This window comes from Pantoea sp. FN0307, from assembly GCF_050113815.1.
Lineage (GTDB): Bacteria > Pseudomonadota > Gammaproteobacteria > Enterobacterales > Enterobacteriaceae > Mixta > Mixta alhagi.
Window position 1 is genome coordinate 396,067 of sequence record NZ_JBNJSO010000002.1, and the last position, 55,978, is coordinate 452,044.

Below are 55,978 nucleotides of genomic sequence, written 5' to 3' on the forward strand. Positions count from 1 at the left end.
TCGATAAAATCAAAATCGACCGTTCGTTTATCAATGATATGAGCGACAGCCGTGAAGCGTTGGCGATTATCCGTGCGATTACCGGCATGAGCCGCAGCCTGGATATTCAGATCACCGCTGAAGGTGTGGAGAGTCGTGAGCAGTTCGATAAGCTGAAGGAGGAGGGATGCACGCTGTTTCAGGGCTACTTCTTTGGCCGACCGCAGCCGTCTGAACTGCGGTTAACGGTGCTGTAATCGCCGCCCCGACGCGGCGATTCGCGTCGGGGCAGTCATACATCAAGCGGTTGGACCGTGGCTTTCACCATCCATTTTCGCCAGATCTTTATCCACAAAGAACAGGCCTTTACCGCTGTTGCCCACCAGCGCCAGCTTATCCAGCACCGATTTAAACAGTTTCTCTTCTTCATGCTGTTCCGCAACATACCACTGCAGGAAATGGAAAGTTGAGTAATCCTGAGTAGTCATCGCCGCATGCGCCAGTTCATTGATTTTACGGGTAATCAGCTGTTCATGCTCATAAGTTTGCTCAAACACGTCTGCTAAAGAGTTAAAAGCCACCGGCGGTGCAGCAATGCTGCCTAACACCGGCATCGCGCCGGTATCGCTGAGGTAATCAAACAGGCGCTGCATATGCTCCATCTCTTCACGCGAATGAGATTTCAGAAAGGCCGCCGCGCCTTCAAAACCTTTGTCGCTGCACCAGGCGCTCATTTGCAGATACAGGTTTGCGGAATAGAACTCCAGGTTGAGCTGCTCGTTTAAACGCGCGGTCATGTCATTGGTCAGCATAGTGATTCCTCAGAATAGGGGGCAGATGAAAAGTGTTGTGCTGAATTATGCAGCAAAGCTGCTGAAAGGAGTATGCTTTTTTGTTTTTAATTTACTGATTTTAAAGATAATTAATTCACTATCTGAATGCGGCTTATTCGCATTTTCAGCCGCATTTGCCATGCCTGCCGTTGCGCTGATGCTGCTTTCACGCCGTATAACGATGCTGTAGTGGTAAGGACGCGGATGCTGGAAAACGGCGGCGGGCACCTGTCCCGCCGCCTGAATCAGATCAACGGCAGTTCGGGTAATTAGGCTTCTTTTAGCGCCTCGGCGACATGGCTGATGGCACTGACGACTTCGGCTGCGCTGTGACGGATTTCAGCAATCACCTCTCCCGCTTCCTGCGCCAGCTCCACGCCGCGATCGGCGCGCTGAAGATTGGCTTCGATGCCGGTTAGCGCTTTATTCGCCAGCTGATTATTATCCCGTACCATTGTTTCAATCTCGTTGGTGGCCTGGTTAATATTTGCCGCCAGCGCGCGCACTTCATTGGCTACCACGGCGAAGCTGCGTCCGTGCGCACCGGCGCGGGCGGCTTCAATCGCGGCATTCAGTGCCAGAAGGTTGGTTTGGCTGGCAATATTGCGGATGGTTTCCACAATCAGGCCGATACGATCTGACTGGGCGCTCAGGCTGGAAATATCGCCGGAAATGCCGTGAAGCTCGCTCGCCAGCCCGTTGATATTCTGCACGCTGCTTTCCACCACGGTTGCGCCGAGGCGCGTGCTTTCATCAGTACGTCGCGCGGTTTCATAGGCTTGATGCGCCGCGTCGCGCTCCAGCTGACTTTTTTCCACCTGCGCGGTGACGTTAGAAGCGAACTTAACGATCTTATACAGCCGGCCCTCTTCATCAAAAACCGGGTTATAGGTGGCGCGCAGCCACAGCGGACGGCCCTGTTTATCAATACGATGAAACAGGCCGGAAATAAAATCGCCCTGGTTGAGCTTCTGCCAGAATTTTTTGTATTCCGCGCTGTTACGTAGCTCAGAGGTACAGAACATTCGGTGGTGTTGCCCAACCACCTCCTGTTCACGGTAACCGGTTGTTTGCAGGAAGTTTGCGTTAACCTTCAGCACTTCTCCTTCAAGGTTAAACGTAATCACCGCCATTGAACGATCGATGGCTGCGGTCATTGCACGTTGCTCCTGGGCCTCCAGAACATCAGCGGTGATATCTGAAGCCAGCTTGATAATTTTCACTACTTTGCCGCGACGATCGCGCACCGGGACATAGTTAGCCTCCAGCCAGACCGGATGCCCCTGTTTGTCCAGGCGCAAAAATTTATTGCTGAAACTCTCACCGCGCTGTAATCGCTGCCAGAAAGAGAGATATTGCGGCGAGTTAATCAGATCTTCCGGGCAAAATATCCGGTGATGTTTTCCAGCGATCTCATTGAGACGATAGCCCATCCGCTGCAGAAAAAGATCGTTGGCGGAGAGAATGGTGCCGTCGGGCTTGAACTCAATGATCGCGATTGCCTGATTTAATGAGGCAAGCGTGGCCGCTCCTCGCGGCTGTAAGGCAAAACGAGAAGCAATTCCTGATGCAATAGTACTGAACATGGTGAACCTTTATTGTGTTATGGGGTTTCACCGCGGATTATCGGCCTGCAAGGGTAAAGGTTAAGCAAAGGGAGGCGGGCCAGAGGCCTTTTTATGCCTGTTATTATCTATTGCTGCAAAAGAGCGCAATCAGTCAAAATTTAGTGAAAAGCATTTGACGACTTCGAGGCTTTACGGTTTAATGCGCCCCGTTGCCCGGATAGCTCAGTCGGTAGAGCAGGGGATTGAAAATCCCCGTGTCCTTGGTTCGATTCCGAGTCCGGGCACCACTTCTTCCAAACCCTCGCTGAAAAGCGGGGGTTTTTGCTTTTCAGGACGCGAAACCATCGTGAAACGCTGTTTAAGGGCCGCCAGCCGCCAGATAGTCACGCTTTCCGAGTCCATCCACCAAAGCTTAAACCCCATCCGCAGACAACATTTTTGCGCCAGCCTGATATAACAGTGATGAGATAATCATCTATCGGCTTAGCTGTTTCTGTTGATCGCGCTTAATACCCGTAAAAGGAATTCAGGGTAAAAAGTCACTGTTTGTAACCCACCGTGGCCGTTTACCCCTTACCGATATCATTGGTTATTCGTTATGTCAGGAAAACGCATCCAGCGAGAAAAGCGCACCATTGAGAAAATGATCGCCCTGTATCAGGCTGATTGTCCGCAGGCCGATAACGATGCTGAACGTTACCGGTCGCTGTATCACTATGCGGTGAAACGCCTGGACCGCTGCGCTTTTGGCGAAGAGAAGCCCGCCTGTAAACAGTGTCCGATTCACTGCTATCAGCCCGCAAAGCGCGCAGAGATGAAGCAAATCATGCGCTGGGCGGGGCCGCGTATGCTGTGGCATCACCCCATTCTTGCCATTCGTCACCTGATTGACGACAGGCGCCCCGTGCCGCCGATCCCGGAAAAATATCAGCCCAGGAAAAAAGGGTAGCCTTTTTAGCGCGCAGGCCTGTTACCGGTTGCCCTGCGGAACGCCCGACCGGTTTTACAAAGGCCTGTCCATATACAGGTCTTCCGTTACCTCTTTCAGTGGGTTTGTTGCACCAGCAGCGCGGCCAGCGCATCGACGTCAGCGAAGCCGCTTCCCACCGGGCAGGTGATCAGCCGGGCTGGATAAGCTCGCACCAGCTGCGGCAGGCAGGCGTCGTGAAAACGCTTTAGATCGAGAAAATAGTCCAGCGTATAGGCGGCCTCGCCTGGCCGACCACGCGCCATACAGCTTTCAAAACAGGCCTGCGGACAACGATCGATATAGAGCACTACATCGATCGGCGGATAGTCGCTCAGGCAGGTTTTGATCTGATAGTAATAATCCATATAGGCGGCGTCGGGGCGTTCGGTATGCAGGAAATTGGCGTGACAAAAAACCACGTCGCTGTAAAGCGAACGCTCGATCAAATAGTTGCCGTCGGGCAGATCCTTCAATAGCTGCTGGCGCATCCGGGTGATATAGAGCTGAAAGCGTATTCGGGCATCGGCGTCGCCGGGGCTGCTGGTAAAGGCCTGCAGCAGCGCCAAAAACTGCGGATCGCCATCTACCGGCTCTACCATGACCTGCCAGCTTTCGCCACTCAACGCGGTAAGGCGTTCAGCCAGCGGCCCGATAAGCGAGCTTTTACCGGCGGCAATATTGGCCTCAATCGTCATTATCTTCATTCACTTAACCTGCCATACAGAAAATCGTTGCCGCTACCGTGCGGCATCAATGCCAAATAAGCGGCGCAGCACGTTAAAAATTTGCCTGCGACGCGGTAAAGCATAGCTTTCATTATGCGCGATCATCTCTTCTACGCTGATTTCGCCCAGCAGCTCGCGCATCATATTCTCGCTGCTGACGCATTTTTCTACCTGACGCTGTAAATCATCATACCAGGGCATGGTTAGCTCCTTTAGTGGTTAACGCAGCAGCCGTGGCGCTGCTGTTATCTCCCTTATTGCAAGCCGTATGCCATAGTTAAGTGGATGAATTTAAATGGGTAATATAAAGTGCGCTGTCATTTTGATGCCGCCGAAACCTGTCAAAATGACGCAGGCCTGTCATTTTGACGCGCTGCCGGATGATGAAAGCCAGCACGGTTAAGTTTGTTTAATACCGCCTGCTACACTCGGTGCAGCGTAGCACGTCACTTAATCACTACTATCAAGGACACCACATCATGTCAGAGAACAATTATCAGCCGCCGAAGGTCTGGCAATGGGATCAGCAGGGTGCAGGGAGCTGGTCGAAAATAAACCGTCCGATTTCTGGCGCCACGCATGAGGCGGCTCTGCCAGTGGGTAAACATCCGTTGCAGCTTTACTCGATGGGAACGCCGAACGGGCAGAAAGTAACGATTCTGCTGGAGGAGCTGCTGGCATTAGGTGAAAGCGGCGCGGAGTATGACGCGCATCTGATTCGTATCAGTGAAGGCGATCAGTTCTCCAGCGGCTTTGTTGCGGTTAATCCCAATTCCAAAATTCCGGCGCTGCTTGATCGCTCAGAAACGCCTGCGGTGCGCGTGTTTGAATCAGGCAATATTCTGGTTTATCTGGCGGAAAAATTTGGCCATTTCCTGCCGCAGGCGCGCGGCGCGCGCGCTGAAACCCTGAACTGGCTGTTCTGGCTGCAGGGCTCTGCGCCCTATATCGGCGGCGGTTTCGGTCATTTCTATCACTACGCGCCAGAAAAAATCGAGTACGCCATCAACCGTTTTGCGATGGAGGCCAAGCGTCAGCTGGATGTGCTGGATCGTCAGCTGGCTCAGCATCGCTATATTGCCGGGGAAGAGTACAGCATTGCCGATATGGCGATTTGGCCCTGGTATGGCGTGCTGGTTCAGGGTGGTCTGTACGAGGCGGCAGAATTCCTTGATGCTGCTTCCTATAAAAATCTTCAGCGTTGGGCGCAGGAGATTGGTGAGCGGCCAGCCGTACAGCGCGGACGCATCGTTAACCGTACCTGGGGCGAGCAGTCGCTGCCAGAGCGCCACGATGCCACTGATTTCGACCCCTTTGGGCTGAATCAGGTACGCTAATCTGCAGCCACGGCGGAAAGCCGCCGTGGTTTTGCAGTGAATAAAATACCGCTATTAATTAATAACACGCATTATCAACAGCGTGTTACTTATTTCCCGCGTACGAATTAGCTGATTAAATAATTAGAACGCATTAGCATTAATTCTAATTAACCGGCTGACTTTAAAATTACTTGTGATTCATGACATAACATTTTAGCCAATGGTTAACTGCTTTTTGGTTTGAAGCCGCTGTTATTATTAACGGTTTAAATAAAAGTAGTAATTAAAATAACATCCGGTAAAGCAGGTCGTGACAGAGATATTATCGTTTTCTTTTTGTAGTGGATAATCGGTAACCGGAGGCTGTCGGGAGGAGAATAATCCAGTCTGGCTGGTTATATAATCATTGCAACTATCCATAATATTAGCCATTTCCATTTTTAGTTTATGTGAAAATGCGCCCGTTTTAATCTGGCATGAGGGGTGAAAATAATCACCGTAATGAATCCGTCATTGTTTTTTCTTTTCATGCTATTAAATGAGGTGGGCTATGAGTGGAAAGTTTCAGCATATTATAAACAGTCAGGCGTTATTTACCGCGTTGCGTCGCGATCTGCATCAGCATCCTGAAATTGGGCTGGAAGAGTTGCGCACCAGCAGTATTGTTGCTGATAAATTACGCTCCTGGGGTTATCAGGTGCATCGAGGCATGGCGAAAACCGGCGTGGTGGGCACGCTGAAAGTGGGCCACGGCGGTAAAACGCTGGGCCTGCGGGCGGATATGGATGCGTTGCCAATGCAGGAGCAGACCGGCAAGTCCTGGAGCAGCCGGACAGAAGGGAAATTCCACGGCTGCGGTCATGACGGCCATACGGCAACGCTGCTGTGCGCGGCGGAGTATCTGGCGAAAACACAGAACTTTTGCGGCACGCTGCATCTGATATTTCAGCCGGGCGAAGAGCTGCTCTATGGCGGCAAACTGATGCTGGAAGATGGGCTGTTTCAGCAGTTTCCCTGCGATGCGATCTATGCGCTGCACAATATGCCGGGCTTAAAAAAGGGGCATTTTTACTTTAAAACCGGTGCCATGATGGCTTCGTCAGATACGTTGCATATTGAGGTAAGCGGTAAGGGGGGCCACGGCGCTTTCCCGGAAAAAAGCGTCGATGCCACGCTGGTGGCCTGCCAGATTGTGCTGGCGCTGCAAACGGTGGTTTCGCGCAACGTCTCGCCATTTTCTCCCGCCGTGGTTACCGTTGGCAGCCTCTGCTCAGGCGAAGCGCCTAATATTATCAACGCCAGCGCCATGCTGAAGCTGAGCGTACGCGCACTGGATAATAAGGTGCGGCAGCAGTTGCTTAAACGCATCGGCGATATCGCTCACGGACAGGCGCAAAGCTTTGGCGCGAAGGTAAATATCGATCATATTAACGGCAGCCCGGTGCTGATTAATGACCCTGCGGCAACAGAGTTTGCCATCAACGTGGCGCGCGAGCTGGTCGGCGAAAGCCGGGTCTGCACCAATACCGCGCCGGTCATGGGCAGCGAAGATTTCGCCTTTATGCTGACGGAAAATCCACACGGCAGCTATCTGTTCCTGGGCGCAGGCGACGAGCCGGAAAGATGTATGGTGCATCATCCAGGCTACGACTTTAACGATGAGCTGATTGTTCCGGGCGCGATGTTTTTTAGCCATCTTGCAGAACAATTTTTAAATTAAATATTGGCTGAGCATTATTATTTTTGCATTGGGCGTCGCGTAAACGCTCACAGGGAAATATAAAACAGAGGGACTCCGAATGTCTGCAACAGAAATAAAACAGATTAAATCCGTAGCGTATCAGGGAAGCGGTCGGTTAATTGTCGGAATTATGGCTGGGGTACTGACGTTTTGGCTGTTTGCCCAGTCGGTGGTGAATATCGTTCCGGCGATTCAGCAGGATGTCGCCATTCCTCTGGGAACGTTAAATTTAGCCATTAGCCTGACGGGACTTTTTTCCGGCTGTTTTATTGTGGTGGCGGGCGGCTTTGCCGATCGTTTTGGACGGGTTAAAATGACCCAGCTGGGTTTTATATTAAGTATTGTTGGCTGCCTGTGTCTGATTATGGCGCAAAATAGCCTGCTGTTTGCCATAGGGCGAATTATTCAGGGGCTGTCCGCCGCCTGTATTATGCCCGCCACGCTGGCATTAATAAAAACCTGCTATCAGGATGCGGCGCGGCAACGGGCGCTGAGCTACTGGTCGATCGGCTCCTGGGGCGGTTCCGGTCTTTGCTCGCTGGCAGGCGGCGCGATAGCCACCTACTGGGGCTGGAAATGGGTGTTTATTCTGTCGATCCTCTTTGCGCTGGCGGGCATGCTGCTGATCCGCGGCACGCCGGAAAGCAAGGTGAATACCACCGTTTCCCATCGCTTTGACTATTTTGGCCTGTCTACCTTTGTGGTAATGCTTGTTTGCCTGAACTGGGCGATTACCAAAGGCAACGCCTTTGGCTGGACCAGCAGCCTGATCCTGATCCCTGCCATCATATTTTTGCTGGCGGCGGCGCTGTTTTTTACCGGCGCACGGCGTAAAAAAAGCGCCAGCTTTATCGATTTCGCCCTGTTCAGGCAACGAGCCTGGAGCGGGGCGACGCTCTCTAACTTTTTACTTAACGCGGTGGCCGGTACGCTGATTGTCGCCAGCATCTATGTGCAGCAGGGGCGAGGATTCAGCGCCTTTCAGTCCGGTATGTTAACCCTGGGCTATCTGGTTGCGGTACTGGCAATGATCCGTGTCGGTGAAAAGCTGCTGCAAAAGGTGGGGGCGCGTAAGCCGATGCTGTGGGGCACCGCGATGACCGGCATCGGCGTGGCCTTGATGGCGCTAACGCAGCTTCCTGACAGCACCTACGCGGCGGCGGTATTTACAGGTTATGTGCTGTTTGGTCTTGGGTTAGGTTTTTATGCCACTCCCTCCACCGATACCGCTATTTCCAGCGCGCCGGAGGATAAAATCGGCGTGGCGTCCGGTATCTATAAAATGGCCAGTTCGCTGGGCGGCGCCTTCGGCATTGCCATCTCCGCCTCGGTCTATGCCGCAGTGTTGCCGCTGGGCGCAGCAACCGCCGCGACCGCCGGGCTGCTGGTTAACGTCGGGTTTTGCGTAGTTTCATTTATTACCATTGCGCTGATGGTGCCGCGCCAGGCAGGCAGCGCTTAGCCATCAGGGCGTTTTTTTCTCGCCGCCCGGCTGCGGTGGCGGATAGTCATAATCAATACGTAATGCCGCCGCGTAAGGGCTATGCCACAGCTGTTGATAAAGCTGGTTTAACCGCTGCGCCATGCTCTCATTATTTAAAACCAGCTCCAGGTTGCGCGAGTTATCCAGATAGCCGCCGCGCCAGTTGCTGGTGCCTATCCAGGCAAGCCGATCGTCAAGGATCATTATTTTACTGTGGATCACCCGGGCATAAGGAATAAAGCCGCTGCGCGCAGGGGGAATGGTGACCACTTTAATCTCTACGTTGGGTACCAGCGCCAGGCTTTTCAGCCAGTGAATATCGGGGCGGTCGGTATTCCAGTCGGCAACCATCAGTTCAATATGCACGCCGCGTGCTGCCGCGCTGCGTAAGGCGTTATCGATAACCGGATAAAAAGGGCGGCTGTGCTGCGAACCATAAGAGAGCGGCGCATAGTCCATTACCTGAACGCGCACCGAGTGTGTGGCCGACGCCAGCAGCTGCGGTAACGCCGCCTGCGAATCAATGACCCCTGGCGGATTCCAGCTATGCGGGCTGGCGACCAGATAGTTGCCGGCAGGCAGATCCGTGCGCCTCTCCTGACTGGCAACAGGGGGCACCGGCTGATCGGCTGCCAGCAGCGCCTGGGCCTGCCAGTCCTGATTAAATATCGCGGCGATTTGCGCCACCACCGGCGCATCGCTGATGCGTAGGCCAGTCTCCTGAATATGTTCCAGCGCCCGCCAGTCGAAGTTCTGACTGCCGACAAACGCCTGACGAGCGTCTACGACAAAATATTTGGCGTGAATAATGCCGCCGCTGAGTTTGCCAAACGACATCAGACGTAGCTCAAGATTGGGAATGCTTTTCAGCTGTTCCAGCGTCTCCGGTGTGCTGTTACGCAAACCTTTCTCTTCCATAAGAAAGCGGATTTTTACGCCACGCTCGCCTGCAGCGCGCAGCGTCTGTAGCACTTCATCCAGCTTTGAGCCGGGCTGGTTGGCAACGTAAAACTGGGCGATATCGATCTGCCGTTGCGCACTCGCAAACATCTCGCGCCAGACATCGTCGCTGCGGCGCAGATCTTCCGCCTGTAATTGGGTCTCTACCGGCGCGGTGTAGACCAGCTCATAACCTTCGGTTTCAAAACGCGCGCTGGCGCCGGGACTTAATATCAACAGGCTACTGCTCCAGATGAAAAATTGCAGGCGGCAGCGCCACCTGCACGAAAAAATGTCAGGCATAACGCTGCGCTCCGTTTTTTACCCAGTTATCGGCAGCGTCGGGCAGCGGCAGTGCCGATCCGGCCGCGCGGATAAGCAGCACTTTTAACAGTTCGCCAATGCGATCCATACGGCTTTGCAGATAATTATTGCCTACCAGCGCAATCAGCGCGATGGCAATGCCCAGGCCGGTGGCATACAGCGCAGTGCCCATTCCTGCCGATACCAGGCTCGGCTCAGAAACGCCGGAAGCGGAGAGCGCTTTAAAGGTATCGATAATCCCCATTACCGTTCCCAGCAGGCCAAGCAGCGGTGCGGCGGTAACGATGGTTTCCAGCAGCCACAGTCCACGGTTCAGCTGTGGCTTACTCAGCAGATATTGCGTTTCCACCATATCATTCAGCGACTGCGCGTTATGCTGATTTTTATGCAGCATAATTGGCTGAATCATTGAGAGCGGCAGGCTGTTACGGCGCAGCAGTTCGGCGGGCAGGGCAGTAATCTGCCCTACCTGCGGCGTCAGCGCCTGCTCCAGCTGCCGCGCCTGGCGCCATGTCCAGGCGAAGCTAATCGCCCGCTCAATAATGATCACCAGCGCAATAGCCAGTGAAAAGTACATGATATAAAAGATAATGTCGTGCAGTAAGGTCGCGTTCATTGTGTTGGTTCCTGATTCATCAGAAGGTGGCTTCCAGCGAGACGCTGAAGGTACGCTCCTCGCCAACGTTGTAATAAGGCGTGTTAGCATCCAGTCCGTTACGCGCGCTGGCGTTAAACACGGTGGTGCGTGCCGAGGTGAGATACTCTTTATCAAACAGGTTATCGACGCCGAAACGCAGCGCGGCGCTTTTCACAATTTTTTTATCGACCGGCAGATGAACGCCCGCTGCCAGATCAAATACCGTGCGGCCGCCCACTTTTTCATCATTGGTGAGATCGCCGTAAAACGCGCCAACATATTTAGCGGTTACGCCGCTATACCAGAGGCCATCGTCGTAGCCCAGCGTCAGGTTAAGCAGGTTTTTCGGCACGTTAGGCAGTGTCTTGCCGGAGGTCGGCAGGGTCACGCCCTCGGTAGTGAGATCCTCTTTCTGTTCTGAATCGGTGAAGGTATAAGAGGCGTAATAGTTGAAGTTATGCGGCAGCTTTCCGCTCCACTCCAGCTCTATCCCCCGGTTCTCTACCTTGCCGACGTTCATTATTTCATAGTCGCCGCTGCTGTTGGTGGTGGAAACCTGACGATCGCTATAGCGCAGCCAGAACAGCGTGGCGCTCAACAGCATATCTTCCTGCTGGAAACGCCATCCCAGTTCGTGGTTCCAGCTCAGCTCTGGTTTGGTGCTGATCGAGTCGCCGACGTTGTACAGCACATAGTTAGGTGGCGTACGCATATTGCGTGACAGGCTGTAGAACAGCTGGTTCTCCGGGTTCAGGCGATAGCTGGCGCTGAAGTTGGGCAGAAGCTTATGGTAGCTGGCGCGGCGATCTTCCGGGCTGCTATACAGGCTGCCATTATTCTCGCCGCGTCGCTCAACGTGCTGCCAGGCCAGGCCGCCTACCAGCGTCCAGTCGGGCGAAAGATACCAGCTATCCTGTACCCAGATCTTTTGCGCTGGCGTAACGGTGTACTGATCGCGGCCCTGTACTGTCTTGCCATTGGCATCGGTTACCTGATTTGAGCCGCCTGGCTCGCCCCACAGATCCGCCGGGTTGCCGTCTGAGTTGATGCTGATAAACGGCTGGGTCTGGCGCTGACGCGCGCGCTCGTACCAGTAGCCGAGGTCGAGGCTGTGCTGTTCGTTAATGTCCCACTTGAGTTTAGTGGTAATGCCGGGGCGCCAGGTCTGTGTCCAGGAAGGGCGATAGTAAGTATTGCTGCTGAGATTGCTTAAATCATACTGTCCGGCCCGGTCCGAGGTGGGAGAGAGCGTTGACGCGTTCTGACCGCTGAAGCTGCCGCCGTTACCCCAGTAATAATAGGGTTGAATGGTCCAGCTCAGATTATCGCGTAGCTGGAGTTTCTGGCTAAAGCTGACGGTCAGGTTTTCAAACGGGTTACGGTTCAGCTTGTAATAGCGGCTTATTTGACCGCGGCTGTTGTATTGCGGCGAGGAGGGAAAATCGCCGGAGCTGCGCCCCTCACTTTCAAATTGCGCCTTGCTGATGGAGTTATAGTTGCTGTTTTCCTGACGGTTATATTTCACAATCAGATTGCTGGTGTTGCCGTTTTCCGCCTCAAACAGTGAGTTCATCTCAAACTTATCAGAGTAGAGACGACCTTCGCCGCGCCATTTTTTCGCTTCGGTATGGGAATAAGAGAGCCAGTTGCTGAAGCCGCTATATTCACCGGTCTCCAGGCGGGCAAAGGTTTTACTGAGATTATTGCTGCCGAGCGTCTGTTTCACGAAGCCGCCGAACACTTTCGCCGGACGACGGGTCACCAGCCCGATATTGCCGCCGCTGGAGCCGATATGTGGACCATCAGCCTCAGACGCGCCCTGCGTTACAAAGATCTCCTGCAGGTTTTCCGCATCGCCCAACAGGCTAGGGTAGGCCGCATAGTTGCCGGAATCGTTAATGGGAATGCCGTCCATCGACAGGCCAATCTGATCGGAATTCATCCCGCGCATGGTGTAGTCAACGCCGCTCAGGCCGCTGGCATCGGTACTGTTAACATTCAGCCCTGGCGTATATTTCAGCTTATCGATGGCATTGGCGGCGGAAGGCATTTTATCCATCGCCTCTTTTGTCACGGTGGAACGCGCTTTAGGCGTCTCCTCCTGAACCATCATGCCGCCGCCGAGAGAAACGCCCTGCACATCAATGGTGCCGACATCGCTATTCTCTTCCGCCTGCGTCAGGCCGGGCAACAGCGCAGCCATAATCGCAAGAGATATCCCAGAACGTTTAAATGCTGTCATTTTCTTTTCCTGTCGTACGATGAGAGGTTCCGGCATCAGGGGGCCCGGTAGTTGAAAGTGGCGGTAAAACGTTTACGGCTTTGTCCGGCGAAAGCGCCTTCAGGGAAAGGCTTAAGCTGGCTGATACTTTGCAGGCTGCTGCTGGCGGCGCGGTTAAGTAGCATGCTGCGCGCTTTGCCGGCGATGCCGGAAGCGAGCACGCGACCGCTGCGATCCACCTCCAGCCAGACTTCAACGCTGCCTTCCGGACGTTCAAGCGAAGCCTGACGACCGGTGGGATAACGCTTACGCTGTTCCAGATCGCGGCGCAGCGCCTGTAAATAGCCACTCTCCAGCGCGCCCGCACTGGCGACGTTGTTGCTGGCCGCAGGGGCGCGCGACGCGGCGGAGGTCCGGAGCGGCGCGGTCGCCGCCGCCGTCGGCTGTGAGCGGGGCGGGGCTTTAGGTTTATGAGCAGGCTTTGGCTGCGTGGTCGGTTTGGGTTTCGGCTTAGGCTGCGGCGGCGCGACCGGCGGTGTTGGCTGCGGTTCAGCAACCGGCTGGGGTTCGGGATCCGGCAGCGGTTGTGGCGGCGGCGCAGGGTCAGGCTGCGGCGCGGGACCCGGTTCCGGCTCGGCAGGCGTCACCGGCGCAGGCGGCTCTGCCAGTACCAGTTCCATGGTGGATTCATCATAACGAGGCTGTACTTTCAGCGTGACCTGCTGGTTCATCCACAGCATCCAGCCTGCCGCCGCAAGGGCAGGGAACCAGCTCAGCAGATGGCGAGAGCGATAGAGCGAGTACATATCACAGTTTCCGTGTGGCGATAGAAACGGAGGTAAAGCCGCCCTGGCGCAGGTTATCCATCACTGTGACCAACCGTTCTACGGCGACGCCCTTATCGCTGTTGAGGATGATGGTCAGCGGTTCGCTCTGCTGCTGCTGTTTTAGCTTACCTACCAGTTCCTGCAAGGCGATCGGTTGCCCATCCAGCTGCAAACGATCGTTATCGCCTAGCGTCACAATCGCTTTTTTCTGCGGCTTCAGCTGTTGCGCGCTTGCCGCACCGGGCAACTGGGTTTTCAGTCCCTGGGCCGGTATCACATTCAGGCTAATCAGCACAAAGAACACCAGCAGAAACATCATCACGTCGATCATCGGGATCAGTTCTATATGCGCTTTGTTTTTCCTGGCTTCATTCCAGCTTCGCATGGCACCTCCTGGGTGAAAGAGCAGCCACTATAGGGGAGCTTTGTTTATTTTTTGTTACGTTTGAAAGACAAAATTTTCACAATATCCCCAGAGAACGGGCATACAGAACGGGTGAACAATAACCCTGGCTTAAGCATGCGCGGAAGGGGGCAAATCAAGAGCGGCGCTGGTCAGCCCAGCAGGCCGGATCGGTGTGTGAAACGTTGATGCGCAATCAGAAGGTAAACGCAACGAAGTACGCCCAGTAAGCAGGTCGCTTTGGATTTCGCTGCCTTGATGTTGCCGCCAACGGTTATTTATTCCTCTGCTGTAACGCTTTTTGTTGTGATCTTTATCACATAAACAGGCGATCTCAGCGAAGCGGGTCTAGACTTATCTTTACCTTTCCCTCTTTTTCTGGAGCAAAACCCTTTAATTTCAATCAATAACATCTGCACAGAACATTACAAAATCAATAACAGGGAGCACTATGACCGACTATTCATCTCAGCCCTCATCCATAGAGGTGACGGAAACCAAAGACACTATCAGGCAACGCATATTTACCGTGGTGCTGGTAGCAACGATGGGGGCGCTCGCCTTTGGTTACGATACCGGCATTATTTCCGGTTCTTTACCTTTTATGTCAGCCGCACCGTCAGAAGGCGGGCTGGGGTTAAACTCCTTTACCGAGGGACTGGTAGCGTCATCACTGATTTTCGGCGCGGCGCTGGGATCGTTTCTTAGCGGCTTTATGTCTGACCGTTTCGGGCGACGCATGACGCTGCGCAGCCTGGCGCTGCTGTTTATTGCCGGCGCGCTGGGTACTGCCGTTGCGCCATCGGTGCCGACCATGGTGGCGATGCGTTTTGTGCTGGGGATTGCTGTGGGCGGCGGCTCTGCCACCGTGCCGGTGTTTATCGCTGAAATCGCCGGGCCTAAGCGACGCGCGCCGCTGGTGAGCCGCAACGAGTTAATGATCGTCAGTGGTCAGCTGCTCGCTTATATCGTCAGCACCGTGATGAGCTATACATTGCACGATCCGCATATCTGGCGCTATATGCTGGCGCTGGCGATGGTGCCGGGCATTCTGTTGTTCATAGGCACCTTCTTTGTGCCCGCCTCACCGCACTGGCTGGTAGCGGAAGGCCGTTTCACCGAAGCGTTAAAAGTGCTGAAAAAGCTTCGTGAAACGCCGCGCGAAGTGCGCAAAGAGATGGCGGAGATGCGCAAGCAAGAGAAGCTGGCACGTAAAGGACCCTCGATAAAAGAGCTGCTTCGGGAGCGCTGGGTGATTCGTCTGCTGCTGACCGGTTGCGGTCTGGGCTTTGTAGCGCAGTTTACCGGCGTAAACGCCTTTATGTATTACACGCCGATTATCCTGAAGACCACCGGCATGGGCACCAACGCTTCCATCGCCGCCACCATCGGTAATGGCGTTGTATCGGTACTGGCGACGCTGGTGGGTATCTGGGCGGTAAGCCGCTTTAGTCGCCGCCGCATGCTGATGGCTGGACTGAGCATCGTGATTCTGGCGCAGGTGGCGCTGGGCATGACGCTGACTTTCCTGCCGCAAAACCTGATGCAAAGTTATCTGGCGCTGGGCTGTATTCTGGTATTCCTGTTTTTTATGCAGATGTGTATCTCACCGGTTTACTGGCTGCTGATGTCAGAGCTGTTCCCGATGAAAATTCGTGGCGCGCTGGCTGGCACCGCCGTCTCGTTTCAGTGGATCTGTAATGCCACCGTCGCTTTCGCTTTCCCGCTGATGTTGAATCTGATCGGCAACCAGACCTTCTTCCTGTTTGTACTGCTGAATATCGGTTCCTTTATTTTCGTTTACTTCCTGCTGCCGGAGACGCGCGGCAAGAGTCTGGAGGAGATCGAGAATATGATGCGTAGCAAATACGGTGAAGTTTAAAAAACCTGGACGGGCTATGATCGGCTCTCTTTTCGGGCTGACCGGCTCGTCCGGATTTACTTTTCCTGAACGCAAGAGGTTTAAATGTCAGGTTTATTTTCACCGTTTTCTTTGAAAGACGTGACGCTGCGTAACCGCATTGCGGTACCGCCCATGTGTCAGTACACCGCCACCGACGGCCTGAGCAACGACTGGCATCGCGTTCACTACAGCGGGCTGGCGCGCGGCGGCGCGGGACTGGTGATCGTTGAGGCAACGGCGGTAGCGCCGGAAGGCCGTATCACCCCCGGCTGTCTGGGCATCTGGAACGACGAGCAGGCAGAGAAACTGGCGCAGATCGCCCGTGATATTAAAGCGGCAGGCGCCGTACCAGGCATTCAGATCGCACACGCCGGACGTAAGGCAAGCGCTAACCGTCCGTGGGAAGGCGATGACCATATTGCCGCCGATGATGGTCGCGGCTGGGAAACCATCGCGCCTTCCGCTGTTGCCTTTGGCGCTAACCTGCCGCAGGTGCCAAAAGCGATGACGCTGGAGGATATTGCCCGCGTACGTGAAGATTTCGCCACGGCCGCCCGTCGCGCTCGCGATGCTGGTTTTGAATGGCTGGAGCTGCACTTTGCGCACGGCTATCTGGCGCAGAGCTTCTTTTCAGTACAGGCTAACCAGCGTCAGGATCAGTATGGCGGCGACCTTGCTGGCCGCAGCCGCTTTATGCTGGAAACCCTGGAAGCAGTGCGTCACGTGTGGCCGGAGAACCTGCCGCTGACCGCGCGTTTCGGCGTGATTGAGTATGACGGTCGCGATGAAGAGACGTTAGCGGAGTCGATCGAGGTAACGCGTCAGATGCGTGCCAACGGTCTGGATCTGCTGAGCGTCAGCATCGGCTTCTCTACGCCGGATGGCAATATCCCGTGGGGCCCGGCTTTCCTGGCACCGATCGCTGAACGCGTACGTCGTGAAGCGCAGATCCCGGTCGCTTCCGCCTGGGGCATCGATGCACCGGCGATTGCCAACCGTACCGTTGAAGAGCAGCAGCTGGATCTGGTTATGGTGGGCCGCGCTCATCTGGCAGATCCGCACTGGCCTTACAAAGCGGCGCTGGCGCTGAAGCAGGATAAAGCAGCCTGGGTGCTGCCTGCGCCATACGCTCACTGGCTGGAACGCTATCGCACCAGCGAGTAACGCAAATCACTCACTTCCGGCCTCGCCGGAGGTGAGTTTCCCTCCTGCTAACTGCGTTCGATCTTTTTTGCGGCCTCATCCAGCACATCAATAATGGCATACAGCGACTGCTGCGAAATAGTCTCCTCGGACAGACGCGTGTTTAAGGCGGTGCGCATATTATGAATGGCACGCTGTACTTCCGGCAGGCTGCGGTTATTGGCCAGTACCGCCAGCGACTGCATGCGGTCAATCACGCTCTCCAGCTGGGCCTGGTGCTGCTCCAGAAAATCTTTGCCTTCAGCAGTAATCCAGTGGTTTTTCTTGTTGTTATCTTCCATCTTCGCGGTAACGTAGCCCATCTCTTCCAGCAGCGTCAGATTGGGATAAACCAGGCTGGGACTGGGCGCATACTCGCCGCGTGACAGCTCTTCTATCGCCTTAATAATCTCATAGCCGTGCGCCGGCCGCGTCTCCAGAATACGCAGAATAAGCAGGCGTACTTCCGTTGCGTCCAGCAGCCGCTCTTTACGTTTTTTATGGGCAAAAAAAGCAGAACCGTTTTTATCTTTCATCCGTTTTTTCCTTTAACCTGGGGTTAAACAGGTAGCAATCCCGGCCTTCCCAGCCGGGAAAAGATCACTTCTGATGCCAGTAAGCCACGCCGCGCAGATAGTTTTCATTTATCTGACGTTCCCCGATCAGATCATCAAGCAGCGCTTTTACCCGGGCGCCTTCGCCGGTGAGCCAGAGGAAATATCCCTGCTGCGGGATCGTCAACTGCCGTAGCGCATGCCGTGCGGCATCAACATCGCCTGCGGGCAGAAAGTGACAGGTCACGCCCGCCAGCGAGGGCAGGTAAGCTCTGCTCTGCGTTTCATCCGCCATAATCATGACGTGGATCTCTGCATCTGGCTGTGCTGCCTGAATTTCAGTCAGGCGACGGTTTAATGCGGGCAGGCTGGATTCATCACACAGGTAGAGCTGAAACGCATAGTCCAGCGGCATACAGAAAGAGCCACGCGGGCCGCCAATCACCAGCGGATCGCCGGGCTGCGCTTTTTCTGCCCAGCCGCTGGCGAGACCGCCTGGATGGATAAAGAAATCGATGGTCAGCGTATTGGCTGCTGCATCCCAGGTCAGCGGCGTATAGTCGCGCGACTGCGGACGCTTGCCTTCCGGCCATACCACGCCCTGATCGCTGATTTCCGGCAGCAGCAGCTCGCCGTTTTCTGCATCAGGGAAAAAGAGTTTGATGTGGTCATCGAAGCTGTGGGAATTAAAGCCCTGCAGGTCGTCGCCGGTGAAGCAAATACGGTAGAAACTGCCCATCTGCGTCTTGTGCAGTACACGCAGCTGCCGCAGTTTTAGCTGATTTTTTCTGCGTGTGGGAAGGGGCCATTCCTGGGTAAAGATCTCTGCGCTCATCGCCGTCGCCTTATAGTGAAGTAAGAGCAGAAACATATCTAAGATATATCTTTATCACAAGCGCCTTTTGTGCGCCTTTTGGTAAAGATTGACTATTTTTTTGCCTGTTTGTTAACCGAAACGGGTTATTTTTACTACGCTTTTGCAGTACTGCGTTACGGCTGTAAATGTTTTGCTGCCGTTTTTTCTTGTTACTTCAGGAGCCTGCCAATGAACCCCTATGCGACCAGACGTCACTCTGCGTTTGCAGTGGCGCTGTATGAATTTCTTAATCCTGTTCCGCTGGGCTTTTTCGTCGCTGCCTGGATTTTCGACATTATTTACTTCAATAGTTACAACCCAATGTGGACTAAAAGCGCCAGCTGGCTAATTGTGTTTGGGCTGATTATTGCCATTATTCCCCGGCTGATTAATCTGGTGCAGGTATGGGTAGGTGCTTCATGGCCGCAAACCTCGCCGGTAAAAATTCATTTTTGGGCCAATCTTCTGGCGATCGTGCTGGCGATTTTTAATGCCTTTATTCACAGCCGCGATGCTTATGCCGTGGTGCCGACAGGCGTGATCCTTTCCACGCTGGTGGTGGCGCTGCTCTGTCTCGCCAATATCCAACTGGCCCTGCGCCTTCGTAGTGCAGAAGGAGCGACACGATGAAAAAATTACTCTTGCTCGCCGTCTCTTCCGCGCTGCTGTTAAGCGGCTGTGATGAACAGGCTACCATCGATCCCAGCCAGCAAATGGGCCCCGATCCGGTATTGCCGAAGGCGCAGGATTTTCTGATCCCGCCAATGCAGGTGCCGAAAGGGGTTGCCTGGAAGCAGGGCGAAGCGCCTAAGGTCGCCAGCGGTCTGCAAATTACCAAAGTGGCAGATGGTCTGATGCACCCACGCCAGGTTTACGTACTGCCTAATAATGATGTGCTGGTGGTTGAAGCCAACAGCCCAGGCTCGAAGCCAATAAGTATGCCGAAACAGCTGGTGATGGGAGTGGTGCAGCAATCGTCCGGAAAAGGCGGGAAGGGTGGCAACCGCATCACGTTGCTGCGCAATTCCAGCGGCGACGGCGTGACCTGGGAGAAACATGTTTTTCTTGAGGGGCTGCATTCGCCGTTTGGCGTACAGCTGGTGGGCGATACGCTCTATGTGGCTAATGCCGACAATATCATGCGCTATCGCTATGAAGAGGGTGCGACACGCATTACCGACCCCGGCACTGAGGTAACCGATCTGCCTGGTGGGCCGCTTAATCATCACTGGACCAAGTCGCTGTTAGCCAGTCCGGATGGCAGCAAGCTGTATGTGGGCGTCGGCTCCAACAGTAATGTTGGCGAGAATGGGATCGGCGCGGAGTATCGCCGGGCGGCGGTGCTGGAAGTGGATACCGCTACCGGCGGCAGCCGTATCTATGCCAGCGGCCTGCGTAACCCCACCGGGCTACAGTGGGAACCACAAACCGGCAAACTGTGGGCGATCGTTAACGAGCGTGACGAGATCGGTGCCGATCTGGTGCCCGACTATCTGACTTCGGTACAGGAAGGCGGCTTTTACGGTTGGCCCTATAGCTATTTTGGTCAACATATCGATCATCGCATTATGCCGCAGCGTCCCGATTTGGTGAAAAAAGCGATTAAGCCGGACTATGCCCTAAGCTCGCATGTGGCGCCGCTGGGCCTGATATTTTATACCGGCACCACGCTGCCGGAAAAATATCATGGCGGTGCCTTTATCAGCGAGCACGGCAGCTGGGATCGGACACCGCTGAACGGCTATCGCGTATCGTTTGTCGCTTTCCAGAATGGCCGTCCGGTTGGTAAGCCGGAGCCGGTGGTCACCGGTTTCCTGACGGACGATCATAAGGAAGTTCGCGGCCTGCCGGTGGGCCTGGCAATGGATAAGCAGGGCGGCGTGCTGATTGCGGATGATGCCGGGGATACCGTCTGGCGGGTTAGCGCGGCACGGTAATGAGCGGTTCCCGGAGCGCCGCTGGCACTCCGGGAGAAGATTAATCCGCGAGGAAAGGATAATCGGTGTAGCCGCGCTCGTATGGCGGCTCCATCCGATAGAGGTTGTCACTATCCAGCGCGTTTAACGGCGCCTGATGCGCAAAGCGCGCCACCAAATCCGGATTCGCGATAAACAGTTTGCCAAAGCTCACGGCATCAGCGCCCCCTTCTGCAATCAGCTTTTCCGCTTCTTCACGCGTAATTCCCTCGTTCGCAATAAATGCGCCGCTAAACTTCTCGCGCACCAGCGGTCCAATAGGCTCCGCCTGCGTTAACGCTTCACGGGCAAAAATAAAGGCCAGCTTGCGGGCATCAAGCTGTTCTGCGACATAGCCAAACAGCGCGCGCGGACTGGAGTCTGACATGGAATAGGCATTAGACATCAGGTTTAAATGCACGCCAACGCGATCGGCGGACCAGACCTGCAGAACCGCATCGACCACTTCCAGCAGGAAACGGGTACGGTTTTCAATCGGGCCGCCATACTGGTCAGTACGCTGGTTGGAGCCATCATGCAGAAACTGATCGATCAGGTAGCCGTTGGCAGCGTGAATATCGATACCGTCAAAGCCCGCCCGTTTGGCGTTTTCTGCAGCCCGGCGAAAATCTTCCACAATAGCGGCGATCTCACTGGTTTCCAGCGCGCGCGGCGTAACGTAAGGGCGCTGTGGACGAACCAGCGTCACGTGACCCTCAGGCGCAATGGCCGAAGGCGCTACCGGCAACTCGCCGTTAAGGTGAATCGGATCGGAAACCCGGCCTACATGCCATAGCTGGATGATAATCTTGCCGCCAGCCTGATGCACCGCATCGGTGATTTGACGCCAGCCAGCAACCTGCTCCTCGCTCCAGATGCCCGGCGTATGAGGATAGCCCACGCCCTGCGGTGAAATTGACGTGGCTTCAGTCACGATTAGTCCTGCGCTGGCGCGCTGCACGTAGTGTTTTAGCATGATTTCATTTGGCGTACGTGCTTCAACCGCACGCATCCGCGTCAGCGGTGCCATCACGATACGATTTTTTAATTCCAGCGCGCCGATTTTTACCGGCTGGTACAAGCTTGTCATAATTACCTCATCCATTCAGTGAGCGTCAGACTTCAGTGAAATCATCATGCGGAGTGGGAGGTGGAGCGTCAATGCATAGCGGTGCAGCGGGGGAAGGGGCAGCATATTCTGTTAAAGTTAGATACGCGTTTTATGAATAAAAAATCACTATTATTGTGATAAAAAACACTATCTTATAAATTAGTATTTTAAATTCAACTTATTAACTTTTTATGATGTGATTGTCTATGCAGATTTCAGGGTTGTTTCCCGCAATAAAAAATGACATCATGACGCCACTTTTTTATCGTGCATCGTTATTGCGGGAGTGAGCGCTATGTTCGGATCGTTGCAAGCCCAGCGCCGCTGCGCCCGTGGTTATCGATCGCGGCGTGGACACGCTTCCTTTTTCCCTTCGGCAAACTCTCTATTCACCATGCGGTGAGGTTAATCTACGCTCCCTGTTGGACATGAGTAAAAACAGACGTGCTCTGATTTTACTGATGTCTATCGGTTGCAGCTGGAACCCTTTTGGCTTCGCATCCTCTCGACATCTTTCGCCGGGAAACTGATTCCCATTGCTGTGCCTTGCGCACCCGCTCATCCTTGACGCCTGAGGATTTGTGTTATGACACCATTGAAAATAGCTGCCAGCGCCGCGCTGGTGCCATCACTTCCTGTTGGACGAGAGATCGTTGCGCTCGATAAGACAGACTTTACCGATGTAGCGGCGGTCGTGGTTTCTGTTGCGGACGCGCGTAGCGGCATGTTGGGGTTATTACGCCATACTGGCTTTACGTTTCCGGTATTTGTGGCGGTGATGCAGCCCAGCGAAACGGTGGATCTGCCGCAGGTAACAGGCGTGCTGGACGGCAGCGCTGAGTCACTAACACAGCTGATGCAGGCGGCGGATAACTATGAAGCGACGCTGCTGCCGCCGTTCTTCGATACCCTGACCAAATATGTCGCCATGAATAATAGTACTTTCGCCTGTCCGGGCCATCAGGGCGGTGCCTTTTTCCGCAAGCATCCGGCGGGGCGTCAGTTTTATGAGTTTTATGGCGAAAATCTGTTTCGCTCGGATATGTGCAATGCGGATGTCAGACTAGGCGATCTGTTGATTCACGAAGGGTCGGCGAAAGATGCCCAAAAATTTGCCGCCAAAGTTTTTAACGCGGATAAGACCTACTTTGTGCTGAACGGCACCTCCAGCGCCAACAAAGTGGTTACCAATGCGCTGCTGACGCGTGGCGATCTGGTGCTGTTCGATCGTAATAACCATAAGTCTAATCATCATGGCGCGTTGATTCAGGCGGGCGCGACGCCGGTTTATCTGGAAGCGGCGCGTAATCCTTTTGGTTTTATTGGCGGTATCGACGCGCGCTGTTTTGATGAGGCATATTTGCGTGAACAACTGCGCCGCGTTGCACCGCAGCGCGCCGAAGAGGCAAGGCCGTTTCGCCTGGCGATCATTCAGTTGGGCACCTATGACGGTACGGTGTACAACGCCCGTCAGGTGATCGATCGCATTGGCCACCTCTGTGATTACATTCTGTTTGATTCTGCCTGGGTGGGCTATGAGCAGTTTATTCCGGTGATGGAAGCCTGTTCGCCGCTGCTGCTTGAGCTTAATGAAAACGATCCGGGAATATTTGTTACCCAGTCGGTTCATAAGCAGCAGGCGGGGTTTTCACAAACGTCGCAGATCCATAAAAAGGATAACCATATTCGCGGACAGCGGCGCTTTTGCAGCCATAAGCGGCTGAATAATGCGTTTATGCTGCACGCCTCAACCAGCCCTTTTTATCCCTTATTCGCCGCGCTGGATGTGAACGCCAAAATGCATCAGGGCGCAGCAGGACGGCGGCTGTGGCATGAGTGCGTTACGTTGGGGATTGAAGCGCGCAAAGCGATTCTGTCCCATTGCAGCCTGATCCGTCCTTTTATCCCGGAAAGCGTGGATGGCCAACCGTGGCAGGCAGCGCCAAGTGAGCAAATTGCTCTTGATGTCCGTTATTTCAGCTTCGCGCCGGACGAAAAATGGCATGGATTTGCCGGCTATGCGCCGGGCCAGTATCTGATCGATCCCTGTAAGCTGTTGCTGACCACGCCCGGTATCGATGCCGCCAACGGTGAATACAGCAGCTTTGGCATTCCGGCTACGATTCTGGCTAACTACCTGCGTGAAAACGGCATCGTGCCGGAGAAATCGGATCTGAATTCCATCCTTTTTCTGCTGACGCCTGCGGAAAGCGCGGAAAAAATGGCTCAGCTGGTGGCAATGCTGGTGCGTTTTGAACAGCACATCCGCGAAGATTCGCTGATGAGCGAGGTTCTGCCGGTGCTGTACAGCAAACATGCTGACCGCTATCGCGGCTATCGTCTGCGTCGCTTATGCCAGGAAATGCACGATTTGTATGTGAGCTATGGTGTAAAAGATTTACAGAAAGCGATGTTTCGTCAGGCCAGCTTGCCGCAGGTCAGAATGAACGCGCAGGATGCTAATCAGGCCTTTATTCGTGGAAATGTTGAGCTGGTGCCTGTCGCACAGGCGGAAGGTTTGATTGCTGCAGAAGGCGCATTGCCTTATCCACCCGGCGTGCTGTGCGTAGTGCCCGGCGAAGTGTGGGGCGGGGCAGCATTGCGTTACTTTTTAGCGCTGGAAGCGGGCATAAACCTGCTGCCGGGTTTTTCACCGGAACTGCAAGGCGTGTATACCGAAACGGACAGCGAGGGCGTGAAAAGGTTATATGGATATATCATTACAGAATGAGGGTTTATCTTGACGCTAGACAGTTAACTGTATGATAATTTTTAGATAAATTTTCCCTGGTGTTGGCCAAATGGCAACCTGATCTCATATGGTCAGGTTTTTTTTTGCGTGTAATTTATTCTTTGTCTTTTACTTTCATACACTTTACGATGTATGTACCATGGTTGTAAGTTACACTTTAGTATAGGGGTCCTGCATTAGCGGGAAAATTAAGGAAGATACAACGTTATTTTGAGGTTATGGATGTCACTATTTTTTTCAGAAAATCAGGCGATCATCGACACCGCACAGCACTATTTCGATAGCGAATTAAATCAGCTTGGCGATTTAAAATATGCCTATATGGTTTTAAATAAAAAGAATCCCGCTGACATGGTGATTATTTCAAACTACCCGAAAGAATGGGTAGAGATTTATAAAGAAAATAATTATCAGCAAATTGATCCTGTGGTTATTGCATCCTTTACGCGTATTTCGCCTTTCTCATGGGACGAGAATATCACGATCAATAGCGAGCTAAACTTTTCCAAGATTTTCAATCTATCTAAAAATTATAAGATCGTTAACGGTCATACTTTTGTTTTACATGATTATTACAATAACCTTGCCTTGCTTTCTATTTTAATGAATGAAAATCATGTTCATGAAACCGAAGCGATTGTTGCGCAGCATCAGGAACAGTTACAGATGCTATTGATCAAAGCGCATGACAAGGTCATCTCGCTCTATAAAGAGATGGATGATAACGCTGCCAGTAAAAAACAGGTGAGTAAAGATATTTTCTCACCGCGTGAAAATGAAATTCTTTACTGGGCCAGCGTTGGGAAAACTTACCAGGAAATAGCGCTTATCCTGGATATCAAAGTAAGCACCGTAAAATTCCACATTGGCAATGTTGTCAAAAAACTGGGCGTGATGAACGCAAAACATGCCATCAGGATGGGTATTGAACTACAGCTAATTAAACCTGCCGCAGGTTAGGCTGAAAAGCCAGCGGCCACTTAGCTAACTCTTTGTCATCAAAAAGTTTATCCTGATTGGATTTCTCAATAAGTATATCGCGGTTTTTATCGTCAATCGGTAAAAACACGATATAAATTTTTTCTTTTTTCTCAGACAGCGTTTGCTCAACTACTGAAATTTCCCAGCCGGAACGTTTCAATATACGCAGCATCGCATGACTGACCAGGGTATATATGCCTTCATAACCATAATGACGCGCATAATTTACCATTGCCAAAAAAAGCATGTTACTGACGGGATATTGATAAAGATCGGAAGAGCGAGCGCGCTCTTTATCAACAAAGAAACGGCTGGATTCTATATAGTTTCCTGCAGGCAACTCAACATTATTAAACCAGGGTGCAAAGGTATGGCTGATCATATTAGGGTAGCGGGTTTCGATAAATCTTACGCTGCATAATACGTTATCGTTATGAATACCGAACACATATGTTGTATGTTCGTTATCATACTCATCAAACTCCATACCATTGATGCAGTTAACTGCCCAGTCCAGGCGATCTTTGAAGGTTTCCTTCCTCAGGATAAATAGCTCGCTCGACCTTTGCTCTGATAACTTTTGGTAGTTAATGTCAAGAAAATTTATCATGCTGACTCCATTTCGATGATGTTGTTTTGCATCTGAATTACAAAACCTAATCCGGAGCGTAAACTATTCCGGTAAAATCCTGCCCTGATTTTCGCTTTTTCCGACGCGCTTGTACAGCGTACAAAGAATGTGTTGTGCAGAGAGGATAGAGGAAAGGCGTACCTCGCTTAAACATAAGGCAAGGGCTTTGTCTGTACCAGACAAAAATTTAGAGCGTCAGCTAACTGCGCTTTAGCCAGCAATGCGAAGATCTATGCAATATTGACTGGCTAAGAAATAACCTATAGCGATTTACCCGACAGGCAAATGGCCTAAACTGACGCACTTTGATAAGGCCGAAAGGGAAAGCCGCAACGATCTACTTATCTGCAGCCGATTCCAGCTGCGCATCTTCCCGCGCCTGACGTACAATAGCCTTAGCGATCCAACGCGCCACGCCCTGCAGAGAGTCATCATCACAACCCCAAATATCTTTCATTACCAGAAAGATCTCAGAACCATATACCAGCGATAACGCATACATCACTTTCTGCAACAGCTCCGGGGAGAGTTCAGTTTTTAGCGGCTCAACCACACGCTGCAGTGTTTGCTTACGATTACCGCGTACCAGCTTTTCTTTCACCAGCGGCAAATCCGTTGAGCGAGACTGCGCCCACTGCGTCAGGGATAAGTGCAGCGCTGCACGGAGCGTACCTTCATGTTGCAACATGCGTGGGAAAGCGAAAGCCAGTAATTCATCAATACGATCGCTGACATCGGGTTTTGTCGGCTGGAAATTTTTCATCGGGCTCAGCGTTTCAGTGACTATGGCTGAAACCAGCGCGCTTTGTGTAGGGAAGTAACGGTATGCTGTGGCGCGTGATAGCTGGGCTGCCTGAGCCACTTCGGTAATAGAAGGAAAGCTACCGCTATCAAACATTTTCATTGCCGTTTCAATTAATAGCCTGCGCGTACGGGCGCGCGTGGACGTCATCGGCATATCTGCCTGGGTGTCCCTTTCAACCACTTTAACCCCTTGTTTTCTCTGTTTGGACTCAGAGTCCGCTGATTCGCCAAGCTCTGTTGGCACTATAACAGAACTCATAATATTAACAGCCAACATTCGTCCTGTTTAATCATCAGTTTTTTCTCATTATTGTTGAGACGTGCATTTCATTCGCTTGATTTAACATTCAGGACGATGATACTGTTGTCTCGAACGGACGGTCTTCCCTCCGCTTATAAAGAGCATTTTGGTTTTTATTTCAGTTTTATCAAGCTTTTAATGGCTTTTGTGACAGGAATGGTTAACAGAAATGAAAGAAGAAACCGGTTATATCTACATTGCTGCTACAGCGGATACTAAAGGAAGGGAACTGTTTTACGTTCGTGATTTGATTAGAAAAACTGGCTTGCAGGCGCTGACGGTTGACTTATCAACTCAAGCACTTAGCACCAGTTCCGCTGCTGATGTGAAGCCAGAAGAGGTGGCGGCTTTTCATCCCCAGGGTACGGAGGCCGTTTTTTGCGGCGACCGTGGCCGCGCGATCGAGGCAATGGCGCTCGCTTTTCAGAATTACCTTAAAACCCGTAAAGACGTTGTCGGTCTTCTCGGTTTGGGCGGTTCAGGCGGCACCGCGCTGATTACGCCAGCGATGCAGGATTTAGCGGTCGGCGTGCCGAAAGTGATGGTCTCGACCATGGCCTCGGGCGATATCGCAGGCTATATCGGCGCCAGCGACATCAGCATGCTCTATTCCGTAACCGACGTGGCGGGCCTTAACCGTATTTCACGTCAGGTGCTTGGCAACGCTGCACATCAAATCGCAGGCGCTGTGCTGTTCCAGCCGGAAGCCTGTGCAGATGATAAACCTGCGCTTGGCTTAACCATGTTTGGCGTAACAACGCCCTGTATCCAGGCAGTAAGCCAGCAGCTGGAAGATGAGTTCGATTGTCTGGTTTTTCATGCCACCGGCAGCGGCGGCATGGCGATGGAAAAACTGGCGGATAGCGGCATGCTGGCCGGCGTGCTGGATCTGACCACTACTGAAGTTTGCGACCTGTTAGCCGGTGGCGTACTGGCCTGCGCTGAAACGCGCTTTGATGCTATCGCCCGCTCACAGGTGCCTTATGTTGTTTCCTGCGGCGCGCTGGATATGGTCAATTTCGGTCATCCGTCCAGCGTGCCGGAAAAATATGCGGACCGGCTGTTTTATCATCATAACGCCCAGGTCACGCTAATGCGCACCACACCAGGGGAAAACCGCGCGATGGCGAAGTGGATTGCCGCCAAGCTTAATCGCTGCGAAGGGGAAGTACGGTTTTTAATTCCGGAAGGGGGATTTTCCGCTCTTGACGCGCCGGGGATGCCGTTCTGGTCACCTGAAGCAAACAGGGCGTTTATCTCTACGCTGGAAGCAGAACTGATACCAACCGAAAAAAGAAAAATAATACGATTACCTTATAACATTAATGATGCAATGTTTGCTGACGCTGCAGTTAAAGCGTTTCGTACCATCAACACCAGGGAGTTCTAATCATGCCTGCGTTAAACCGACAGGAATTGCTGGAAAATTTTCGTGCAATGATTGCCCGAGGCGAACCGATCATTGGCGGCGGAGCGGGCACCGGCCTCTCCGCCAAATGTGAAGAAGCGGGCGGCATCGACCTGATCGTTATTTATAACTCAGGGCGTTATCGTATGGCGGGCAGAGGCTCTTTAGCAGGGCTGTTGGCCTACGGCAACGCGAATGAAATTGTGGTCGATATGGCAAAAGAGGTGTTGCCGGTAGTGAAAAAAACACCGGTACTGGCGGGCGTAAACGGCACCGACCCTTTCTGCCATTTTGATAAGTTTCTGGACGATTTGAAGGCGCTGGGTTTTTCCGGCGTACAAAACTTCCCAACGGTAGGCCTGATAGACGGTAATTTCCGTGCAAATCTGGAAGAGACCGGTATGGGCTACGGACTGGAAGTTGAGATGATCCGTCTGGCGCATCAGAAAGATATGCTCACCACGCCCTACGTTTTTAGCGAGCAGGATGCGGTTGCAATGACCGAGGCGGGCGCAGATATTATCGTGCCGCATATGGGATTAACCACTGGCGGAAATATCGGCGCAGAAACCGCGCTGAAGCTGGAGGATTGCGTTCCGCTGATCACGGCCTGGGCCGAGGCGGCAAAAGCGGTGCGGGAAGATATTATTGTGCTGTGTCACGGTGGACCGATTTCTACCCCGGAAGATGCGCAATATATTATGGATAACTGCCCACTGTGCGACGGTTTTTATGGCGCCAGTTCGATGGAGCGGTTACCAACAGAAGTGGCTTTAACTAATACAACTAAGCAGTTTAAAAGTATTCAGCGTTAATTTTTAGCGCCAACATCAGGGTTTTATTCAGAAACGTCAGGCGGGTATTCCGCTTACGCAACAGTAAAAGGGCAGCCGGGTGATGGGCTGCCCTTTTTTAATATTACCATTGCACATTAAAACCCAGCGTCAGGGTATCCGTCCGGTAGTTGTCGGGTTTATATAACGGCAGACCCGCCAACGCAAAACTGATGCTGCCATTGCGGCAAATCAAGGATGAAATGCGGTCACTTTACCGGCGTTCGTAAAGTGGGCGCTTCCTTCCGCCTCGAATTTATCGCTGGCTTCCATTTCACCTGCGTTAAAAATTCCCTTGGCCTGTATAGCAGCAATATTGCGACCACTAACCGGGGCGTGGTTATTGAAGTTGTCGCTGCTTGTAATATTGATGCTTTTTTAGTCAGTAGGTTGTTATAGTTATTAACCGGAAAAGATAAAAAAGCCAGCACTTGAGGCTGGCTTCTTTAAAGTTAAAAGCGGTTGTAGCTGCGCTGAGCATGGCTGACTTTATACAGATAGCGGCGTGACTCAGCGGACGGGTGGCGGGTCGTCAGGGTTTTGTAGACGTCATCTGGCGACAGGGCGTTGATTTGCGCAAAGGCCCGATCTTTATCGCTGGAGAAGACGCGCAGAACGCTGCCTGCGCCGCCGTTATAGGCGGTAATTACCGCATAGCGGCGTGATACCGGATTAGCAATACCCGCCAGATAGTTGCTTTGCAAAATCGACAGATAGGCAGTGCCGGTATCAATATTATTTTCCGGATCGAACAGATAACTACGGCTTGGCTTGCCCCATTTACCTTTCATTCTGAACACGTCAACTCCGGCAGAATGCTGAACCACCTGCATCAGACCCAGCGCGTCGGCATGGCTGACCGCATACGGGTTAAAACTGGATTCGATTTGCATAATCGCCAGGATCAGAGACGCATCCACATTATATTTTTCCGCCGCCTTACGTACCATCGGCAGATATTTGTGCGCACGCTTGTCGAGGTGGTTAGGCACCATTGGAATGGTGACCGACCAGATCACATGCAGGCCGGAAACGCGGCGCTGAAGCTTGTTCTGGATCAGATAATCCGCGAAGCTGGCGGCGCGCCCCTGCCAGCGAATAGGCTGACCGGTATTATCCAGTACCTGACCATACAGCAGCGGCTCTTTGCTGAGCTGCACATCATTGGCATCAGAATAGAGATCGACATTGCCGGGATCTTCACCAATCAGCAAGGTGGTGATAATCGCCTGACGCAGACTGACTGTCGGATCGGTACCTGAGATGGTCTCAATGGTAATCGAGCCCTTTTCGAAGTTGATATGGCTACGGGTGTAATAGTTATCGCTGTACTTAACGTAGTCTTTTGGTCCGGCTATCAGAACTTCGTTGATGCCCCAGATGTTCTCAATGTTATGAGCAAACTGGCCCATCAATATATCGAAGCCGTTGGTGTCTTTTACCCATTCCTCATGGAAGGTCTGTTTTTTACTTCCTGAGCAGGAAACCAGCAGCGGTGCTATCACTAGCAAGGCAAGAAATTTTTTTTTCATCGTATCTGCGCTGAACCCAAAACAGGGGCCTCAAATGAGGCCCAAAATGTTATTTCTCTGGTGGGGTATAACCTTCGATGTGCACATCTTTGCCTTCAAACAGGAAATTCACCATTTCCTTCTCCAGCACTTTGCGATCTTCTGGGTTCATCATGTTGAGTTTCTTTTCGTTAATCAACATGGTCTGCTTACTCATCCACTTTGACCAGGCCTCTTTCGAGATGTCATTGTAGATGCGTTTTCCCAGTTCGCCTGGGTAGAGCTGAAAATCTTGACCTTCAGCTTCACGTTGCAGAAACGTACAGAAAATAGTGCGGCTCATTACTCTTCCTCTTCAGAAACGCGCATATGCAGCGATATTTGCTGGGGATGCCGCAATTCTTGCAGCAGGCGTTCGACCGGTGCGGCTAAACCCACGGCCGGTGGTTGCGCTAAGTTATACCAGAGACCCGCGTCTTCATCCATCACCGCGCCCGAGGATGGCAGTTCCAGCCACATTGGCACAATATCCAGATGGAAATGGCTAAAAGTATGGCGAAAAGCAGTTAGCTGCTGTAACGCGGCGCTGCGCATGCCGCGCGCGGTGAGCCAGGCGCGTAATTCCTCTTCGTTAGCGAACTGTGGAAAGCAAAACAGGCCGCCCCACAGGCCAACAGGCGGGCGCTGCTCCAGCCAGACTCCCTCGCCGCGCTGCATCAGCAGCATATAACCGGTGCGTTCCGGCAGCGTCTGCCGGGGCTTTTTGCCGGGGTAGCTGGCCCAGCTTCCCTCGGCATAAGCCATACAGCCGTTATTCAGCGGACAAATTTCACATTTGGGCTTTGAGCGCGTGCAAACCAGCGCACCGAGATCCATCATCGCCTGATTAAACTCACTGACGCCAGCCGCAGGCGTGACCTCTTCCGCAATCTGCCACAGGCGTTTTTCCACCTCTTTCTTGCCCGGCCAGCCGCCCACCGTATAGCAGCGTGCCAGCACGCGCTTTACGTTGCCGTCCAGAATCGGATAGTGCTGGCCCAGCGCCAGCGAGACCACGGCGCCTGCGGTAGAGCGGCCTACGCCGGGCAGGGCGGCAACCTCATCAAAAGTTTCAGGGAAAATGCCCTGATGACGCTCGGCAATGGTCTGCGCCGCCTTATGTAAGTTGCGCGCACGGGCGTAATAACCAAGGCCGGTCCAGAGGTGAAGCACCTCATCCAGCGGCGCTGACGCCAGATCGTTGACCGTAGGAAAACGCGCCATAAAGCGTTCAAAATAGGGGATCACGGTGGCGACCTGGGTTTGTTGCAGCATGACTTCGGAGAGCCAAACCTTGTAAGGCGTTTTGGCCTGTTGCCACGGCAGGGTTTTACGTCCGAAGCGCTGATACCAGTCCAGCACCTGCTGCGCGAACTGTTGCGCTTGCATCATGAGAAGGAAAATTTCCGTTATTGCTCTACACTCAGGCAGGCATTCCAGCATAGACATTGCGCGGAGTAAACCGGAACTTTGCAAGTGCTTGCTTCTGTCCGGTAACTTTGCATAATGCCCGTTTTCCTGAATATGCAGACAGGCAGGCAACGACATGATTAATGACGTCATCACACCGGAATTTGATGAAAACGGGCGCCCTTTGCGTCGTATCCGCAGCTTTGTGCGTCGTCAGGGTCGCCTGACAAAGGGTCAACAGCAGGCGCTTGATACCTTATGGCCGGTTATGGGCGTAGAGTATCAGGCGGAGCCGGTGGATCTGGTGGCGTTATTTGGCCGGGAAGCGCCGGTGGTGCTGGAGATTGGCTTTGGCATGGGCGCATCGCTGGTAGCGATGGCCAGCGCAAACCCGGAACAAAATTTCCTTGGAATTGAGGTTCATGCGCCAGGCGTAGGGGCCTGTCTGGGATCGGCGCAGGAAGCAGAGCTTAAAAATCTGCGCGTAATGTGCCACGATGCGGTTGAAGTGCTGGAAAAGATGATCCCGGATAACGCATTGCGCATGGTGCAGCTGTTTTTCCCCGATCCCTGGCATAAAGCGCGCCATAACAAACGCCGCATTGTGCAGGTTCCGTTTGCCGAGTTGGTATTACGTAAACTGAAGCTGGGTGGCGTATTTCATATGGCCACCGACTGGCAGGAATACGCTGAGCACATGCTGGAAGTGATGAGCAGCGTAGAGGGATATCAGAACCAGTCCGCCACCAGTGATTATGTGCCGCGTCCGGAAACGCGACCATTGACGAAATTTGAGCAGCGCGGGCAGCGACTGGGCCACGGCGTATGGGATTTAATGTTTGAGAGGATTAAATAATGGCAATACAGCGTAGCCGCCGTTTACGTAAAAAGCTGCATATTGACGAGTTTCAGGAATTGGGCTTTTCTGTTGCCTGGACGTTTCCGCAGGGTACTGCGGTAGAAGAGATCGATACGACCGTTGATGCCTTTATTCATGAAGTCATTGAGCCTAACGGACTGGCGTTTGACGGCAGCGGTTATCTGCAATGGGAAGGTCTGGTATGCCTGCAGAAAATCGGTAAATGTACCGATGAGCATCGTGAACAGGTTCGTCAGTGGCTGGAAGCGCGCAATATGGAAGGTGTAAAAGTCACTGAACTGTTTGATGTCTGGTGGGACTAAAAGCTAAGTCAACGCGCATACTGGCAATTCAGGCGCGTTAAGTGAGCGCCTGAAGCGGGCAGGCCGCACTGAAAACGCGCCTGGCCAATGACAGCATCTGTTTCACAGGCGCACGAGAAATGAGTCCTATAACGAACCCAGGAGTCTTTATGATGCGTAAAGCGCTGACGGGCGTACTTTTGCTGGCTGCGGTGCAGGCGCATGCAGCTTATGAATGCCCGGTGAAGCCGCAGGATGATGTGGTTATCACGCCGCAGTCGGTACAGGTAGTGGGCGCCAGCGGTAATCTGGTGATCTCTCCGGTGGGCGATCTGCAATACAACGGCAAGCAGATTCAGCCAGATACGGCGACACGTCAGAAAGCAGTGGATTATCAGGCGGCGCTGCGTCGTGATTTGCCGTGGGTGGATCAGGGCGCATCGAAGCGGCTGGAGAAAGGCCGCGTGGCACTGGATAAGGTAGTTGTGGAGAAACTTGGCGCCAGCAGCAACGTGCGCAAGCGGCTTACCACGCTGGATGAGCAGCTGAAGCAGCAGATGAACCGTATTATTGAGCATCGCAGCGACGGCTTAACCTTCCACCATCAGGCTATCGATCAGGTTCGTGCTGACGGGGAGCGTCTGGTGCAAAGCAGCTTAGGCGGCGTCGTGCAGGACAGCCTGAACGAGATGGGCACAAAACAGGCCAGCCAGAGCGATAATCCGTTGCAGGCGATTATGGGTAATCTGGGCGGCTTGCAGCAGGCGATTCAGGCAGAATGGAGTAACCAGGAGCAGGATTTCCAGAACTTCGGTCGTGAAGTCTGTAATCGCGTAACCGCCCTGGAAAACCAACGGAAAGCGGTGTTAGCCGGAATTAAATAGTAAAATGCCCTGACGGCCTCAGAGGGCTGGCAGGGCGCTTATCGTCATTCGCATCCGCTAAATAAATAATGTTAATTCAGTGGTACAACATCGCTAAACTTAATATAACCTTTTTTATCGCTTAGCCGATCCTGTCTGGTGGGATCGTACAGGGCGACATACATCCATTGTTTATTAATGGTTTTTATCTTTACCACGCTTTCATCACGAGTAAATGTATAGCTGGTTTTAGCTCTCTCTTTGGGTTCATGCTTGAGTTGCCCGGTTTTTGTATTCGAATTAAGAATGTATGAGGTTAAGTAAGGGAAGCTGCCACCATAAACACAGCCTGTGTCGTCATTTGTTTTTGTATTAAAGTCCAGGGCAGTCGGCGTAAAAGAAACAAACTCGGCGATATAGTTATCTGCATCGCATTCAATATAATGTTTAATCTCTTTGATAGTCAAATAACCTTTTTGGTTGACATACCACTCCTTATACTTAAAGAAATTATCAGGTATATTTGTAAAATGGCTTTTTATGAAGTTTATTTTTTTATTCTCACTGCCATCCATTAAAATATCAATTACTTTCATTTTCTGCGGTGAAGTTTTAGATGGGAAGTACCTGAAGCCTAACTGCGGCGTGTTTACAGTAGCATCATCATTCCATTCGGCTTTCCAGTAGGCCTGAAAAGTGCCATCTATTAGTAATTGGTCAGCGAATGAATAATGAGCTAAAGTTAAAAAAGAAAATGACAGGAGAATCAATGATTTTGAAAGGTTTTTTTTGATCATCTATTACCGTCCACATAACAAGAAGTGATCATAACAGTAAAGTTAGCGATGCCTTCTTTTTCTATAATTTCCTTTATCCTTTTATACATGATAACACTGTTTGTGACTTTATTGGCCAACCTTTCTGTTCCAGGCAACAGGCAGCCTTCAGTATCCTGAGGGTTATTCCCTGGGTGAATAAGAATATCTCTGCTTACCGATACATCAGCGTTAAATAGCTTAGGCGTAGGGTTATGTTTTACAAACTTTCCGCTTGTATGCCATACAAGTCGGTAACTTCCTTCCGGGATCCTTTTCTTTAAACGTGGGGTGACGGTATCAGGTCCGGGACATTCCAAAAAATAACCTCTAATGTCTGTGCCAGGGATACTGAATTCGCTAATGGTAGATAACGTGGTTTGCCATTTTCGCTGAACGAATATCGTGTACGTCATAGCCATAACCTCCTTGTTATGTAAAGTCCGTATCTCTTTAAGTAGTCAGCCGGAACTTTATAAATACAATGTCCAGAATGCTGTCAGGATGGGTTAAACGCCATAGCATTTTGTGAAATAAGTTATTAACCAGAAGGAAAATATTACAGGGAGAAATAAATAATACATTATCAAGATCTTACACTGAGACATAACCCGCTGAAATCATCGATGTTGTTTATCTGAACGAGGAACTCAGGGCCGTTTTAATCGTGATTCGCTGTTTTAAAATTAACAGGAAAGGGGATATTGCCGGGCTTTGCAATGATAAGAAAATCATTCCTGTCTGATAGCAATAGTCAGGTGTCAGAGGAAATAAAAAAGCTCAATGTGCCTGCTAAATAGATCAGCCAGTCACAATGAGCTTTGCGCTTTAATTAAAAAGATTATTCCGCCAGGAACAGTTCCAGCAACGAATTAAGGAACAGCTTGCCTTTCTCCGTTACCTGCCAAAATTGTGGCGTTTCCGTCAGGTAGCCTTTCTCCAGCGCACTATTCAGCTGCGGTCGAATAATGGTTTCATCCAGACCGGTATAACGTGTAAAGTCGCCGCGCGGCGCTGGCTCCAGCAGGCGGAAACGGTTCATAAAAAACTCAAAGGGCTTATCTTCGTCCGCCACCTCATACTGCTTATCCAGGTATTCTCCTGACATAAAGCCGCGTGGATGGCGCGTTTTTATGGTACGCACGATCCGGCCATCCGGCTGCGTTAGCTTGCCGTGCGCGCCGCAGCCAATCCCCAGATAGTCACCGAACCGCCAGTAGTTCAGGTTATGTTCGCAACGATAGCCAGGTTTGGCGTAGGCCGACGTTTCATACTGCTCATAGCCCGCCGCCGTCAGCAGCTGATGGCCCTGCTCAAAAATATCCCACAGCGCGTCATCATTAGGCAGCACTGGCGGACGCGAGGCAAACAGCGTATTCGGCTCAATCGTCAGCTGATACCAGGAAAGGTGCGGCGGATTAAGCGCAATCGCCTGACGCAGGTCGTCCAGCGCCTCGGTTAGCGATTGATCGGGCAGACCGTGCATCAAATCAAGGTTAAAACTACGCAGCCCAAGGCCGGCAGCCAGGTGAGCCGCGCGCTTTGCCTCTTCCGGGCCATGAATGCGACCAAGACGCTGTAGCTTAAGCGGACTAAAGCTCTGTACGCCGATAGAAATACGGTTTACACCAGCCGCCTGATAAGCGCTGAAACGATCGGCTTCCACCGTACCGGGATTCGCTTCCATGGTAATTTCTGCCCCGGCAGCCAGCGGCAGACGCGCCCGCACGCCGTCCAGCAGCAGCTGCATGGCGTGACTGCTTAACAGACTGGGCGTACCGCCGCCGATAAAGATCGTGGCCACTTCACGTCCGTGGGTTAACGGCAGGTCGCGATCCAGATCGGCCAGCAGGTGATTGACATATTCCTCATGCGGCACTTCGCCTTTTAAGGCGTGCGAGTTGAAATCACAGTAGGGACATTTCTGCACGCACCAGGGAATATGAATATAGAGGCTGAGCGGTGGAAGATTAGCCATTACGCATCGCTTCCAGCAGCAGAGTCAGCGCCTGGCCGCGATGAGAAACCGCGTGCTTTTCCGCTTTGCTCAGTTCAGCTGCGGTTTTGCCCAGCTCAGGGACATAAAAAATCGGATCGTAGCCAAAACCGCCAATGCCCGCCGGCGTGCGGATAATTTCCCCGCGCCAGCTACCGTGGCACACCAGCGGTGTCGGATCGGTTACATGACGCAGATAAACCAGCACGCAGTGAAACTGCGCCTGACGCTGGCCTTCCGGGGTATCCTGCAACGCATCCAGCAGCTTCTCCAGATTTTGCCGATCGCTGGCCGCCTCGCCGGCGTAGCGCGCCGAATAGATCCCAGGCGCGCCACCGAGCGCATCTACCGCCAGACCTGAGTCATCGGCAATGGCTGGCAGGCCGGTTACCTGGGCGGCATGGCGCGCTTTCAGAATGGCGTTTTCAATAAAGGTTAAGCCGGTTTCCTCTGCGGGCTCTACGCCCAGATCGGTTTGCGCCACAATATTCAGGCCAAAATCAGCCAGCATATCGGCCAGTTCACGCACTTTACCCGGGTTACCGGTGGCGAGGACAACTTTTTGCATATCAGTTCCAGAAACGTTTACGGCGATAACAACAATTACAGCTGCGCCCAGCCAGGGATGAAATCCATGCCCAGGAAGTTCAGCATATAGAGGATCAAAATGACCACCATGGCGGAGAAGTCGATACCGCCCATTGCCGGCAGGAAGCGACGCACAGGTGCCATCAGCGGTTCGGTCAGCTGAATCAGTACATAATCCACCGGATTACGACCCTGACTTATCCAGCTCATTAGCGAACGGACGATAATTACCCAGAATACCAAGACGCCAGCCGCTTTCACCAGCGAGACCAAACCGAAATAGAGGAACACCGGATCGAACAGGAAAACGCTGCTCTGAAGCGCGAAAACCAGGGTAAACATCAGCACGCTAAGCACATAGGCCAGCAGCAGCGATGCGGTATCCAACGGACCGACAGAAGGGATAACGCGGCGTAGCGGCTTGATTACCGGCTGGGTAATTTTGACTACAAACTGGGAGAACGGGTTATAAAAATCGCATCTTGCCCACTGCATCCAGATGCGCAGCAACAACACTTTCACGTACAGATTAATCAGCGTCGTTACCAGGAAAGTCAACGTCAGCATGAGGTTCCTCAATTATTGTTGTGGGGGAGTGGTGCCGTAATCACGCGCACCGAAAATAGCGGTGCCGATACGAACCATGGTACTGCCTGCCGCAATCGCGGCCTCCATATCGTCGCTCATTCCCAGAGAAAGTGTATCGACGGATGGATAATGCTGTTTCAGCGAGGCCAGCGCATCCGCCATCTTCTGACAGACCGCCAGCTGACGCTGGTAATCTTTTTCCGGCGCCGGAATCGCCATCAGTCCGCGCAACCGCAAATGCGGCAGCGCTGCAACTGCCTGTGCCAGTTCCGGCAGCGCCTCAAGCATAATGCCCGATTTACTGTTTTCGTCACTGATATTTACCTGAATTAACACATTCAGCGGCGGCAGATGTGGCGGACGTTGATCGTTCAGGCGCGTAGCGATACGTAAGCGATCCACCGTATGACACCAGGCGAAATTCTCCGCCACCAGACGGCTCTTATTGGATTGCAGCGGACCGATAAAGTGCCATTCAGGGTCACTGTGGGCTAACACCTGAATTTTATCCACGCCTTCCTGAACGTAATTCTCACCAAAGGCAAGCTGTCCTGCCTGCAGGGCTTCTGCGACAGCGCTCGCAGGTTTGGTTTTACTGACGGCAAGCAGCGTAATTTCTTGTGGATCGCGGCCGCAACGCGACGCCGCCGCAGCGATACGCTGGCGAACTTCCTGTAAGTTGTGCTGAATAGAAGTCATAGTCAGGAGAAAATCATGGATGTGGAAGAAATCGTGGCCCTTAGTGTAAAGCATAATGCTGCCGATCTGCATCTTTGTAGTGGACATTTGCCGCGCTGGCGTCTGGATGGCGTGCTGCAACCCATCCCCGATCAGCCGCCAACCTGTACTGCAATGCTGGAGGCGCTGCGTGAGCGCTGGCTGGATGCTGATCAGCAGGCCAGCCTGACGCAGAACGGAGACATTGATTTTGCGATAACCACCTACAGCGGGCAGCGCCTGCGCGCGAATCTATTCCAGCAGCGGCAGGGTATATCGCTGGCGTTGCGTGTGATTAGTAGCCGCTGTCCAGCGCTGGAGGCGCTGCGGCTGCCTGCCAGCGTTCCGGCGCTGCTGGAGCAGCAGGATGGCCTGATCCTGATTACCGGTGCCACCGGCAGCGGCAAGTCAACCACGCTGGCCTCAATGGTAGATGCCTTGAATCAGCAGGCGGCTCGCCACATTATTACGCTGGAAGATCCCATTGAGTTTATTCACCTCAGCCGCCGGTCGCTGATTCAGCAGCGGCAGATCGGTCAGCATTGCAGCAGCTTTCAGCAGGGATTACGGGCGGCGCTGCGCGAAGATCCCGATGTGATTCTGTTGGGAGAGCTGCGCGATCTGGAGACGATTCGCCTGGCGCTGACGGCGGCGGAAACCGGGCATCTGGTGCTGGCGACGCTGCATACGCGCAATGCGGCGCAGGCGGTGGATCGCCTGATAGATGTTTTTCCGGCTGAGCAGAAAAACCTGGTGCGCAGTCAACTGGCGTCCAGCCTGAAGGCGGTGGTCGCCCAACGACTGGTAGCGGCGAAAGAGGGAGGGCGCGTTGGGCTGTATGAAGTGTTAATCAATACGCCGGCGATCGCCAACCTGATCCGTGAGGGGAAAACCCATCAGATAGCAGGCCTGCTGCAAACCGGGATGCAGTCAGGTATGCAGACCTTCGAACAGAGCCTGCTACAGCGGCAGCAACAGGGGCTGACTGTCAGGCTGGATAGTTCTCAAACCAGCTTTCCAGGATGATCACCGCCGAAAGCGAATCGACGCTGCCTTTCGTGAGCGCTTTATAGCCGCCACGAGCAAACAGATCGGCGCGTGCCTCAACGGTACTGAGCCGCTCATCATGTAAAACAACCTGCACGCCAAAACGGCCATGCAGCCGGTTAGCAAACTTACGCGCCCTGGCGGTCAGTGGTTGTTCGGTGCCGTCCATATTAAGCGGCAGGCCGACCACTACCTGCTGCGGCTGCCATTCCTGTAACAGTCGTTCGATCTGTTCCCAGTTGGGCACGCCATCCTGCGCTTTCAGGGCGGTTAAAGGGCGCGCGGTGCCGGTAAGAGGCTGGCCTACCGCGACGCCGATGCTTTTGGTGCCAAAATCAAACGCCAGAAGTGTCATGTTACTCATCAGGCGTGACCTGCCTCGCTGGTGATGTTGTGTATATCTATGCCGATGCTTTTTGCCGCTTCACGCCAGCGATCAGCGATTGGCGTCTGGAACAGAATATTGCTGTTAGCAGGGGTGGTAAGCCAGGCATTTTCCAGCAGTTCGCCTTCCAGCTGATCTTTCTCCCAGGCGCAGTAGCCCAACGCCACCAGCACCTGCTCCGGCTGTTCCGGCGTTCCAAGAGATTCCAGAACATCGCGCGAGGTGGTTATGACGGTATTATCGGAGATACGGATACTGGAGGCGAAAGTACGCTGGGCAGAATGCAAAATAAAGCCGCGATCTTCAGCCAGCGGGCCGCCGGAGAACACCGGCTTATCCAGTTTAACCTGCGGATCGCGCGGTGAGGGCGCAATTTTTAACTTAGTGAGGATGCCTTCAACCGTCAGGTTCTCCATCGGCTTATTGATAATTAATCCCATGGCGCCGTCCTGATTATGCTCGCAGATATACACCACCGAACGTTTAAACAGCGGATCCTGGAGGGCGGGCATCGCAATCAAAAAATGGTGCTGTAAATTCATTCTCACTCGTCTGAATACGGGTTAACGGCGAACGGCAGGCCATTAACGGGTTGAAGACGGGGCTACTGCCCCGTTCAAATTTATGCCAGGCGCTTCTCGATGGCATCCATCAACATACCGGTGATGGAGACCGGGAAGGCGGCTTCGATTTCACGAATGCAGGTTGGACTGGTTACGTTAATCTCGGTCAGCTTGTCACCGATAATATCCAGCCCAACAAAGATCAGGCCTTTTTGCTTCAGCGTGGGGCCAACGCGACGCGCGATTTCCCAATCGCTTTCGCTCAGCGGGCGCGCTTCACCGCGTCCACCGGCGGCCAGATTGCCACGCGTTTCACCCGACTGAGGAATACGCGCCAGGCAATAAGGAACGGGTTCGCCATCCACCACCAGCACGCGCTTATCACCTTCTTTGATCGCTGGCAGATAATTTTGCGCCATGCAGAAGAAGCTGCCGTGATTGGTCAGCGTCTCCAGGATCACCGCAAGGTTTGGATCGTCCTGTTTCACACGGAAAATGGAAGAGCCACCCATGCCGTCCAGCGGCTTCAGGATAATGTCGCCATGCTGCTGCCAGAACTCACGGATCCGCTTCGCATCGCGTGTGACCAGCGTATCGGGCGTTAACTCGGCAAACCAGGCGGTAAACAGCTTTTCATTACAGTCGCGCAGGCTCTGCGGTTTGTTAACGATCAGCACGCCCTGTTCTTCCGCACGCTCCAGCATATAGGTGGCGTAGATAAATTCTGTGTCGAAAGGCGGATCTTTACGCATCAAAATCACATTCAGCTCAGCCAGCGCAATATCCTGCTCGCTGCCAAATTCGAACCACTTATCGTAGTTCTGCTCAACGCTTAGTTGACGGGTACGCGCACGCGCCTCACCGCCGCGTAAATAGAGATCGTTCATCTCCATATAGTGAATTTCGTAACCGCGGCGCTGTGCTTCCAGCAGCATTGCAAAGCTGGAGTCTTTTTTAATATTGATCGTCGTAATAGGATCCATGACGATGCCAAGCTTAATCATTCTTCTCTCCTCGATCGGGCGGTCGGTATGCCGCTTGCCGCAGGTTGGCATAAATTCTTTTTACAGGCTTAACGCAATGGGCCGCTTATTCAGCTTAACCCAGATCGCCAAACCTGACCTGGAGTGCCGTAATTGCAGTGAGCGCGGTAGTCTCGGTGCGCAGCACGCGTGGTCCAAGCAAAATATCGGTAAAACCATGCTGGCCGGTCATCGCGATCTCCTCAGCGGTTAATCCGCCTTCCGGGCCAATCAGCAGGCGAACCCGCTCCACCGGCTGCGGCAGCGTATTAATGCTGTGTTGCGCTCGCGGATGCAGATTCAGCTTCATTGCGTCATCCTGCTCGGCGCACCAGGTTTCCAGCGACATCGCTTCACGGACCTCAGGCACCACATTGCGTCCGCACTGCTCGCAGGCGGCCACGGCGATTTTTTGCCATTGCTGAATCTTTTTGGCCTGCCGCTCGGCGTCCAGCTTTACGCCGCAGCGCTCAGAAAACAAGGGGGTAATAACATTAACGCCCAGTTCAATCGACTTCTGAATGGTAAATTCCATTTTTTCACCACGCGACATCACCTGTCCCAGGTGCAGATGAAGAGGCGACTCGCGGCTATCCATGCGGCTTTGCGTGACTTTGACCGTTACGCTGCGCTTATCGGCGCGTAAAATTTCAGCGTCAAAAACCAGATTACTGCCATCAAACAGTTCCAGCGCCTGGCCGCTGCCCATACGCAGCACCCGGCCAACATGATTGGCGGCATCTTCGCTTAGCGCGATTTCATGACCCACCGTCAGGGATTCGGGATGATAAATGCGGGGTTTTCGCATGATATTCCTGATCATAACAGACCGCGCAGGCGCACGGCATAAAGTACCTTCGCATAACAGACGCAGAGCCTGCCATGCGGTTGTGTAAAGTTTAGGGCAGCGCTTTTAACGCTGACAAGCGCGCTCAACGTAAGGGTTGTGGTTTCCCTGAATTTTTGCGATGCGTTTATCACGTTCGCATTCCCAGGGCGTTACCGGATACTGCTTATCCCATACCTGCATCAGCTGAGTTTGCTGACGGGAAAGGCGCAGCTGGTAACGATCGCGCATATAAAAATAAGTTCGGGCGATAACGCCACGCGCCCGGGCCGGTGGCTCTGCCAGCTTATTTTTAAAATCTATTTTCATTTCGCACTGGCCATACTGACGTTCGCTGCCGTTCCACTGGCTGTACATGAAGTTGCCACGGTCGCCATTCACTTCGCCAATTGCCGGCTGCAGGTTATGTAAATCAGATTCTATCTGACGATAGCCTTCATCTTTGCTGCAATTTTTACGACCGCCGTCCTGCCAGCACTGGCGCTGGTGGCCGAATTGCCAGGCGGGAACCACATGTTCCCATTCGATGCGGCTGGCGCGGTTGGCGTTTTTACGCACCTGATAGCCGCACGAGGCCAGATCGGGCACGCCTTTTTTCCCTTCCCAGTTAATCTTACAGCCGCAGTAGAAAGAGCCTGGCGCATCGGCATTGATTTGCACAGCGACTTTCTTCGCCTGCTGAAAATTATTCTGATGATAAGTATTTCCGCTCAGGCTGTGCGCGGCTAAAGGCGCAAGCAGAACAGAAAAGGCAACGGTAAACAAAAATTTGCGAGACATATTCCATTTTTCAGCTGATGAAAAAGAGCGCGCAGCGTACCAGATTGCGTCGTCTGTCGGAATGCTAAAGGGCCGATCGGAGGGAAATGCGCATTAATCAGGCGGCTCAGTCACCTGATGCCGGGTAATGGCCAGGCTGAAGCAGATCGCCGCACTGAACGCAGCGGTATTCTGTTTCACCGCGCATAACACGGTTATGGCGGCGCACCGTGAGATGATGTTGCTGACAGCGACAGTGCCAGGGAAAGGTTTTACCGCGCACGGAGGCAACTTCAAACTGATGCGTGCGGCGCGCCGGAACGTCCAGAATGGTTTCCATCATCCATTTCCACTCTTTGCCATGTGGCGCGACGCGGCCAAAGTGACGCCATACCAGCAAGTGCGCCAGCTCATGCGGCACCACCTCTTCAATAAACGCCTGCTGGTTTTCCAGCAGCAGCACGGGATTCAGGCGGATCTCCCAGCTTTGCAGCCAGGCGGTGCCGGCTGCCGTACCGCGCTGCTGATACACCAGAGTGGGCTCAGGGTAATTGCGCGCCAGGCGCTGATTGGCCTGCTGCAGTTTCTCACGCAGCGCACGCATAACGGCCTGCTGCAGGGCAATAGGAAGGCGAATGGGTTTCATAGCGGCAAAGAATACGGCGCGTAAAGCAAGAAAACAATGGGGCGCGGGTAGCGATTGAGCAGAGGCAGAGGATAAAAAAACCGGGGCGGCAAAGGCGGCCCCGGCTGTTGCAGATAGCAGGGTTACTCTTGCGAACCAATATCGCGCAGTTTTTTACCCGACATCAGGTTGCGTTCGATATGCTCCAGAGAGATGTTTTTCGTTTCCGGGATCAGCATTACCGTCAGGATGATAAATAGAATATTCAGGCCCGCGTATACCCAGAAAGTATTGGCGTTGCCCAGCGTATTCAGCATCGTCAGGAAGGTTGCGCCGACGATCATATTCGCAATCCAGTTGGTGGTCGTGGAAACGGTAATCCCGAAATCGCGCCCTTTCAACGGCTGAATTTCCGAGCAGAGTACCCAAATCAGCGGACCGGCGCTCATCGCAAAGCCGATAATAAACATCAGCAGCATGGCAACGGCAAAATATTGTGCGCCCGGCGATTCGATACCAATATGCAGCATGGTGCCAAGGATACCCATACCAACCGCCATTACCAGGAAGCCCAGCGTCAGCGTGGGTTTACGACCCCAGCGATCCACCAGACCGATAGCGATAAAGGTTGCCAGCACGTTGACCAGGCCAACAATTACCGTGCCCCACATCTGCTCGGTCGTGTTGCTGAAGCCCGCGATTTCAAAGATTTTCGGCGCGTAATACATGATGACGTTCATGCCGGTGAACTGCTGCATAACCTGCAACAGCACGCCCAGGTATACCGCACGACGGAAGTTGCTGTTCTCGCGGAACAGGCTCCAGCCGGTCTGCTTGATCTTCAGGCTTTCGCGGATCTCATCCAGCTCACGCTTTGCCTGCTCGCTGGTGTCACGCAGGCGATCCAGCACGCGTTGCGCATCGCGGAAGTGGCCTTTTGCCGCCAGCCAGCGTGGACTGTTCGGCAGGAAACAGACGCCAACAAGCAACAGAACGGCAGGAATGGTAATAATGCCCAGCATCCAGCGCCAGTTACCGGTATAGCTAAAGGCGGTATCAGAAAGATAAGCGCCCAAAATACCGATGGTGATCATCAGCTGATACAGAGAAATCATGCTGCCGCGAATTTTTTCCGGCGCGATTTCTGACAGGTAAAGCGGCGCGGTATAGGAGGCAACGCCCACGGCCAGACCAAGTACCACGCGTGCGGCGATCAGCATCTCCGGGTTCGGCGCCATGGCCGACCAGAGAGAACCGATAACAAACAGGATCGCACCGGCCATCAGGCTTTTTTTACGGCCCAGGCGGGAAGACATCCAGCCGCTACCGATCGCGCCGATCGCTGCGCCAAACATCATTGAGCTAACGATCCACTCCTGTTGATGGCTGGTAACATTAAAATCTTTAGCGATAAAGGGTAGGGCACCGGCGATAACGCCAATATCCAGGCCAAACAGCAGGCCAGCAAGTGCAGCAAGAAAGCAGACGAATAAGGTCATCATCTTATTCGAGGTTCTGCTTTTGTGGGTATTACCAGGCATATTGCCTCCGAATAGTATCCATCGTTGTAGTTATCAATGTTAGGAAACCTGAGCCGGGCGAAAAGTGAGACGGATCACAGAGGTGTAATCGGTTACACACGCCGGAACCCTGAAAACCAGCATTTATCACCAGGCTCTGGTTACATAACCAGTAAGGTATAGCACCTGTTAAGTTTCTGACAGTCCGGTGTTAATGAGCCATCAGACGACGCTGAAAATAACGCATTTTCTGACAAAATACATCCGCGATTAAATCCTAAATAACCGAAATATAAGGCCTTTCGATTTGTAAGCGTTATCATGCCAGCGGTATATACAGGCAACAAAAAGTGTAGCTGGGGAAAAAAAACATGAGGAATAAAAAAGGGAGCAATGAATGCTCCCTTTTTATACAGACGCCACCGATGAAAACGGCAGCGTGAAAGGATTACAGACCAGCCGCGTCGCGCAGCTGTTGTGCTTTATCGGTTTTTTCCCACGGGAAATGCTCGCGACCAAAGTGGCCGTAAGCTGCCGTTTCGCGATAGATCGGCTGCAGCAGATCCAGCATCTGAATCAGGCCATACGGACGCAGGTCGAAGAATTCACGTACCAGCAGAGTCAGCTGCTCGGTAGAGACTTTCTCGGTGCCGAAGGTTTCAACCATGATAGACGTTGGTTCAGCTACGCCGATAGCGTAGGAAACCTGAATTTCACAGCGATCGGCCAGGCCGGCAGCCACAATATTTTTTGCCACATAGCGCGCCGCATAAGCCGCTGAACGGTCAACCTTAGAGGGATCTTTACCAGAGAACGCGCCGCCGCCGTGACGAGCCATGCCGCCGTAGGTATCAACGATGATCTTACGACCCGTCAGGCCGCAGTCGCCCATTGGGCCGCCGATAACGAAGCGTCCGGTTGGGTTGATAAAGAATTTGGTGGTAGAGCTCAGCCATTCCGTCGGCAGGACCGGCTTGATGATCTCTTCCATCACCGCTTCTTGCAGGTCGGCCTGAGAAATATCTTCTGCATGCTGCGTGGAGAGCACAACGGCATCGATACCGACAATTTTGCCGCCATCGTACTGGAAGGTTACCTGGCTTTTTGCATCCGGACGCAGCCACGGCAGGCTGCCGTTTTTACGTACTTCAGACTGACGCTGTACCAGACGGTGAGCATAAGTCACCGGCGCAGGCATCAGCACATCGGTTTCATTGGTGGCATAGCCAAACATCAGGCCCTGATCGCCCGCGCCCTGTTCCAGCGGATCGATGCGGTCAACGCCCTGATTGATATCGGGCGACTGTTTGCCGATAGCACTCAGAACGGCACAGGAGTTAGCATCAAAGCCCATATCGGAGTGAACATAGCCAATATCACGCACGGTTTGACGAGTGATCTCTTCGATATCAACCCAGGCGCTGGTGGTGATTTCGCCACCCACCAGGACCATACCGGTTTTCACATACGTTTCGCAAGCCACGCGAGCTTTCGGATCCTGAGCGAGGATCGCATCAAGAACGGCGTCCGAAATTTGGTCGGCAATTTTATCAGGATGTCCCTCGGATACGGACTCTGAGGTAAAAAGGTGTTTAGCCATTTAATTCTTTACCTTACTAAAACGGTTTAATTAACAACTGCCCGGCGCAGGGAAAAGGCTTAGCCTGTTCCAGCGCCCCTTCAGGCAAAGCCGCGTGCAGCACAGAAGTTAACCAGTTTAGACGGATTAACATCTGGACGTCTATTTTAGGTTACTCTGTAAGCGAATTGCCAGCCCTTTTTTGTCGGGTGGTGCTTTCTGATTATCGGCAGCTGGCCCGATTTCCTGACAGCAACCACAGCTTACATAATTTGTTTTTGCAATTTGCCCGCGTGAGCGGTATAAAACGCGGCTGCTGTTTTCAGCGAAGATACAGGACGCTCAGCGCGTCTGGCCCGTCAGATGAGATATCTGATTTTCACCCTCAGGCCTATTTTCCACATGCCCGGCATGTGTGGAGGTGATACGAGTAATGAACCAGGTTTTCACCCTTTCTTCCGGTTCACTCCGCTGCACTGATGTGCATTCGTCTCTTTCCGTTTGCTCCTCCGCCAGCCTTTTCCGTCAAGGTTTTCTCTGTTTCGGTCATCATCACGACACGAGCGCAGGCTAACTTGCTACAGTTTGACTGGGTGCCTTCAGTTTTAGTTGAAGGTGAGCTGATGCTTTTTTATCCCGCAACACGGAGTTCAGCGACGTGTTTTACACTGAATCTATGACGCAGTGGGTTGAGGCGACCGTTCAGCATTTTATGCTGGCGATCTCGCCGGAAGGTGGCTTGTTCTGGCAGCGCCAAACTGCGATAGTTGTTAATTATTCTGCAACACTAATTAATGTTGAGGTTCGCAATGTCTGACGACATAAAGAATATCAAGGGTTCGTCAGCAGGCGAACAGGGTGAACTGCGCTCAATGCAGGAGGTGGCGATGAGCGATCAAGATGCGAGCAGAATGCTGCGCACCTATAACATTGCCTGGTGGGGCAACAACTATTATGACGTCAACGAGCTGGGGCATATTAGCGTCTGTCCCGATCCGGATATGCCGGAAGTGCGCGTAGACCTGGCCCGCCTGGTAAAAGAGCGTGAAGCTGACGGCCAGCGCCTGCCGGCGCTGTTCTGCTTTCCGCAGATCCTGCAACATCGTCTGCGCTCTATTAACGCTGCCTTTAAACGCGCGCGTGAGTCTTACGGCTATCAGGGCGACTACTTCCTGGTCTATCCGATCAAGGTGAACCAGCATAAGCGCGTGATCGAATCATTGATCCACTCCGGCGAGCCGCTGGGTCTGGAAGCGGGTTCGAAAGCGGAGCTGATGGCGGTACTGGCTCACGCCGGTATGACGCGCACGGTTATCGTTTGTAACGGCTATAAAGATCGTGAATATATCCGTCTGGCACTGATTGGCGAAAAAATGGGCCATAAAGTTTACCTGGTTATCGAAAAAATGACCGAGGTGAAACTGGTGCTGGAAGAAGCGGAACGCCTGAATCTGGTGCCGCGTTTGGGTATTCGCGCCCGTCTGGCCTCGCAGGGGTCCGGTAAATGGCAGTCCAGCGGCGGTGAAAAATCGAAGTTTGGTCTTTCCGCTTCGCAGGTGCTGCAGCTGGTGGATATTATGCGCAACGCCGGGCGTCTCGATAGCCTGCAGCTGCTGCATTTCCATCTCGGTTCGCAGATGGCCAATATCCGCGATATCGCTACCGGCGTACGTGAGTCCGCGCGTTTCTACGTGGAGCTGGCGAAGCTGGGCGTTAAGATCCAGTGTTTTGATGTCGGCGGCGGTCTGGGCGTTGACTATGAAGGTACGCGCTCGCAGTCAGACTGTTCCGTTAACTATGGCCTGAACGAATACGCCAACAACGTGATCTGGGCCATTGGCGACGCCTGTGAAGAGCATGGCTTGCCGCATCCGACGGTGATTACCGAGTCGGGCCGTGCGGTAACCGCGCATCACACCGTGCTGGTTTCCAACATTATCGGCGTTGAGCGCAGCGAGTTCAGCAAGCCCTCAGCGCCAGAAGTGGATGCGCCGCGTCCGCTGCTGAGCATGTGGGAAACCTGGCAGGAGATGCACGAGCCGAATACGCGTCGTTCGTTGCGTGAATGGCTGCACGACAGCCAGATGGATCTGCATGATATCCATACCGGTTATTCGCAGGGCACCTACGATCTGTCGCAGCGCGCCTGGGCAGAACAGCTTTATCTGAGCATCTGCCACTATATTCAGCAGCATCTTGACCCCAGCAACCGCGCTCACCGTCCGATTATCGATGAGCTGCAGGAGCGTATGGCGGATAAGATTTACGTTAACTTCTCGCTGTTCCAGTCGATGCCGGATGCGTGGGGTATCGATCAGCTGTTCCCGGTGTTGCCGCTGGAAGGGCTGAATAAGAAGCCGGAGCGTCGCGCGGTACTGCTCGACATCACCTGTGATTCTGATGGCACCATCGATCACTACGTGGATGGCGATGGCATCGCTACCACCATGCCGATGCCGCAGTACGACGTGGATAACCCGCCGATGCTGGGCTTCTTTATGGTGGGCGCATACCAGGAGATCCTGGGCAATATGCATAACCTGTTTGGCGATACTGAAGCGGTTAACGTTTACGCTTTCGCCGACGGCAGCGTGGAAGTAGAGCTGTCGGATGAAGGGGATACCGTTGCGGATATGCTGGAATATGTCCAGTTGAACCCGCAGGAGCTGCTGGATCTGTTCCGCAATCAGGTTAAACAGACCGAGCTTGACGATGAACTGCGCGCGCAGTTCCTTGAAGAGTTTGAAGCGGGCCTCTACGGCTATACTTATTTAGAAGACGAATAAGCAGCGATGCGGCGGCGAGGGTCAAAAATGACATTGCCGCCAGCGTTTCGCGCGGCGATAATCGCCGTCAGTTATCTCATCAATCCCTTCCTCGTCGGGTTTAACGACGCGGAGGGGATTTTTTTCATCTGAACAACCATGTCGGCCGCGCCGTCATGAATAAAAGGAGTTGTTATGAATAACACCAACACCTTAGGTCATCAGTACGATAATTCCCTGGTTTCCAACGCCTTCGGCTTTTTGCGTTTGCCGTTGAATTTCCAGCCGTACGACAGCGATGCTGAATGGGTGATCACCGGCGTTCCTTTTGATGCCGCGACGTCTGGTCGTCCCGGCAGCCGCCTGGGCCCGAGCGCGATTCGCCAGATCTCCACTAACCTGGCATGGGAAGGCTGTCGCTGGCCGTGGGATTTCGATCTGCGCGAGCGTCTGAAGGTGATTGACTGCGGCGATCTGGTTTACGCTTTCGGTGATTCACAGGATCTGACCGACAAGCTGCAGGCGCATGCGGAAAAACTGCTGGCAAGCGGTAAGCGTATGCTCACTTTTGGCGGCGATCATTACATTACCCTGCCGCTGCTGCGCGCCCATGCAAAGCATTTCGGCAAGATGGCGCTGGTTCATTTTGATGCGCATACCGACACCTACTCCAACGGCCCGAAATTTGACCACGGCACCATGTTCCATCATGCGCCGAACGAAGGTCTGATCGATCCGCAGCGCTCGGTACAGATCGGTATTCGCACCGAGTTTGATAAAAATCTTGGTTATCAGGTGCTGGATGCGGCGCAGATTAACGATCGCGGCGTTGATGACATTCTGGTGCAGGTGAAGCAGATCGTCGGCGACATGCCGGTTTATCTGACTTTTGATATCGACTGCCTCGATCCGGCGCATGCGCCTGGCACCGGCACGCCGGTGATTGGCGGTTTGACCACCGATAAAGCGCTGAAGCTGGTTCGCGGTCTGCAGGGCCTGAATATTGTGGGGATGGATCTGGTAGAAGTGGCGCCGGGCTACGATCAGTCCGATCTGACTTCGCTGGCAGCGGCAACCATTGCGCTGGATATGCTGCACGTGCAGGCGGTGAATAAAGCTAATAAAGGTTAAACCTCTGACCGTCGCGACATTGTCAGGCGGCGGTCAGCGCTTTATTGCTTATCATGCACAAAGGAGGCGAAACGCCTCCTTTTTATGCCGCTGGCTAAAAAGAGATGGCGTAACGCCCCTGTGGGTTAACTTATTTAAGGCCGTCGGCAGCCATACGTTCACGGATATGCTGCGCGCGCGCCTCAGAAGCGGGATGGTCGTCAAACATCGAGCTCTGATGAGTGCCTTCCAGCTTCGCCAGCTTTTCAAAACTGGTAACCAGTCCGTTCGGATTGATGCCGCGTTTTTTCAGCAGGTCGTAAGAGTAATCATCCGCCTGAGATTCCTGGGTTTGCGAGAACTGCGCGCTAACCAGTTTCTGACCCAGTTCGCCGAGCTGTGATTGTGACAGCGAGGCCGCAATACCACCCATTGAGGCTGCAGCAGTGCGCGCCGCCGTGGTGGCGTAAGCGACCTGCATCGCTTTACGCGTATGGCCCAGCGCAACGTGACCCATCTCATGACCCAACACCGCTTCAACTTCGTTATCGGTCATCATATCCATCAGACCGCTATAAACGCGGATACAACCGTTGGCCATCGCCCAGGCGTTGACATCTTTGGTGAGATAAACCTTATAGTTGGCCGGCGTACCGTTAATGTTATTGCCCAGCGCGGCGGCGATCTTATCCAGACGTTTCTGGTAGGTGCTGCCTGGCTGAGCGATTTGCGCTTCGCTGTCCATCTGCTGGCATGACTGGTCGCTGAGCGTCTTAACCTGATCATTGCTGAGGGTAACGGCCTGGAAAGCCTGGGCGCCAGACTGCATCAGCGCGGAGCTGTCAATATTCTGACAGCCAGAAAGTAAAGTGGCGACCGACAGGGCCATCAAAGAAGCACGGATTTTCATTCCATTCATATCCCATAACAGTAACAAGCTAGTAAATATAATAAGTCCTGCATAAAACTACGCGTGGCGCTTTTTTCAGGAAGGCACCTTTATAGCGGTTTCAATATATAAAGCCCAGTAGACAACGCCGAAAGCGCGAAATGTCCCTGATATTTCGCATCTCACGCCATGTACTTCCACCCCGCTTTTCATGTACATTGTTTGGCGACTTTCCCTTGGCTTTGCCTGATAACTCATTAATTACAATAGGTTAAGGACGGCGAAGCAATAAATCCGACCTGGAGTAACACATGTCTTCTCGTAAAGAGCTTGCCAACGCCGTTCGCGCCTTGAGCATGGATGCAGTACAAAAAGCGAAATCTGGTCATCCGGGCGCCCCGATGGGCATGGCTGATATCGCCGAAGTGCTGTGGCGCGATTATCTGAACCATAATCCAACCAACCCTCTGTGGGCCGATCGCGATCGTTTCGTTCTTTCTAACGGTCACGGCTCGATGCTGATCTACAGCCTGCTGCACCTCACCGGTTACGATCTGCCAATCGACGAGCTGAAAAACTTCCGTCAGCTGCACTCTAAAACGCCGGGCCACCCGGAATATGGTTATACCGCAGGTGTGGAAACCACGACTGGACCGCTGGGGCAGGGGATTGCCAATGCGGTGGGTATGGCGATCGCTGAACGCACCATGGCGGCGCAGTTTAACCGTCCGAATCATGACATCGTTGATCACCATACTTATGTGTTTATGGGTGACGGCTGCATGATGGAAGGGATTTCCCATGAGGTTTGCTCGCTGGCCGGTACGCTGAAGCTGGGCAAGCTGGTGGCGTTTTACGATGACAACGGTATCTCTATCGATGGTCATATTGAAGGCTGGTTCAGCGACGATACCGCTGCCCGCTTCGAAGCCTACGGCTGGCACGTGGTGCGTGGCGTAGACGGCCACGATGCCGATGCGATCAAGAAAGCGATTGAAGAAGCGAAAGCGGTGAGCGATAAACCGTCGCTGCTGATGTGTAAAACCGTTATCGGCTTCGGCTCACCGAATAAAGCCGGTACGCATGATTCACACGGCGCGCCGCTGGGCGATGACGAGATCGTGCTGACCCGCAAACAGCTGGGCTGGGAACACGCGCCTTTTGTTATCCCTCAGGACATTTATGCGCAGTGGGATGCTAAAGAAGCAGGTCGGGTAAAAGAAGCCGCATGGCAGCAGAAATTTGATGCCTATGCGCAGGCTTATCCGGAGCTGGCCGCTGAGTTTACGCGTCGCATGAACAACGAGTTGCCGGCCAACTGGCAGGAAGAGTCGCAGAAATTTATCGAGCAGCTGCAGGCCAATCCGGCGAAAATCGCCAGCCGTAAAGCATCGCAGAATGCGATCGAAGCGTTCGGTAAACTGTTGCCGGAATACCTGGGCGGCTCTGCTGACCTGGCACCAAGCAACCTGACCATGTGGTCCGGCTCAAAAGGCATCAATGATGATGCGGCTGGTAACTATATCCACTACGGCGTACGTGAATTCGGCATGACCGCTATCGCTAACGGCATTGCGCTGCACGGTGGTTTCCTGCCTTACACTGCCACCTTCCTGATGTTCGTTGAGTATGCGCGTAACGCGGCGCGTATGGCTGCGCTGATGAAAATTCGTCAGGTGATGGTCTATACCCATGACTCTATCGGTCTGGGCGAAGATGGCCCGACTCACCAGCCGGTTGAGCAGATTGCCAGCCTGCGCGTCACGCCGAATATGAGCACCTGGCGTCCGTGCGATCAGGTTGAATCTGCCGTGGCGTGGAAATATGCCATTGAACGTCAGGATGGCCCGACAGCGCTGATTTTCTCCCGTCAGAATCTGGCACAGCAGTCACGTAGCCCTGAGCAGTTGGCAAACATTGCGCGCGGCGCCTACGTGCTGAAAGATTGCGAAGGCCAGCCGCAGCTGATCCTGATCGCAACCGGTTCAGAAGTTGAACTGGCGGTTGCTGCCTGGGATAAGCTGACTTCTGAAGGTTATCAGGTACGCGTGGTTTCTATGCCCTCTACCGATGCGTTCGATAAGCAGGATGAGGCTTACCGTGAATCAGTGCTGCCGAAAGCGGTTAGCGCGCGCGTAGCTATCGAAGCGGGTATTGCTGACTACTGGTATAAATATACCGGCCTGAACGGCGCGGTAATCGGCATGACCACCTTTGGTGAATCTGCCCCGGCGGAGAAGCTGTTCGAGCTGTTTGGCTTTACCGTTGAGAACGTGGTAGCAAAAGCGAAAGCGATTCTGTAAGAAAAAGGTTTGTCCGTTATGCGGACGAACCTGATATTTTCATGGCGCGCGGTTTAATAATCCGCGCGCCATTATTTATATGTTGTTTTATGCAGTAAAAATATCTTTTATGAAATTAGCCCCCCCATTGTCCAGCCCATTAATTTAGCAACTAATTACTTTCGTTAATAAACAGCGGAATTGCTGCAGCTAACCTTCTGGGCTTAAGAGTCTAACTGGCTGACGTAAAATCTATTCATTTAGTAGATGTTATTTTATTTATGAATCTGGCAATTAATAAACTTCAGGTTTCATCTGGAATGATAATTTATCCGGCACGTTATCCAGTACCTGTTGAATAATCGTAAACTGTTCATCGCTATTCTTATTATCAACTGCTGGCTTGCTTTCCGGCGGCGTTTTTTTTACCGCCAGCGGTTTCGACGTACCGTAAAAACGTCCGCTTTTATTGATAGAGAGATCGTCGCTTTCAATGGTGCCGTCAATTAAGCCGCGGGCGTTGATCTCTACAACCGCGCTGGCGCAAACGCCCGTGACTTTGCCATCCACAACAACCTTAGCGGCATAAATTTCTCCTTCCACGCTGCCTTTACTGAGCACGTAGACGGTTCGCTCCGCCGTGATGGTGCCGTCGATAGTACCGTTGATTTTCATATCGCCAGACGCTTTTATCTCACCGTTAATATGGCAATTAGAGGGAATAATAGTCGCTTCCTTGTCTACCACCATCGCGGCCGAAACCGTTTCGCTATTATCCTGTATTGGCTGCGGCGGAATATAACACGCCTGTTCTTCCGTAGCGGAATTACTGGCGGATGCGTTCTCTTTGCGTTTAAACATAATCAGTCCTTTGTGAGATGTTATATAGCGAAGTAAAGATAAAATAATGAAAGAGGTTATTAACGCCAACATTATTTTTAACAGGAGGATGAGTAGCTCCTGGCGGCTTTCCCATTCAAGACAATAAATCAGTAAAGCCGTAGCCCAGGTAAACCAGACGCCCCAAAGCAGCTTATAGTTCATAACGTCCTTTTACCGAACCAAAATAAGTGCGGTGCAGTCGTCACGACTGAACCTTTTATCAGGTAATACAGAGCTGTCAGATAATGTCTGCATTTAATACAGAGCATCAGGTCCTCCGCAAAGTGCGGGCGATGCATGACCACAGGTCTCCGCTTGCAGGCGGTTTGCATGTAAAGCAGGCGTTGATATTGTCTCACCATACTATGAGCGCTGGCAAAAGCGGGGATACCCACGGCAACTTTTATTCAAATTTGTGATCTGCGTCAGAAGTTTGTGCCAAGGGTTGATCGCTATCATTTTAATTATTCCTGGTAACGAATATTCTGGCTGAAGCGTTTCAGTTTCGACAATTCCTCACACTTTGGATGGATTGCGCTGGCGGATTTTTCCCTGTACAAATCGTAACGGCTGGCTCAGGCTATCGGCACGTATTTATCAGGTTCTGACGCAGGAGATGTATGACCCTTCGCGTAGCGATTAATGGCTTTGGCCGTATTGGACGCAGCGTACTACGTGCGCTGTACGAAACCGGCCGTCGGGCAGAAATTAGCGTGGTCGCCATTAATGAACTGGCGGAATCTGCCGGTATGGCGCATCTGTTGAAATATGATAC

General features: G+C 52.9%; 55 protein-coding genes and 1 tRNA gene (2 of these 56 running past the window's edge). 23 read left to right on the forward strand and 33 right to left on the reverse strand.

Annotation, left to right across the window (positions count from 1 at the left end; translation table 11 throughout):
• Positions 1 to 236 carry the 3' portion of an EAL domain-containing protein gene (locus ACQE3Z_RS09430; RefSeq protein WP_426973531.1) on the forward strand. Its footprint begins 2,602 nt before the window's first position, so the window shows 236 of its 2,838 coding nt (coding positions 2,603-2,838); its start codon lies beyond the left edge, outside the window; its stop codon occupies positions 234 to 236.
• A 42-nt stretch (positions 237 to 278) separates the two neighbouring features.
• On the opposite strand, the gene ftnA is transcribed toward ACQE3Z_RS09430, so the two are convergent.
• On the reverse strand, positions 279 to 791 hold the full coding sequence (gene ftnA / locus ACQE3Z_RS09435; RefSeq protein ID WP_250650866.1) for a non-heme ferritin: 513 nt from the start codon (positions 789 to 791) through the stop codon (positions 279 to 281).
• A 25-nt stretch (positions 792 to 816) separates the two neighbouring features.
• On the opposite strand from ftnA, the gene ACQE3Z_RS09440 reads away from it, so the two are divergent.
• A complete protein-coding gene (locus ACQE3Z_RS09440; RefSeq protein ID WP_426973533.1) occupies positions 817 to 1,002 on the forward strand; it encodes a hypothetical protein in 186 nt (61 codons plus the stop codon).
• A gap of 79 nt (positions 1,003 to 1,081) precedes the next feature.
• On the opposite strand, the gene ACQE3Z_RS09445 is transcribed toward ACQE3Z_RS09440, so the two are convergent.
• A complete protein-coding gene (locus ACQE3Z_RS09445; RefSeq protein ID WP_426973534.1) occupies positions 1,082 to 2,398 on the reverse strand; it encodes a methyl-accepting chemotaxis protein in 1,317 nt (438 codons plus the stop codon).
• A 193-nt stretch (positions 2,399 to 2,591) separates the two neighbouring features.
• Between ACQE3Z_RS09445 and ACQE3Z_RS09450 the strand changes: the two genes are divergently transcribed.
• Both ACQE3Z_RS09450 and ACQE3Z_RS09455 read left to right on the forward strand, forming a co-directional pair.
• Positions 2,592 to 2,667: transfer RNA gene (locus tag ACQE3Z_RS09450), tRNA-Phe, on the forward strand.
• A 311-nt stretch (positions 2,668 to 2,978) separates the two neighbouring features.
• Positions 2,979 to 3,329 carry a nitrous oxide-stimulated promoter family protein gene (locus tag ACQE3Z_RS09455; RefSeq protein ID WP_426973535.1) on the forward strand — a complete coding sequence of 117 codons (351 nt, stop codon included), beginning with the start codon at positions 2,979 to 2,981 and terminating at the stop codon, positions 3,327 to 3,329.
• A gap of 95 nt (positions 3,330 to 3,424) precedes the next feature.
• Here the strand turns inward: ACQE3Z_RS09455 and ACQE3Z_RS09460 are convergent, their stop codons facing one another.
• Entirely contained in the window at positions 3,425 to 4,054 is a 630-nt protein-coding gene (locus ACQE3Z_RS09460) for a deoxynucleoside kinase (RefSeq protein ID WP_426973537.1), read from the reverse strand.
• Positions 4,055 to 4,087: 33 nt separating this feature from the next.
• Complete coding sequence (locus ACQE3Z_RS09465; protein ID WP_426973539.1) at positions 4,088 to 4,276, reverse strand: hypothetical protein; 189 nt, start codon at positions 4,274 to 4,276, stop codon at positions 4,088 to 4,090.
• A 278-nt stretch (positions 4,277 to 4,554) separates the two neighbouring features.
• Between ACQE3Z_RS09465 and yghU the strand changes: the two genes are divergently transcribed.
• The 3 genes from yghU to ACQE3Z_RS09480 all read left to right on the forward strand — a co-directional run bounded on the left by yghU (position 4,555) and on the right by ACQE3Z_RS09480 (position 8,597).
• The gene (gene yghU / locus ACQE3Z_RS09470) at positions 4,555 to 5,412 is read left to right on the forward strand and encodes a glutathione-dependent disulfide-bond oxidoreductase (RefSeq protein WP_426973541.1); all 858 of its coding nucleotides are present in this window, start codon (positions 4,555 to 4,557) and stop codon (positions 5,410 to 5,412) included.
• Between the two features lie 532 nt (positions 5,413 to 5,944).
• The gene (locus ACQE3Z_RS09475; protein WP_426973543.1) at positions 5,945 to 7,114 is read left to right on the forward strand and encodes a M20 aminoacylase family protein; all 1,170 of its coding nucleotides are present in this window, start codon (positions 5,945 to 5,947) and stop codon (positions 7,112 to 7,114) included.
• Between the two features lie 79 nt (positions 7,115 to 7,193).
• Positions 7,194 to 8,597, forward strand: coding sequence for an MFS transporter (locus ACQE3Z_RS09480; RefSeq protein WP_426973545.1), 1,404 nt, complete (start codon positions 7,194 to 7,196; stop codon positions 8,595 to 8,597).
• Positions 8,598 to 8,600: 3 nt separating this feature from the next.
• Here ACQE3Z_RS09480 and ACQE3Z_RS09485 read toward each other — a convergent pair whose 3' ends face one another.
• From ACQE3Z_RS09485 to ACQE3Z_RS09505, 5 genes are read right to left on the reverse strand one after another with little or no spacing between them, the layout of a single operon-like run.
• Positions 8,601 to 9,860, reverse strand: coding sequence for a phospholipase D-like domain-containing protein (locus tag ACQE3Z_RS09485; protein ID WP_426973547.1), 1,260 nt, complete (start codon positions 9,858 to 9,860; stop codon positions 8,601 to 8,603).
• A complete protein-coding gene (locus ACQE3Z_RS09490) occupies positions 9,853 to 10,497 on the reverse strand; it encodes a MotA/TolQ/ExbB proton channel family protein (protein ID WP_426973548.1) in 645 nt (214 codons plus the stop codon). The genes ACQE3Z_RS09485 and ACQE3Z_RS09490 overlap by 8 nt, the downstream gene beginning before the upstream one ends.
• Before the next feature lie 19 nt (positions 10,498 to 10,516).
• A complete protein-coding gene (locus tag ACQE3Z_RS09495; protein ID WP_426973549.1) occupies positions 10,517 to 12,760 on the reverse strand; it encodes a TonB-dependent receptor family protein in 2,244 nt (747 codons plus the stop codon).
• 35 nt (positions 12,761 to 12,795) lie between these two features.
• Entirely contained in the window at positions 12,796 to 13,545 is a 750-nt protein-coding gene (locus tag ACQE3Z_RS09500; RefSeq protein WP_426973550.1) for an energy transducer TonB, read from the reverse strand.
• A gap of 1 nt (position 13,546) precedes the next feature.
• Positions 13,547 to 13,951, reverse strand: a complete 405-nt coding sequence (locus ACQE3Z_RS09505; protein ID WP_426973551.1) for an ExbD/TolR family protein — start codon at positions 13,949 to 13,951, stop codon at positions 13,547 to 13,549.
• Between the two features lie 454 nt (positions 13,952 to 14,405).
• Between ACQE3Z_RS09505 and ACQE3Z_RS09510 the strand changes: the two genes are divergently transcribed.
• Entirely contained in the window at positions 14,406 to 15,851 is a 1,446-nt protein-coding gene (locus ACQE3Z_RS09510; protein ID WP_426973746.1) for a sugar porter family MFS transporter, read from the forward strand.
• 84 nt (positions 15,852 to 15,935) lie between these two features.
• On the forward strand, positions 15,936 to 17,036 hold the full coding sequence (locus tag ACQE3Z_RS09515) for an NADH:flavin oxidoreductase/NADH oxidase (protein ID WP_426973552.1): 1,101 nt from the start codon (positions 15,936 to 15,938) through the stop codon (positions 17,034 to 17,036).
• A 47-nt stretch (positions 17,037 to 17,083) separates the two neighbouring features.
• Here ACQE3Z_RS09515 and ACQE3Z_RS09520 read toward each other — a convergent pair whose 3' ends face one another.
• Together ACQE3Z_RS09520 and ACQE3Z_RS09525 are read right to left on the reverse strand one after the other, a co-directional pair.
• Positions 17,084 to 17,590 (reverse strand): PadR family transcriptional regulator, encoded by a 507-nt coding sequence (locus tag ACQE3Z_RS09520; protein WP_426973553.1) that lies wholly within the window; start codon positions 17,588 to 17,590, stop codon positions 17,084 to 17,086.
• Between the two features lie 64 nt (positions 17,591 to 17,654).
• Positions 17,655 to 18,443 (reverse strand): siderophore-interacting protein, encoded by a 789-nt coding sequence (locus ACQE3Z_RS09525; RefSeq protein WP_426973554.1) that lies wholly within the window; start codon positions 18,441 to 18,443, stop codon positions 17,655 to 17,657.
• Positions 18,444 to 18,653: 210 nt separating this feature from the next.
• Here ACQE3Z_RS09525 and ACQE3Z_RS09530 point away from each other — a divergent pair, with 210 nt between their 5' ends.
• Both ACQE3Z_RS09530 and ACQE3Z_RS09535 read left to right on the forward strand, forming a co-directional pair.
• The gene (locus ACQE3Z_RS09530; protein WP_426973555.1) at positions 18,654 to 19,094 is read left to right on the forward strand and encodes a DUF2231 domain-containing protein; all 441 of its coding nucleotides are present in this window, start codon (positions 18,654 to 18,656) and stop codon (positions 19,092 to 19,094) included.
• On the forward strand, positions 19,091 to 20,401 hold the full coding sequence (locus ACQE3Z_RS09535) for a PQQ-dependent sugar dehydrogenase (protein ID WP_426973556.1): 1,311 nt from the start codon (positions 19,091 to 19,093) through the stop codon (positions 20,399 to 20,401). The genes ACQE3Z_RS09530 and ACQE3Z_RS09535 overlap by 4 nt, the downstream gene beginning before the upstream one ends.
• Before the next feature lie 40 nt (positions 20,402 to 20,441).
• Here ACQE3Z_RS09535 and ACQE3Z_RS09540 read toward each other — a convergent pair whose 3' ends face one another.
• The gene (locus ACQE3Z_RS09540) at positions 20,442 to 21,509 is read right to left on the reverse strand and encodes an alkene reductase (protein WP_426973557.1); all 1,068 of its coding nucleotides are present in this window, start codon (positions 21,507 to 21,509) and stop codon (positions 20,442 to 20,444) included.
• 607 nt (positions 21,510 to 22,116) lie between these two features.
• On the opposite strand from ACQE3Z_RS09540, the gene ACQE3Z_RS09545 reads away from it, so the two are divergent.
• Entirely contained in the window at positions 22,117 to 24,261 is a 2,145-nt protein-coding gene (locus ACQE3Z_RS09545) for an ornithine decarboxylase (RefSeq protein WP_426973558.1), read from the forward strand.
• A 243-nt stretch (positions 24,262 to 24,504) separates the two neighbouring features.
• Entirely contained in the window at positions 24,505 to 25,242 is a 738-nt protein-coding gene (locus ACQE3Z_RS09550; protein ID WP_250650847.1) for a LuxR family transcriptional regulator, read from the forward strand.
• On the opposite strand, the gene ACQE3Z_RS09555 is transcribed toward ACQE3Z_RS09550, so the two are convergent.
• Together ACQE3Z_RS09555 and ACQE3Z_RS09560 are read right to left on the reverse strand one after the other, a co-directional pair.
• Positions 25,223 to 25,873, reverse strand: coding sequence for an acyl-homoserine-lactone synthase (locus ACQE3Z_RS09555; protein WP_426973560.1), 651 nt, complete (start codon positions 25,871 to 25,873; stop codon positions 25,223 to 25,225). The genes ACQE3Z_RS09550 and ACQE3Z_RS09555 overlap by 20 nt on opposite strands.
• Positions 25,874 to 26,231: 358 nt before the next feature.
• Entirely contained in the window at positions 26,232 to 26,852 is a 621-nt protein-coding gene (locus tag ACQE3Z_RS09560) for a TetR/AcrR family transcriptional regulator (protein ID WP_426973747.1), read from the reverse strand.
• A gap of 316 nt (positions 26,853 to 27,168) precedes the next feature.
• On the opposite strand from ACQE3Z_RS09560, the gene ACQE3Z_RS09565 reads away from it, so the two are divergent.
• Positions 27,169 to 28,389 (forward strand): Tm-1-like ATP-binding domain-containing protein, encoded by a 1,221-nt coding sequence (locus tag ACQE3Z_RS09565; RefSeq protein WP_426973562.1) that lies wholly within the window; start codon positions 27,169 to 27,171, stop codon positions 28,387 to 28,389.
• Between the two features lie 2 nt (positions 28,390 to 28,391).
• Entirely contained in the window at positions 28,392 to 29,222 is an 831-nt protein-coding gene (locus ACQE3Z_RS09570) for a phosphoenolpyruvate hydrolase family protein (protein ID WP_426973564.1), read from the forward strand.
• Between the two features lie 470 nt (positions 29,223 to 29,692).
• Here the strand turns inward: ACQE3Z_RS09570 and mltC are convergent, their stop codons facing one another.
• Genes mltC through mutY form a run of 3 tightly spaced genes read right to left on the reverse strand, consistent with a single transcriptional unit; the run spans position 29,693 to position 32,182 of the window.
• Positions 29,693 to 30,772: a membrane-bound lytic murein transglycosylase MltC gene (gene mltC, locus ACQE3Z_RS09575; protein WP_426973565.1), complete on the reverse strand. Its 1,080-nt coding sequence runs from the start codon at positions 30,770 to 30,772 to the stop codon at positions 29,693 to 29,695.
• A 49-nt stretch (positions 30,773 to 30,821) separates the two neighbouring features.
• Positions 30,822 to 31,094, reverse strand: a complete 273-nt coding sequence (locus tag ACQE3Z_RS09580; RefSeq protein WP_085070177.1) for an oxidative damage protection protein — start codon at positions 31,092 to 31,094, stop codon at positions 30,822 to 30,824.
• Entirely contained in the window at positions 31,094 to 32,182 is a 1,089-nt protein-coding gene (mutY, locus tag ACQE3Z_RS09585; protein ID WP_426973567.1) for an A/G-specific adenine glycosylase, read from the reverse strand. The genes ACQE3Z_RS09580 and mutY overlap by 1 nt, the downstream gene beginning before the upstream one ends.
• 154 nt (positions 32,183 to 32,336) lie before the next feature.
• Here mutY and trmB point away from each other — a divergent pair, with 154 nt between their 5' ends.
• From trmB to ACQE3Z_RS09600, 3 genes are all read left to right on the forward strand, one after another.
• Positions 32,337 to 33,056, forward strand: coding sequence for a tRNA (guanosine(46)-N7)-methyltransferase TrmB (gene trmB / locus ACQE3Z_RS09590; RefSeq protein ID WP_426973568.1), 720 nt, complete (start codon positions 32,337 to 32,339; stop codon positions 33,054 to 33,056).
• Positions 33,056 to 33,382 carry a YggL family protein gene (locus tag ACQE3Z_RS09595; RefSeq protein ID WP_250650839.1) on the forward strand — a complete coding sequence of 109 codons (327 nt, stop codon included), beginning with the start codon at positions 33,056 to 33,058 and terminating at the stop codon, positions 33,380 to 33,382. The genes trmB and ACQE3Z_RS09595 overlap by 1 nt, the downstream gene beginning before the upstream one ends.
• A 149-nt stretch (positions 33,383 to 33,531) precedes the next feature.
• On the forward strand, positions 33,532 to 34,245 hold the full coding sequence (locus ACQE3Z_RS09600) for a DUF2884 domain-containing protein (protein WP_426973569.1): 714 nt from the start codon (positions 33,532 to 33,534) through the stop codon (positions 34,243 to 34,245).
• A gap of 71 nt (positions 34,246 to 34,316) precedes the next feature.
• Here ACQE3Z_RS09600 and ACQE3Z_RS09605 read toward each other — a convergent pair whose 3' ends face one another.
• From ACQE3Z_RS09605 to ACQE3Z_RS09630, 6 genes are all read right to left on the reverse strand, one after another.
• Positions 34,317 to 35,021 carry a hypothetical protein gene (locus tag ACQE3Z_RS09605; RefSeq protein WP_426973570.1) on the reverse strand — a complete coding sequence of 235 codons (705 nt, stop codon included), beginning with the start codon at positions 35,019 to 35,021 and terminating at the stop codon, positions 34,317 to 34,319.
• Entirely contained in the window at positions 35,018 to 35,455 is a 438-nt protein-coding gene (locus tag ACQE3Z_RS09610) for a DUF5675 family protein (protein WP_426973571.1), read from the reverse strand. Before ACQE3Z_RS09610 ends, ACQE3Z_RS09605 begins: the two co-directional genes overlap by 4 nt.
• A gap of 425 nt (positions 35,456 to 35,880) precedes the next feature.
• Positions 35,881 to 37,017: a radical SAM family heme chaperone HemW gene (gene hemW / locus ACQE3Z_RS09615; RefSeq protein WP_426973572.1), complete on the reverse strand. Its 1,137-nt coding sequence runs from the start codon at positions 37,015 to 37,017 to the stop codon at positions 35,881 to 35,883.
• Complete coding sequence (locus ACQE3Z_RS09620; protein ID WP_426973573.1) at positions 37,010 to 37,603, reverse strand: XTP/dITP diphosphatase; 594 nt, start codon at positions 37,601 to 37,603, stop codon at positions 37,010 to 37,012. The genes hemW and ACQE3Z_RS09620 overlap by 8 nt, the downstream gene beginning before the upstream one ends.
• A gap of 35 nt (positions 37,604 to 37,638) precedes the next feature.
• Positions 37,639 to 38,190 carry a YggT family protein gene (locus ACQE3Z_RS09625; RefSeq protein ID WP_250650834.1) on the reverse strand — a complete coding sequence of 184 codons (552 nt, stop codon included), beginning with the start codon at positions 38,188 to 38,190 and terminating at the stop codon, positions 37,639 to 37,641.
• A 12-nt stretch (positions 38,191 to 38,202) separates the two neighbouring features.
• Positions 38,203 to 38,910, reverse strand: a complete 708-nt coding sequence (locus tag ACQE3Z_RS09630) for a YggS family pyridoxal phosphate-dependent enzyme (RefSeq protein WP_426973574.1) — start codon at positions 38,908 to 38,910, stop codon at positions 38,203 to 38,205.
• 15 nt (positions 38,911 to 38,925) lie between these two features.
• On the opposite strand from ACQE3Z_RS09630, the gene ACQE3Z_RS09635 reads away from it, so the two are divergent.
• Entirely contained in the window at positions 38,926 to 39,954 is a 1,029-nt protein-coding gene (locus ACQE3Z_RS09635) for a type IV pilus twitching motility protein PilT (RefSeq protein ID WP_426973575.1), read from the forward strand.
• Here the strand turns inward: ACQE3Z_RS09635 and ruvX are convergent.
• The 8 genes from ruvX to metK form a co-directional block, all read right to left on the reverse strand.
• On the reverse strand, positions 39,917 to 40,339 hold the full coding sequence (ruvX, locus tag ACQE3Z_RS09640) for a Holliday junction resolvase RuvX (protein ID WP_208615315.1): 423 nt from the start codon (positions 40,337 to 40,339) through the stop codon (positions 39,917 to 39,919). The genes ACQE3Z_RS09635 and ruvX overlap by 38 nt on opposite strands.
• Positions 40,339 to 40,902 carry a YqgE/AlgH family protein gene (locus tag ACQE3Z_RS09645; RefSeq protein ID WP_426973576.1) on the reverse strand — a complete coding sequence of 188 codons (564 nt, stop codon included), beginning with the start codon at positions 40,900 to 40,902 and terminating at the stop codon, positions 40,339 to 40,341. Before ACQE3Z_RS09645 ends, ruvX begins: the two co-directional genes overlap by 1 nt.
• 80 nt (positions 40,903 to 40,982) lie before the next feature.
• Positions 40,983 to 41,927, reverse strand: coding sequence for a glutathione synthase (gene gshB / locus ACQE3Z_RS09650; RefSeq protein WP_426973578.1), 945 nt, complete (start codon positions 41,925 to 41,927; stop codon positions 40,983 to 40,985).
• A 94-nt stretch (positions 41,928 to 42,021) separates the two neighbouring features.
• Positions 42,022 to 42,753, reverse strand: coding sequence for a 16S rRNA (uracil(1498)-N(3))-methyltransferase (rsmE, locus tag ACQE3Z_RS09655; RefSeq protein WP_426973580.1), 732 nt, complete (start codon positions 42,751 to 42,753; stop codon positions 42,022 to 42,024).
• 105 nt (positions 42,754 to 42,858) lie between these two features.
• The gene (gene endA / locus ACQE3Z_RS09660; protein ID WP_426973582.1) at positions 42,859 to 43,572 is read right to left on the reverse strand and encodes a deoxyribonuclease I; all 714 of its coding nucleotides are present in this window, start codon (positions 43,570 to 43,572) and stop codon (positions 42,859 to 42,861) included.
• A 106-nt stretch (positions 43,573 to 43,678) separates the two neighbouring features.
• Complete coding sequence (locus ACQE3Z_RS09665) at positions 43,679 to 44,197, reverse strand: SprT family zinc-dependent metalloprotease (RefSeq protein WP_426973583.1); 519 nt, start codon at positions 44,195 to 44,197, stop codon at positions 43,679 to 43,681.
• Between the two features lie 122 nt (positions 44,198 to 44,319).
• On the reverse strand, positions 44,320 to 45,717 hold the full coding sequence (locus tag ACQE3Z_RS09670) for a sugar porter family MFS transporter (protein ID WP_426973584.1): 1,398 nt from the start codon (positions 45,715 to 45,717) through the stop codon (positions 44,320 to 44,322).
• A 427-nt stretch (positions 45,718 to 46,144) separates the two neighbouring features.
• A complete protein-coding gene (gene metK, locus ACQE3Z_RS09675; RefSeq protein WP_085070212.1) occupies positions 46,145 to 47,296 on the reverse strand; it encodes a methionine adenosyltransferase in 1,152 nt (383 codons plus the stop codon).
• 788 nt (positions 47,297 to 48,084) lie between these two features.
• On the opposite strand from metK, the gene speA reads away from it, so the two are divergent.
• Together speA and speB are read left to right on the forward strand one after the other, a co-directional pair.
• Positions 48,085 to 50,061: a biosynthetic arginine decarboxylase gene (gene speA / locus ACQE3Z_RS09680; RefSeq protein WP_085070213.1), complete on the forward strand. Its 1,977-nt coding sequence runs from the start codon at positions 48,085 to 48,087 to the stop codon at positions 50,059 to 50,061.
• A 174-nt stretch (positions 50,062 to 50,235) separates the two neighbouring features.
• A complete protein-coding gene (speB, locus tag ACQE3Z_RS09685) occupies positions 50,236 to 51,171 on the forward strand; it encodes an agmatinase (protein WP_426973585.1) in 936 nt (311 codons plus the stop codon).
• A gap of 130 nt (positions 51,172 to 51,301) precedes the next feature.
• Here speB and ACQE3Z_RS09690 read toward each other — a convergent pair whose 3' ends face one another.
• Complete coding sequence (locus ACQE3Z_RS09690; protein ID WP_085070216.1) at positions 51,302 to 52,060, reverse strand: M48 family metallopeptidase; 759 nt, start codon at positions 52,058 to 52,060, stop codon at positions 51,302 to 51,304.
• A gap of 290 nt (positions 52,061 to 52,350) precedes the next feature.
• Here ACQE3Z_RS09690 and tkt point away from each other — a divergent pair, with 290 nt between their 5' ends.
• Positions 52,351 to 54,342 (forward strand): transketolase, encoded by a 1,992-nt coding sequence (tkt, locus tag ACQE3Z_RS09695; protein WP_426973586.1) that lies wholly within the window; start codon positions 52,351 to 52,353, stop codon positions 54,340 to 54,342.
• Positions 54,343 to 54,615: 273 nt separating this feature from the next.
• Here tkt and ACQE3Z_RS09700 read toward each other — a convergent pair whose 3' ends face one another.
• Positions 54,616 to 55,182 carry a bactofilin family protein gene (locus ACQE3Z_RS09700; protein ID WP_426973587.1) on the reverse strand — a complete coding sequence of 189 codons (567 nt, stop codon included), beginning with the start codon at positions 55,180 to 55,182 and terminating at the stop codon, positions 54,616 to 54,618.
• A gap of 641 nt (positions 55,183 to 55,823) precedes the next feature.
• Here ACQE3Z_RS09700 and epd point away from each other — a divergent pair.
• Positions 55,824 to 55,978: the 5' end (the start) of an erythrose-4-phosphate dehydrogenase gene (epd, locus tag ACQE3Z_RS09705; RefSeq protein WP_250650821.1), read on the forward strand. The gene runs 865 nt beyond the window's last position; 155 of the gene's 1,020 nt are visible here — the first part of the coding sequence; its start codon is at positions 55,824 to 55,826; the stop codon falls past the right edge of the window.

Bases quoted from the DNA above. Each gene is read 5' to 3' on its own strand.
- ftnA (WP_250650866.1), bottom strand. From the start codon at position 791: ATGCTGACCAATGACATGACCGCGCGTTTAAACGAGCAGCTCAACCTG.
- ACQE3Z_RS09440 (WP_426973533.1), top strand. From the start codon at position 817: ATGAAAAGTGTTGTGCTGAATTATGCAGCAAAGCTGCTGAAAGGAGTA.
- ACQE3Z_RS09445 (WP_426973534.1), bottom strand. From the start codon at position 2,398: ATGTTCAGTACTATTGCATCAGGAATTGCTTCTCGTTTTGCCTTACAG.
- ACQE3Z_RS09455 (WP_426973535.1), top strand. From the start codon at position 2,979: ATGTCAGGAAAACGCATCCAGCGAGAAAAGCGCACCATTGAGAAAATG.
- ACQE3Z_RS09460 (WP_426973537.1), bottom strand. From the start codon at position 4,054: ATGAAGATAATGACGATTGAGGCCAATATTGCCGCCGGTAAAAGCTCG.
- ACQE3Z_RS09465 (WP_426973539.1), bottom strand. From the start codon at position 4,276: ATGCCCTGGTATGATGATTTACAGCGTCAGGTAGAAAAATGCGTCAGC.
- yghU (WP_426973541.1), top strand. From the start codon at position 4,555: ATGTCAGAGAACAATTATCAGCCGCCGAAGGTCTGGCAATGGGATCAG.
- ACQE3Z_RS09475 (WP_426973543.1), top strand. From the start codon at position 5,945: ATGAGTGGAAAGTTTCAGCATATTATAAACAGTCAGGCGTTATTTACC.
- ACQE3Z_RS09480 (WP_426973545.1), top strand. From the start codon at position 7,194: ATGTCTGCAACAGAAATAAAACAGATTAAATCCGTAGCGTATCAGGGA.
- ACQE3Z_RS09485 (WP_426973547.1), bottom strand. From the start codon at position 9,860: ATGCCTGACATTTTTTCGTGCAGGTGGCGCTGCCGCCTGCAATTTTTC.
- ACQE3Z_RS09490 (WP_426973548.1), bottom strand. From the start codon at position 10,497: ATGAACGCGACCTTACTGCACGACATTATCTTTTATATCATGTACTTT.
- ACQE3Z_RS09495 (WP_426973549.1), bottom strand. From the start codon at position 12,760: ATGACAGCATTTAAACGTTCTGGGATATCTCTTGCGATTATGGCTGCG.
- ACQE3Z_RS09500 (WP_426973550.1), bottom strand. From the start codon at position 13,545: ATGTACTCGCTCTATCGCTCTCGCCATCTGCTGAGCTGGTTCCCTGCC.
- ACQE3Z_RS09505 (WP_426973551.1), bottom strand. From the start codon at position 13,951: ATGCGAAGCTGGAATGAAGCCAGGAAAAACAAAGCGCATATAGAACTG.
- ACQE3Z_RS09515 (WP_426973552.1), top strand. From the start codon at position 15,936: ATGTCAGGTTTATTTTCACCGTTTTCTTTGAAAGACGTGACGCTGCGT.
- ACQE3Z_RS09520 (WP_426973553.1), bottom strand. From the start codon at position 17,590: ATGAAAGATAAAAACGGTTCTGCTTTTTTTGCCCATAAAAAACGTAAA.
- ACQE3Z_RS09525 (WP_426973554.1), bottom strand. From the start codon at position 18,443: ATGAGCGCAGAGATCTTTACCCAGGAATGGCCCCTTCCCACACGCAGA.
- ACQE3Z_RS09530 (WP_426973555.1), top strand. From the start codon at position 18,654: ATGAACCCCTATGCGACCAGACGTCACTCTGCGTTTGCAGTGGCGCTG.
- ACQE3Z_RS09535 (WP_426973556.1), top strand. From the start codon at position 19,091: ATGAAAAAATTACTCTTGCTCGCCGTCTCTTCCGCGCTGCTGTTAAGC.
- ACQE3Z_RS09540 (WP_426973557.1), bottom strand. From the start codon at position 21,509: ATGACAAGCTTGTACCAGCCGGTAAAAATCGGCGCGCTGGAATTAAAA.
- ACQE3Z_RS09545 (WP_426973558.1), top strand. From the start codon at position 22,117: ATGACACCATTGAAAATAGCTGCCAGCGCCGCGCTGGTGCCATCACTT.
- ACQE3Z_RS09550 (WP_250650847.1), top strand. From the start codon at position 24,505: ATGTCACTATTTTTTTCAGAAAATCAGGCGATCATCGACACCGCACAG.
- ACQE3Z_RS09555 (WP_426973560.1), bottom strand. From the start codon at position 25,873: ATGATAAATTTTCTTGACATTAACTACCAAAAGTTATCAGAGCAAAGG.
- ACQE3Z_RS09560 (WP_426973747.1), bottom strand. From the start codon at position 26,852: ATGCCGATGACGTCCACGCGCGCCCGTACGCGCAGGCTATTAATTGAA.
- ACQE3Z_RS09565 (WP_426973562.1), top strand. From the start codon at position 27,169: ATGAAAGAAGAAACCGGTTATATCTACATTGCTGCTACAGCGGATACT.
- ACQE3Z_RS09570 (WP_426973564.1), top strand. From the start codon at position 28,392: ATGCCTGCGTTAAACCGACAGGAATTGCTGGAAAATTTTCGTGCAATG.
- mltC (WP_426973565.1), bottom strand. From the start codon at position 30,772: ATGAAAAAAAAATTTCTTGCCTTGCTAGTGATAGCACCGCTGCTGGTT.
- ACQE3Z_RS09580 (WP_085070177.1), bottom strand. From the start codon at position 31,094: ATGAGCCGCACTATTTTCTGTACGTTTCTGCAACGTGAAGCTGAAGGT.
- mutY (WP_426973567.1), bottom strand. From the start codon at position 32,182: ATGATGCAAGCGCAACAGTTCGCGCAGCAGGTGCTGGACTGGTATCAG.
- trmB (WP_426973568.1), top strand. From the start codon at position 32,337: ATGATTAATGACGTCATCACACCGGAATTTGATGAAAACGGGCGCCCT.
- ACQE3Z_RS09595 (WP_250650839.1), top strand. From the start codon at position 33,056: ATGGCAATACAGCGTAGCCGCCGTTTACGTAAAAAGCTGCATATTGAC.
- ACQE3Z_RS09600 (WP_426973569.1), top strand. From the start codon at position 33,532: ATGATGCGTAAAGCGCTGACGGGCGTACTTTTGCTGGCTGCGGTGCAG.
- ACQE3Z_RS09605 (WP_426973570.1), bottom strand. From the start codon at position 35,021: ATGATCAAAAAAAACCTTTCAAAATCATTGATTCTCCTGTCATTTTCT.
- ACQE3Z_RS09610 (WP_426973571.1), bottom strand. From the start codon at position 35,455: ATGACGTACACGATATTCGTTCAGCGAAAATGGCAAACCACGTTATCT.
- hemW (WP_426973572.1), bottom strand. From the start codon at position 37,017: ATGGCTAATCTTCCACCGCTCAGCCTCTATATTCATATTCCCTGGTGC.
- ACQE3Z_RS09620 (WP_426973573.1), bottom strand. From the start codon at position 37,603: ATGCAAAAAGTTGTCCTCGCCACCGGTAACCCGGGTAAAGTGCGTGAA.
- ACQE3Z_RS09625 (WP_250650834.1), bottom strand. From the start codon at position 38,190: ATGCTGACGTTGACTTTCCTGGTAACGACGCTGATTAATCTGTACGTG.
- ACQE3Z_RS09630 (WP_426973574.1), bottom strand. From the start codon at position 38,910: ATGACTTCTATTCAGCACAACTTACAGGAAGTTCGCCAGCGTATCGCT.
- ACQE3Z_RS09635 (WP_426973575.1), top strand. From the start codon at position 38,926: ATGGATGTGGAAGAAATCGTGGCCCTTAGTGTAAAGCATAATGCTGCC.
- ruvX (WP_208615315.1), bottom strand. From the start codon at position 40,339: ATGAGTAACATGACACTTCTGGCGTTTGATTTTGGCACCAAAAGCATC.
- ACQE3Z_RS09645 (WP_426973576.1), bottom strand. From the start codon at position 40,902: ATGAATTTACAGCACCATTTTTTGATTGCGATGCCCGCCCTCCAGGAT.
- gshB (WP_426973578.1), bottom strand. From the start codon at position 41,927: ATGATTAAGCTTGGCATCGTCATGGATCCTATTACGACGATCAATATT.
- rsmE (WP_426973580.1), bottom strand. From the start codon at position 42,753: ATGCGAAAACCCCGCATTTATCATCCCGAATCCCTGACGGTGGGTCAT.
- endA (WP_426973582.1), bottom strand. From the start codon at position 43,572: ATGTCTCGCAAATTTTTGTTTACCGTTGCCTTTTCTGTTCTGCTTGCG.
- ACQE3Z_RS09665 (WP_426973583.1), bottom strand. From the start codon at position 44,197: ATGAAACCCATTCGCCTTCCTATTGCCCTGCAGCAGGCCGTTATGCGT.
- ACQE3Z_RS09670 (WP_426973584.1), bottom strand. From the start codon at position 45,717: ATGCCTGGTAATACCCACAAAAGCAGAACCTCGAATAAGATGATGACC.
- metK (WP_085070212.1), bottom strand. From the start codon at position 47,296: ATGGCTAAACACCTTTTTACCTCAGAGTCCGTATCCGAGGGACATCCT.
- speA (WP_085070213.1), top strand. From the start codon at position 48,085: ATGTCTGACGACATAAAGAATATCAAGGGTTCGTCAGCAGGCGAACAG.
- speB (WP_426973585.1), top strand. From the start codon at position 50,236: ATGAATAACACCAACACCTTAGGTCATCAGTACGATAATTCCCTGGTT.
- ACQE3Z_RS09690 (WP_085070216.1), bottom strand. From the start codon at position 52,060: ATGAAAATCCGTGCTTCTTTGATGGCCCTGTCGGTCGCCACTTTACTT.
- tkt (WP_426973586.1), top strand. From the start codon at position 52,351: ATGTCTTCTCGTAAAGAGCTTGCCAACGCCGTTCGCGCCTTGAGCATG.
- ACQE3Z_RS09700 (WP_426973587.1), bottom strand. From the start codon at position 55,182: ATGTTTAAACGCAAAGAGAACGCATCCGCCAGTAATTCCGCTACGGAA.